The organism is Capnocytophaga gingivalis ATCC 33624, from assembly GCF_000174755.1.
In the GTDB taxonomy this organism is placed as follows: Bacteria; Bacteroidota; Bacteroidia; order Flavobacteriales; family Flavobacteriaceae; genus Capnocytophaga; species Capnocytophaga gingivalis.
This window is the reverse complement of record NZ_ACLQ01000024.1, coordinates 1-57,671: the sequence shown is the minus strand read 5'-3', so window position 1 is coordinate 57,671 and position 57,671 is coordinate 1. Positions and strand designations below refer to the sequence as shown.

Here is a 57,671-nt window from a genome sequence, read left to right as displayed (position 1 = left end):
ATCAAAATAATCAGGGAGTTCTACAAAATAATCCTCCGCCTTTTCCTCATCATCATATCCTCCATTGTAACGCAATACATGGGTAGTGGTTTTGTATATAAGATTCGATACCTGCTGTACCCGCTCCCCTTTGTAGATAAAGGGTTTTCCTTGGTAATAGGTGTTGTTCTTGTCGGAGACAAATTCCCCATTTGCCAAATCCTTCTGAAGAGTAGCCACATCAGCCCCCTCTACCTTTCGGTCATAATAGTATAGGTAGTTTTTGTCCTTGAAATAACAAGTGGAAACCGACTCAAAGGTCGCAGGATCGGAGATATTGATCGGTTTTGTTCCCCTAAAAGCCTGCTTATAAGTTCGCCAAATGAGTTCTTCCCTATAGTCAGACTGCTTATCCCTTATAACGTCCACTACTCTAAAGCCTGTGGTATCAATCTTTATAAAATCCCCTTGGTAATAGATCCCATTTTTGTCTTTGGCTAATCCCGATCCAAGGATTGCAAAGCTCGCCATATCAGGTTTTATGATCTTGCGGGTATTTTCTTCTTGGTAGATGACATAATCCTGATTGATGATATAGCCCTCCACATAGGGGTGCTTATATTCCCAAATCCATAGGGAATGGGAATCTGTACGATGGATATCGGATACAAGTATGGTATCTTGTTCCACAGCCTTCTCATTGGTAGTAGTAGTAGTAGGGAGTTGCTCTACAGGTTTTTGCTTGCAAGCAACGAGTAATAACGTAAGAAGTAAGAGACGGTTCATGATAGTTTTGAGTTTTGAGTTTTGAGTTTTGAATTTTGAATTTTGAGTTGCTATTGTTGGTTTAATAATTTATTGGCTTGCTCATTGGTCAATGGACACATTGCCCCCTCTCCGCTTAATTCGGCCAACCAATACCCCTGGGCATTCTTAAAGAGATAGAAATTAGGACTAGGGGCGGGATCCATACCCCAGCCTTTCTCATAGCCCTCATAGATAGCCAAAAGCTCCACGTCCTTGCTTGGGAACAGCCTTGTAGTACCATCATACCAATAATCTTTATCGGCTAAGAAACCATTGGGTACTACCCTTAGAGAAGCATTGTCATAACCCTTTACTACTACATATCTACGTTCGCTCTTCCAATCATGTTGGTCACTATCATACCACTCCTTATAAATCAAATGATAAATCTGTCCGTTATGCCTCCAAAAGAAATAGGAAAGCTCCTCAAAGCCTGTGGTGTCTATTTCTTTATTCTTTTGCTTATCGTCTTGAGAAGGGAATAATTCCCTTAGGGGTGTGTTTCCTTCTTTGAGCAACGCCAACTGCCGAGGGGTGAGGTGAGGTACATAGAGGCTATCGTTGTAAGTTTTATAATAAGCCTGATCCTCATAGACAAATAGGCTCTGATTATCCATATAGAAAAAGTTTTTCCCATACTCAGGGCGGTTTGTATAGTGGAAAGGCAGCTTTTCACGCCAATTATATATCCCATTCTTGTCATACTGATAGTAATAATGCCCTGGAACAACCCCAAAAGTAGCCGCATCATAGTCAGAGAGTGGCTCTTTTCTATTGTAAAGCTTGTTTCCATCGGTGACCAAAACCTCAAACAACTTTATTTTACTCAAATTCTCCTTGGGTATGGGCACTCTAAGATCTTTATTTTCTAATGGATAGCTATTTTCATCATAATAGAGGTGGTTTTTATCTATCAAATAGTAATCATTCAGCCTTCGTAAGGTAGGAATATCAAAATAATCAGGGAGTTCCACAAAATAATCCTTCGCCTTCTCCTTTTCCTTATCATCATCTCCTCCATTATAGCGCAATACATGGGTAGTGGTTTTGTATATATTATTCGATACCTGCTGTACCCGCTCTCCTTTGTAGATAAAGGGCTTCCCTCGGTAATAGGTATTGTCCTTGTCGGAGACAAATTCCTCATCTGCCCGTTCCTTCTGAAGGGTAGCCACATCAGCTCCCTCCACCTTTCGGTCATAATAGTATAGATAGTTTTTGTCCTTGAAATAACAAGTGGAAACCGACTCAAAGGTCGCAGGATCGGAGATAGCAATCGGTTTTGTTCCCCTAAAAGCCTGCTTATAAGTTCGCCAAATAGGTTCTTCCCAATAGTCAGACGGCTTGTCATGATGGCTTATAACGCCCACTACTCTAAAGCCTGTGGTATCTATCTTTATAAAATCCCCTTGGTAATAGATCCCATTTTTGTCTTTGGCAAAAATCAGGATTATGTCAGCTGCCGATCCCGATACATTGAGGATTGCAAAGCTCGCCATATCAGGTTTTATGATCTTGCGGGTATTTTTTTCTTGGTAGATGACATAATCCCTATTGATGATATAGCCCTCCACATAGGGACGCTTGTATTCCCAAAAGGAATGCCATAGGGAATCCGTGCGATGAATATCAGATACAGCTATAGTATCTTGTACCACTGCCTTCTCATTGGTAGTAGTAGGGAGTTGCTCTACAGGTTTTTGCTTGCAAGCAACGAGTAACAAAGTACAAAGTAAGAGACGATTCATAAGAGTTTTGAGTTTTGAGTTTTGAGTTTTGAATTTTGAGTTTTGAGTTATAGGGTTTTAGATAATGACAAGTAAGTAGTCATTAGTCACTTGTCGTTAGTTGTTGGTTCATCGGTCATCAATTGCCATTGGTCACTGATATCATAGATTTGTTGCTGGTAGATAACCTTCTCGCCTTCTAAGAAAGCATTTTTGCCCCATACAGGCGGAGTGGTATATTTGAAAGGGAGTTTTTCTCCATTTTTGTAAATACCATTTTTGTCATAAACAAGGTCTCCAGCGTACTCTGGCACTATCCCAAAAGTATGAGCATCGTAGGGCGTAGGGTCACTCCTGTGATAAATAGTCTTACCATCGGAGATATAAGAATAGGCTCCAAAAGTTTGAATCTTGTCAAAATCTCTTTTTTTGATAGGGAGTACTTTTTCCCTAAAGAACACATGGTTTTTATCCATAAGATAACCTGAAGAAGCGCCTGAAAGGCTATCAATAGAAAGTCCCTTAAGGGTGGCAACATCCATATAGGATACTTCCTTCCAATAAGGAGCATCATCTCCCCCAACGTCCAATATTAAAGCAAGTACATGCCGAGAGGTTTTGAAAAAATCCTCTGTCAAGAGTTCTACAGGCTCTCCCTTATAAGTGAGAATTTTATCCTTATAATAAGTATGGTTTTTATCTGCTACTGCATAGGTAATACCAGATAATCTTATATATTGGCTATCAGAACCTTCTATCTTTTTCTCACAGAAATACAGAAACTCCTTGTCCTTGAAATAATAGCATGGAGTATAATAATCATACGCCATTTCAAAGGATTTGGGATGGGCTACCTCCATAGGTTGCGTGCCAAAGAATACTTTCTTATTGGTTTTCCAAATAGGAGTATTTTCCTCACTTAGAGGAATATCCTTTACCCCAACTATTTTAAAGCCTGTGGTATCCATTGGGAAGAAATAGCCACGGTAATAGATGCCATTTTTGTCCATAGCAAACCCGTCTCCTTTCCCCTTGAAAGTAGCCATATCAGGGCTAAGGCGCAGGGTAGCTTTCTTCCCCTGATAGAGTACATAATCTTCATAAACTATATATTTTTCACTATAGCTATTACCATATTGGTCAGAGAAATAGACCTGATAATCATCCGGGTCAGTTATGGACACTATATGAGTTGTCAAACCCTCTGAGGAATCTTTTTGTTCCGCAGGTTTTTGCTTGCAAGCGACCACTAACAAAGTACAAAGTAAAAGACGGTTCATGATAGTTTTGAGTTTTAAGTTTTGAGTTTTGAGTTTTGAGTTGATCATTTGTTAATTTACCAATTTTCTCATTTTTAGTTTTTTACCCAAGAAGCAAATTATATTTTCGTTACCGAACTCGAAAAGCCAATATCCCTCAGCATTCTTAAAGAGACAATAGTCTGTAGTGGGGGTATTATCACGACTGCACCATTGACGGTAGCCTGTATAGACCGCCAAAAGCTCTACATTTTTATTTTTAAAAAGCCTTGTAGTGCCATAATAGTAATAATCCTTATCCATCATAAACCCATTAGGATCTCCCCTGAGGGTGGCTATATCATACCCCTCTACAATCAAGAAATGTGCTTCTTTCCCTCTCCATCTGTCATAGTAATATACGTGATTTTTATCCTTATAGAAATAACCCGTTATGTACTGAAAGGTAGCTGCATCTATGTCTTTTTGTAGCTCCTCTCCTATATAAATATGCCCGTCCACTTTATAAAGATTATAGTCATACTTTTCCTTTTTTTGAGGAGGTTCCTTATGAGGAGGTAACAAATCCTTAAGCGAGGTCTTTCCTTGTTTGAGTATTTCTATCTGTTGGGAGGAGAGATCCTTTATGTATATACTATCACCACTGTCACGATAGTAAGCCTGATCTTCATAAATAAAGAGATTTTTTTCATCTATATAGAAAAGATTTTTCCCATACTCAGGACGCTTTGTATAGCGAAAAGGTAGTTTTTTACGCCAATTATAGATTCCATTCTTATCATACTGATAGTAATAATGCCCTGGAATGACCCTAAAAGTAGCTGCATCATATCTTTCTTTAGGCTCTCTCTCATGATAAACGGTAGAACCCACCACAACAAATTCGGTAAACGCTCTTATTGAGGAGAACTCTTCCTTGGAAACAGGCATTCTGAATCCTCTATCTGGTACAGAATAAAAAGAAGGAATATAATACAGATGATTCTTGTCTATCAGATAAGAGTCTGAGAGTGTTCTAAGGGTTGGGATATCGAACGGTTCCGAATGCAATTCTACCAATATGGAATGGGTTTGCTTATCTTCCTTACCATCATAACCCAATACATATTTAGAAGTTTTGAAGATCTTAGAGGTCATTTGCTCTACCACCTCTCCCTTATAATAGAGGCGTTTTCCCTTATAATAGACATTTTTACCCTCATTGAGGAGTTCGTCTCTACTGAGTTTTTCATTGACGAGATTAGGGTCTACTCCTTTTATGATTTGATCATAATAATATACGTGATTCTTGTCCCTAAAATAACAATACGTAAGCGCTTCAAAGGTCTGAGGATCAGGAACAGAAAGCCGTTTTGTTCCAAAGAATACGCCCCCATTGGTACGCCAATAATAGGCAGCAATACCATTTACATACCCCTTTATCTCCTTAACCTCTCGACTTGCCAATACCCTAAGTCCTGTGGTATCTACTTTTACGAATTGCCCCTGATAATAGACCCCTTTTTTATCCACTGCGAAACCATAACCCCTATATTTTATTTGGAAGGTCTCCCTATCGGGACGGAAAGTAACTGCTGCATCGCAAGCCTGGTAAATCATATAATCCTTGTTATAGATAAACCCTTCGTTATATTTACAACGTGCCGATCGACTTTCTAACTTGAGGTGTTCCACCCGCTTGGCATCTGTAAGCTGTATCTTACGATATTGTGCCGTACTATGCTGCATTATAGTCAGTACTAATATCCCATATAAAACATATTTCATAAAAACATCTTCTACTTTGCGACAAATATACTCATTTTTTCTTAATTTTGTACCCTGATAGCCGATTATTTTATGACTTACCAGAATATTCATATCAACAGTGCTGCCCCTGGGGATTTTGCTCAAGGAGAACATACTACCCTATACTATATCTTTCTCTTACAGGGAGATAGCCACTTTAGTGTCGACTTCAACGAATACCATTCCCAAGGCTATTCCCTACTGTTTCTCTCCCCTTACCAGTATTTCCAATGGAAGGAGAGGGCAGCAAAAATGGACTTTATTGCCTTCCATGGAGATTTCTATTGTATAGAGTACCACAAAAAAGAGGTGGCTTGTAACGGTTTATTATTCAACAACATATACCAACAACCCCACTTTGAGGTCTCTCAGGCGGTTTTTGGAGAATTGGAGAGTCTCTTGAAAAAGATGCAAGCCATTGCTTCAGACTCCAATCCTTACCAAATTGCAGTACTTAAGAGCTATTTGCAACTAATCTTGGCCATTGGAAGCCGAGAGAAACAGCATTTTTTGAGCCACTTAAAAGAAGAGAACCCACTGCAAAACCCCGTGGCCAATTTCCAAGAGCTTCTGGAAGCCAATTTCCTCAAGGAAAAGGATATCAGCTTCTATGCAGCGGTGTATCACCTTTCGGTGAGTGCTTTCTCCAAGCGTATCAAGCAGTATTATGGGAAGACCCCATCGGCACTGCTAAGGGAGCGCTTGGTTCTGGAGGCCAAAAAACTGCTACACCTCACCCATAAGTCGGTCAAGGAAATCGCCTTTGAACTCTGCTTTGAGGATGCTTTCTACTTCAGCCGCTACTTCAAGAAGGAGGTCGGGGTTTCCCCTAAGCAATTTCGAGAAAATGTAGGAATTTCGATCGTGGCAAAATAATCTATGCTTGTGGTAAAAAAGTCCATTCTTATATGGAAAATACATTGTATTTTTGCACCCTGAAAATAATATAGTCATGCAAACATTATTAGAAAAATTGGCTGGATTACAGTCACAGTTTATCAACTTTATTCGCATTGCGATCTTTATCGTAATGGCGTGGATTGGAGGCTTAAAAGTATGTCAGTACGAAGCCGACGGGATTGTTCCCTTTGTTACCAATAGCCCTTTTATGAGCTTCTTCTATGCTAACTCAGGTAAAACCGCTATCGATGAGAACGGTGTTACAGGAGAGGCTAACAAAGGCAAAGAAGTAGCAGAATACAAATTGCACAAGAACCCAGAGGGGAAAATGGTGGCTGCCAATATAGAATGGCACAAGCAGAACAACACCTATATCTTCTCCTATGGCTTAGGTACCGTAATTTGCCTAATTGGTTTGCTTACTCTTTTAGGTATATGGTCACCTAAAATCGGGCTTATCGGCGGATTGCTTACTTTTGGTATGTCCATCGTTACCCTTTCCTTCCTTATCACAACCCCAGAGGTATATGTACCTAACTTAGGTGGTGATATGCCTACCCCTAACCATGGCTTCCCTTACCTATCAGGAGCAGGACGCTTGGTACTGAAAGACATTATCATGTCGGCCGGTGGACTTATTGCTGCTTCTGACGCAGCAAGACGCCTCTTGGGAAAGAGCAAATAAAAAACCATTAAGAAATAAATAGCCCCAAACCGCTCGGTTTGGGGCTATCCTTTTATACATTATGATAATTATTTTCTGGTAGGTAGTGGGTAGGTACCTTCTACAAGGATGCTCTTATCTACATCTTGGATATTGCGATGACCAGAGAAAGCCATAGTGGTATCCATTTCATCATAGAGGATTTGTAGGGCACGAGTTACCCCCTCTTCTCCATAAGCACCCAATCCGTATACTGGAGCACGGCCGAGCATGATTCCTTTAGCACCCAAAGCCCATGCCTTAAGCATATTCTGTCCTGTATAGAAACCAGAGTCTATCCATACCTCTGTCTGGCTACCTACAGCGCTTACAATATCTGGTAAGGCTTTGATAGAAGAAATAGTATCGTCCATCTGACGGCCACCATGGTTAGAAACGATGATAGCATCGGCACCGTATTTGACAGCTTCTTGTGCATCTTCTGGGGTCATAATCCCCTTGAGGATAATAGGCCCTCCCCAGAGTTCCTTAATCTCAGCTATATCCTTCCAGCTAAGGCTTGGGTCAAACTGTTCTTTAGTCCAAGAAGAGAGAGAAGAAAGGTCGGATACATTCTTGGCATGGCCGGCGATGTTGCGGAATGTCCAGCGACGGTTACCAAATACATAGCGCAATCCCCAAGGAATTTTAGTAGAAAGATTGAGTATATTAGGAATGGTAAATTTCGGAGGGGTAGAAAGACCATTCTTGATATCACGGTGACGGTTTCCAAGTACTTGCAAATCCACTGTAACCATAAGGGCAGAACACTTAGCTTCTTTGGCACGACGGATGAGATCCTTCATGAACTCACGGTCACGCATCACATAGAGCTGAAACCAGAAAGGTTCCACACCAGCCTCTACCAAGTCCTCAATAGAACAGATGGACATAGTAGAAAGGGTGAAAGGAATCCCAAACTTCTGAGCCGCTTTGGCCATATGGATTTCCCCATCAGCCCACATCATTCCCATAAAGCCCACAGGAGCGGTCATAGCAGGGAACTTCACCTTTTGTCCTAAGAGTGTAGTCTCAAGGGTACGGTTGTCCATATCTACCAAAATCCTCTGTTTGAACTTGATAGGATTGAAGTCTGATACATTCTCACGGTAGGTGGATTGTGTCCAAGACCCTGTATCCACATACTCATAAAACATTTTAGGTACATTGCGCTTACACACCACGCGTAAGTCCTCAATGTTAGTCATTTTTGTTAAATCTCTCATTCTATAATTTTTTTATACAATTGCTTCTATATCAAGAGGAAAAATTTCACCAAAGGAAACCACCCCCTCTGTTTCTCGCTGCAAATGTAAGAAATTATTTTGGTTTATGTCATATTTATTTCAAGTTTTTAACTCAAGTTTTGAAATTTATATAAGTTACTGATTTTCAAAATCTAACCCCTACTAATTTCCAAAACCTAACCCTACCCCCCTCGATGAGGGGATAGCCAGCGAATACCTACAGCTGGGTATGTGAAAGTAAGTCATAAATTCTCAATGAGTTATAAAAACTAAGTTTCTTAAGATTGACGAGGCTTTAATGTTCGATTTTCAGTTTGTTGTAGGATGATTCCCTTTGTTAATACCCTTTGCGATAGGTAGTCTTACGCCTTTGCTTGAGCGGATCTCTGACTTTGGAGCGGAACATAGTGAGGAAAATTCTAACAATCACAATCACGAGTGATAAAGCAAAAAATATACAAATCGCTTGTATCCATAGGGGCAGATCCTTGGTAAGTGCCCCATAGATAAGTCCCGCACATAGCCCCATAGTCATAGTGAGAAACACCCCATAGAGCAACCCTTTGGCCAAATAATTACCATAATTCTTCATAGGCTTGTCCGTAAGATAGCCGTAAATTCCCCAATAAGCGAAAACTGCAATGACGAGAAATATAATCACCCCAATGGTTTTCACAACAATAAAGACATCTGTTACGATGATCTCATCTGTGGAAGCCTTATAGCGAATGTTATAAGAGGATTCTCCATTTACCTCAGCAGCAAAAGGCAATGCTCGTTCTAATTCCCGCCCTGATTCTATGGTAAAAGTAACCACGGGGGTACCCATTTCTACATATCTTGTGCGTTTATTTGAATCTTTTGTCTCGCTCATATAGGTGTTCTCATACCTTACCACCTGAGCGGTATAGGGCTTAAAGTCACTATCGGAAGCCAGCTGATAGAGTTCCTTCACAGTGCCTGCCCCTAAAAGCAGTATAAACGGGGTAAGCCCCACCAATAGGGAGATAGGCACCCAGATAAAGAAGGCGGTAAAACAACCCGCTTTTGCTTTATTTTTATCCTGAGCCTTACGGTTGCTTTTTCTAATAATCAGATAAGTAATTCCTACTGAAACCGCCAAAAACAGTAAGACAATGATTCTATTGAAAACTATTTCATCCATAAGTGATAATTATTGATATATCCTTCTTTTAGAAGGTTTTTCACATTCAGATACAAAAATGGTTTTAGGCTCTACCTTGAGCTTTTTAAGGTCTGTCTGATAACATTTGGGTTGTACAAAGTCAAACCTATAATACCCAATATCATTCAGGGTATCCTTGTAGATATTTTTATCCTTATCATACACTAAGAACTCCCAATTAACAGGCTCAGGATCTACAGTACCCTCTTTTATATTCATAAAAAACGCCTTAGGTTCTTCCAAATTGGAGATACTGAGAAAGTCGTTAAGCTCCTTATCCTCCGTCTTCTCCTTAGCAAATATAATTTTTTTGAGATCCTCTATAGGGATTTTATCAATCTTTTCTTTGAGTTCTCGTATATACTGTGTACTTCCCTCCACATCTCCCCAATTTAGGAAAAGCAAACACTCATGTCCTTCCTTGGTTACCAAGGCACCTACTCCATCTATCTGATATACTGAAGGTTTCTGATAAGAGATAAGAAAGTCATTATTATTCTGTAGATCAATTTGATAAGTATTTTTCAGCTCTCCCAAAAAGGGAGCAAAACTAAAGTCTTGTATATCCGTAATCAAAGAAAAGGAATTACCCATCTCTTTTCTTGAAAAGGTATGTATATAGCGAGAAGAAAGGCAATTGGGGTTGTCATTGAAAACTGAATAGGTTTTTCCATTCTCAAAGCGGATAAAATTCTCCCCATCTTCAAAATTGGCAAAGCGAATACGGACTTTATCTTTCCCAATAGAGTCATTTCGCTGCCCATACACGACAAATAGCGGTTCCTTCTTTGGCTTGAAGCGGATGATACCGTCCTTCTGAACCTCATAACTCCCTGGTACAGCTGTCATATAGCCCCAAAGGACAAATAATCTGTTAGGCAAGAGCATAATACCTCCTCCACGCCCTCTGTAATTGCCTGAAATATCTTTTTCTTGGGCATATACAAGGCTTCCTAAAGAAAAGAAAACCAGTAATAAAAGTATTTTTGTTTTCATGATATTAGTTTTAAAATTTTATCTTTTAACTGCTTTAATTGCAATTCCCCTGAAGATTGGCTAATTAGCCATTATTTCTCTTCTTTGGGAAGGTCTTTCACACTCGGAGACAAAGATGGTTTTAGGCTCCACCTTAAGCTGCTTAGGGTCTGTGATACTTCCCTGTGTCTTGACCTGCAAGTATGATCGATATTTTTTATTTTTGATAGGCTTTGAAGTGTAGCTACCCCCCACTACTCTATTTTCTTTCTTTGAGACAATCAGTGTGGTAGGAGGCTCTATGTTATCTGCATAAAGGAAAGAGATAGACTCTTCATTAATTTTCTCAGGCTCTTCCTTAGGAGTAAAAAACCTTTTGAGATCCTCTTTAGGTACTTCCTTCAATCTCTCCTTAACCATTTTTAGTTCCTCCTCTGGCCATTTCCCTCTATGAAAAAAAGCCCCCTTTTCCCCTTCTAACTCCATAGGTACAAGCACCATATCTGCTTTCAGATGGTTAAGTTCCTCATAAGAAATCAAGAAATCATTATACGCTCCCAAGTCAAATTGCAATGTGTTCTTAATCCCCTCTCCCTCAAATAAATATGACACGTCTTCATCATAGTATCCCATATGATGTATAAGGGTAAGCGTACTACCTACTTCCTTTCTGTCAAAGGTATGTATATATTTGTAAGAAAAACAGTTAGGGTTATCATTGAATACACTATAGGTCTTTCCATTCTCATACTGAATATAGTTCTTCCCCTCTTCAAAATTGGCAAAACGGATACGCACCTTATCTTTCCCAATGGAATCATTATGATACCCATATACCAAGAACAAGGGTTCTCTCTGAGGCTTTAATAAGTAGACCCCATCGGGTCTCTTTTGGTAATAGCCACGAATAACCGTCATATAAGTCCAAGCGGCAAAAGTCTTATTCGGAAAAAGCATAATGCCCGATTCGGGTTGCTTATAGCTCTCTATTAGCTTTCTGTCCTGAGCTGAAGAGCTATTCGCTACGAAAAAGAAAGCCAGTAATAAAAGTATTTTTGTTTTCATAAGCATTTTAGTTATTATTCAGGAAACAATGGTGAGATTTTTATTTTTAGTTTTTTCATATCTATTTCTGATTTTTTTGTATCTATAAGATCATATTTGTGATATGTCCGATCTCGTTCCGCCTCTTTATATATATTTTTTTCCTTATCATAAGTAATTTCCCCCATATATTCATAGGGAGAGGTACCCTCTCTTTCATATTTTTCTCTAAATATAGTATTGGAATCCTCTATCCCTAATTGAGATTGTACCGTCTTCAACATTTCTTTTTCATTTTCATCTTTTTTTCTGATATAAATATAGTTTTTTATTTCTTTTAATGGTGTTTTTTCTATATTAGAGCGTATTTTTGCAAGTGCTTCTTTATTCTTTTCTAAGGTTTCTTCTTCGTTCATTAAAAGAAGTATCTCCATTCCATCTTTATTGGTAAAAGCAGCTATACTTTCCCCTTGATATAGAGAATAACTATGACAGAAAACGATATAATCATTATAAGCTGGATTCATACCTACTTCGTAAGCATTTTTTATACCTACAAACTTCTTATTGTACTCTTCAAAGAGGCTTTCCCCTATAAAAGTAATAGATTTCCCTACCTCTTTTCTATCAAAAGTATGTACCAAATCATTATCTTCGTTGAAAACAGAGTAATACCGACCCCTCTCCAAGTGAATATAGTTCTTTCCCAGCTGAAAATTTACCAGCTCCACCCGTATTTTATCCTTGGATAAGTCCTTATCATTGCGCGCATAGACCAGAAAAAGCGGTTCCTTCTGAGGTTGCAACCATATCATCCCATCTTTTTGTACTTGGTAGTCTCCCTTTACCCCAGCTAAGGGATTCCATAGTAAGAACTTCTTATCAGAGAGCAAGAAAAGCCCCCACTTACGCCCTTGGTAGAAACCTTCAAGCTGGTTATTTTGAGCCTGTATAATAAAGCCTCCTAAAGAAAAGAAAGCCAGTAATAATAGTATTTTTGTTTTCATAAAGGTAATGGATAACTAAGCAATCGAATATCGGTAATTATAGAAAAGATAAATCCCTTAAAAAGAGGAGCTTTCGCCCAAGGGATGGCATAGCCAACATCTGCCCGCAACAAATTAAAGAGAGACAGTCCTACACGTGGAGTAATCGCCTCAGTGGAAAGAGAGACCCCATAGCCCAGCAATAGGTGATAGAACTCAGCCCCCACCTCAGGGACTACTCTATGAGAATCTCTGCTCGCAAAATGAACTCCTGCATAGAAGCCCCCGCCGCAAGCGATACAATCATTGTGAAGCATCAGCCCCGCAAAGTGTGAACTCTTAGCATCGGCATAGGTATAAGCCAGCCTCGGGGTAAGGTCAATCATTCCCTCAAAACAATCACACGAAGGCGGATACCTCCTTGGCGGAGTAATAGCAAGGCTATCACTCTGAGCAAACCCCACATAAGAGCAAAGAGTAAAGAAAAGGACAAACAAATTTCTCATAATAATAAGCCTTAAAAAACACTGTGCTATAGTGCGACAAATATATGAAAAAATCCTGAAAAAGAAGAGAATTTTTCATGACTTTATTGCTATATTTATTTTTTTGACTACCTTTGCAAAAAATATAACTAATGAGTGCTATTGTAGCTATTGTAGGACGCCCCAATGTAGGCAAATCCACTTTTTTTAACCGTCTTGTACAGCGCCGCGAGGCTATCGTAGATAGCATCAGTGGGGTTACTCGCGACCGCCATTATGGGAAAACCGACTGGAACGGACGCGATTTCTCCGTGATAGATACCGGAGGATATGTAGCAGGAGGTGATGATATATTCCAAAAAGAAATAGATAAGCAGGTAAACCTCGCCATAGAAGAAGCCGATGCCATTATCTTCCTAACAGATGTGGAGAGTGGTATCATGGGTATCGATGAGGAGATTGCCCAGCTGCTACGCCGTAGCAAAAAACCTACTTTCCTGGCAGTGAACAAGGTTGATAATACCAAGCGCGCTATTGATGCCAATGAGTTCTATGCCTTAGGATTTGAGGAGATCTTCCCTATCTCCAGTGTCAATGGTAGTGGTACAGGCGAGCTCTTGGATGCCGTAGTCAAAGTACTCCCTGAGGAGGAAAAAGTGGAGGAAGAGCCCCTACCCCGCTTTGCTGTAGTGGGACGCCCCAATGCGGGAAAATCGTCCTTTATCAATGCTCTTATTGGAGAAGATCGCTATATCGTTACTGATATAGCTGGCACCACCCGCGATGCTATTGATACGCGCTACAATCGCTTTGGCTTTGAGTTCAACCTGGTGGATACCGCAGGGATACGCCGCAAAGCAAAAGTCAAAGAAGACTTGGAGTTCTACTCGGTGATGCGCTCAGTACGCGCCATAGAACACTCCGATGTATGCCTACTCTTGGTGGATGCTACTCGTGGCTTCGAGGGACAAGATGCCAATATCTTTTGGCTGGCACAGCGCAACAAAAAAGGAGTGGTTATCCTGGTCAATAAATGGGACTTGGTAGAGAAAGATACCCATACCACCAAGCATTTTGAGGAAGGGATTCGCAAGATCATCGCCCCCTTCACCGATGTGCCTATCATCTTTATCTCTGCCCTAACCAAGCAACGTATCTACAAAGCGATAGAAAAAGCAGTAGAGGTGTATAACAATCGTAGCCAGCGTATCAAAACCTCGGTACTGAATGAGTATATGCTCCCTATCATCGAGGCTACTCCTCCACCGGCTACCAAAGGAAAGTATATCAAGATCAAGTATTGTATGCAATTGCCTACTGACCTGCCTCAGTTTGTCTTTTTTGCGAACCTTCCCCAATATATCAAGGATCCTTACCGCCGCTTTGTGGAGAACAAGCTCAGAGAGAAGTTTAACTTCGAAGGGGTACCTTTGGATATTTTCTTTAGAGAAAAGTAGAGAGTTTTGAGTTTTGAATTTTGAGTTTATGAAAAAAGTGAACATGAAAAATAAAATGAGTAATTTAAGTTTCGTAAGTCATTTTTAGATTATAATTAGGTTTATAATTGGTTAATAATCAATATATTGTAAAGAGAACCTCCCCCTTACCCCCTCCGAGAGGGGGAATAAATTCGTTGAAAAAGATAAAAATTGTCTATAAATTTGGAAAATGCCCTTTCTATAACTCCTTGAGAATCATGAACTATCTCATTCCCCCTTTGGAGGGGGAGGGTAGGTTTTGAATATCAATAAGTTACAGAACTTGCGAAACTTAAATGAGTAAGAAAACTTATTTTGCGATAATAGATGAGGCTATACAACAGAAAGGAAGAAAAGTAACTATTGAAGAACTTAGGCAAAGATACTTAAAATGATAAAATTTGTAGTCCCTATACTTACTTTTGACAAAGAGCAAACGATTGATTTTTATAATAAATTGGGCTTTGTGGTTGTTTCCAAAGATTTGTTGCTTAGAGAGCCTCTTATCTACCTACAACTCTATGAGGGTACTCTCGAAAGTGTTGCTCATAGAAAAGAAGGCGATGCATTAGACTTGCTGTTTTCTATACAAGTAGAAGAGATTGCTCCTATAAAGCAACAACTTCAGACCAATAATATTCCTATAGAAAATGACTATGATATCCCTGTGGGAGAATATCTGTATATAAGAGATCCTAATGGGTATAGAATATGTCTCTATGAACTATTTGTCCCCTAATAAGTAAGATGAATACTTTAGAAGCCAAGAGAGAAGCATTAGCTAAAGAAAGGATAAAAACCAAATACAAATCTCACAAAGATTGCACCTTCATAGAGGTTGTTACTGCGGATAAGCTACAAGAGTTCTATGATTTTATCTCAAAACATATACGCTATACGGAAGAAGATTACCAAAGATACAATGATAGATATTGTATAGGAGAAAAATATGACAAGTATAGTATCAGAAACTGGATCATTGAGAAGATAACAAAGCAAACAAAGCCTTCTGACATTATTATATTGCCTTTTTTAGACTTTGGTATCTGCGTAGAACTCATTAGAGTAGAGGCTTTTTTTGAGGCAGAATTGGATGAAAAGATATCCCAACATATAGGTTTGGATATTGGATATATCAACCTATCACAGCAAATACTACATTATTTCTCTGATGAAGAGTATTTTGTTTTCGAATATTATGAAAGACTATAAAATATGCCCCTTACAAAAGAAGCATTTGGTAAACACATCAGCCTATGAAACTATCTGAAATAGAGACCGCTGACCTTCCGGTAAGAGAAATGACCATAACTGACAGTCAGATAACTATTCTCTATGACGAGGTATACCATATCCCATCCAAAATTATATCAAGAATATCCAAATAACTATTACAAATTGGTGGGAGCTCTTGGTAAAAATATTCCTTTCTCCTGCTCCTTATATCAAACCTACTGAAGTGATTTGTGAAGGAGCGCAACGAGAAGTTTTCGACCTTATACAAGAAATCACTTTTTTAGACAATACATTGATTCTAAAAGGAATCAGCAAAGAAAACCAATACTGGATGGAGTACTATATCACAGAGGGTCAATGGGTATTACTATAGATATACCACTTTTTTTGTCTCAAAAAAATCCTCCTCAAAGACCTCAGAAAGGTTATAGACGGTAGCTGAAGGAAAAGCTGCTAGTTCTTCAGTAAGATCGCCCCCTTTTAGGTAGAGAATCCCTCGCTTATCGCCCTTATGGGTTACAGGCTTGAGCAGATGCTTGGTGAGCTTGTAAAAGTCAGCCATTTGGGTCACAGCACGGCTTACAATATAGTCATATTGTCCTGCAAGAGTCTCTACACGTGCCTGCTGGTAGGTGACATTGGAAAGAGACAAAGCAGAGGCGACCTCCTCTACCACCTTGATCTTCTTACCTATGGAATCCACCAAGTGGAAAGACACCTCTGGATAGAGAATTGCCAAAGGAATCCCTGGGAAACCTCCCCCTGTACCTACGTCCAAGACCTTTTGCCCTGCCGAAAGAGGGTGAATCTTGGCAATCCCTAAGGAATGAAGTAGGTGATGAATAACAAAGTGTTCCATATCCTTACGAGAAATCACATTGATACGGGCGTTCCACTCCTTATACAGGCTTACAGCCTGAGTATATTGAGCCACTTGTGTAGGGGTAAGTTCAGGAAAATACTTGAGTAACAACTCCATAAAGACAAAGTATTAAGAGTGCCAAAAGTAGCATAATATTTCCAATCCTACAAATTTTCAAGAAAGATTTTAAAAATATTTGTACATTCCAAAAAATAATAGTACCTTTGCCCCGCTTTCTTTTATGGGAGCTTTTTTAGTAAACGTTTAATTTAAGATATTAATATTCAATCCGATGAAAAGAACATTTCAACCTTCCAAGAGAAAAAGAAGAAATAAACACGGCTTCAGAGAACGTATGGCTACGGCGAACGGACGTAAAGTATTGGCACGTCGTAGAGCTAAAGGAAGAAAAAAACTTACTGTTTCCTCTGAACCAAGACATAAGAAATAATGTTTATAACTTTCTGTAACAAGTAAGGTGCCATCTGACTATAGATAGCACCTTTTTACTTTTTTCTTATTATTTATTTTATGAAATCTATCGCAGAAATTCGCCGTGATTTCCCTATCTTAGAGAGAAAGATAGGAGGGAATCCCTTAGTATATTTTGACAATGGAGCGACCTGTCAAAAGCCCCAACAGGTAATCGATAGTATAGTACAGTACTATACCACCTACAATGCCAATATCCACCGAGGGGTGCATACCCTCAGCCAAGAGGCTACAGAAGCTTATGAGACAGCCCGCAAGAAGCTCCAAAAGCATATCAATGCCGCCAAACCCTATGAGGTACTTTTCACCAGTGGCACCACCGAGGGAATCAACTTGGTAGCTACCTGCCTGACCCCTTTTGTAAAGGCAGGAGAAGAGATCTTGGTACTGACCACTGAGCACCATAGCAACATTGTCCCTTGGCAGCTACTTGCTCAGCGTACAGGAGCTGTGGTACGCCCCATCCCTGTGGACAAGGAGGGTATGATCGTGATGGAGGATTTCAAAGCGATGCTCTCAGAACGCACCAAGGTAGTGAGCTGTCAGCATGTATCCAATGCCTTGGGCAATGTACACCCTGTCAAAGAAATCATCCACTTAGCCCACAGCGTGGGAGCTATTGTCCTTATCGATGGCGCCCAGAGCTGTCCACACTTTTCCATAGATGTACAAGACTTAGATGCAGACTTCTACGCCGCCTCTGGACACAAAATGTATGCTCCTACAGGCATTGGTTTTCTCTATGGAAAGGAAACCTGGCTTGAGAAGCTCCCTCCCTACAAAGGCGGAGGAGATATGATCAAGACCGTCTGCTTTGAAGAGACAACCTACGCCGACCTCCCCTATAAGTTAGAGGCAGGAACCCCGAATATATGTGGAGGAATCGCCTATGGAGTTGCCATAGACTATATGCATTCCTTAGGTATGGCCGATATTGCGGCTCATGAGCACAACCTGCTGAAGTATGCCCATGAGCAAATCCAAGGCTTGGGGGGCATCACCATCTATGGCACCCATGATCTGGATCGCAAAGCTGGTGTCATCTCCTTCAATGTAGAGGGTGCCCACCCTTACGATGTAGGAACACTCCTTGACCAGATGGGCATAGCCGTACGTACAGGTCATCACTGCGCCCAACCTGTGATGGATTTTTATCACATTCCAGGGACTATACGCGCCAGCTTCGCTGTTTATAATACCCTTGAAGAAGTTGACCGCTTAGTTACAGGTCTTCAGAAAGCTATGAAAATGCTTTTATAATACTCCTAACTACTTAGTAATAAACAACTTTTGAAATTTTTTAAAAAATAATTGATTTTTGCTTGCCAATTCAAAAAATAGTTGTACCTTTGCCCTGTCTTAAAAATCGCACGCGGGTGTGGTGAAATTGGTAGACACGCCAGACTTAGGATCTGGTGCCGTGAGGTGTGTAGGTTCGAGTCCTATCACCCGCACTAAGCTCTCAGAACTTCTCTGAGAGCTTTTTTATTATAGTCCTCTTCGAGCATGATAAACGCTTTTGAAACACATCTTCAGCAACACTTCCCCCTGCTATGGCAAAAAAGAATCATCTTGGCTATCAGTGGAGGGGTAGATAGTGTTGTATTGGCACACCTCCTACATGAGCTGGGAATATCCTTCCTTATGGCACATTGTAACTTCCAACTTCGGGGAGAAGAGAGTGAAGGTGACCAACACTTTGTAGAGACCCTTGCCAAGGAACTCTCAGTACCTATTGCCATCAAGCGCTTTGAGACCAAGACCTATGGCAAGGCACATGGCCTAAATACTCAGCTGGCCGCACGGGTACTACGCTATGAGTGGTTCGAAGCCCTACGTCAGGAACAAGGATATGACTATATTCTTACTGCACATCAGGCGAATGATTCCTGGGAAACCTTCCTTATCAATACCTCCCGTGGCAGCGGACTAAAAGGACTTTTGGGCATTCCCGCTGAGAACGCTCATGTGCTTCGCCCTTTGCTCCCCTTCTCCAGAGAAGAAATTCTTGCCTTTGCTCAAGAGAGAGGTATTTGCTGGAGAGAAGATAGCTCTAATGGCTCTGACGCCTATACTCGCAACAAGATACGGCATCACCTCTCCCCTATTCTCAAGGAAATACACCCTAATTTCTTTAAGAATTTCGAAAAAACACAAAACCTCCTACAACTTTCCTATGACTTCCTTCAAGAGAGTGTAGCACAATACCGAAAGGAATGGTTCATAATGGGACAACCTATTGTCTTTGAAGTAGAAAAACTCAGAGATCACCCTCACAGACGTTTTCTACTATATGAACTCCTCTCCCCTTACGGATTTGGAGATACCGAGATTTTGGAACGATTTTTGCGAGCCTCTACAGGGCGGCAACTAAGCTCAGACACCCATCGCCTACTCTCCAACAGAGGGCAATGGTTGATAAGTCCTAAAGAAATAGATACAGAAAGAAGCTATTCTATTGCAGAGGATATGGAAGAACTTAGCTACCCCATAGCCCTAAGAATCCGCTCTACCAAAGCCATAGAGAGAGGTCTTGCTGGTACCCTATTCTTGGACAGAGACAAGATACAGTTTCCCCTGCACTTACGCAAGCGAAAAGAAGGGGACTTATTCTATCCGCAAGGAATGGGTGGAAAGCGAAAGACCCTGCGCAAGTATTTCAAAGATGAGAAGTACTCCCTTTATGACAAGGAAAACCAGTGGCTGCTTACCGATGCTACCGATCAAATCCTTTGGGTCATAGGCAAGCGTGCCGACGAACGATTCTTAGCAATAGAAGAAACAAAAAATATCCTACAAATATCCATCACTCTTTAAAAAAAACTATTTATGAAGAAGATACTCCTTATCCTATCCTTTGCGTCCTTACTTCTCTCTTGTAAGGGGGAAGACCTAAGCCAAAACCCTAACGATCCCTACAAGGAGATAGAGACTCTTGAGCGAGAAAAAGAGAAAGAGCGCCCACATGTGCCCCAAACCTATCAGGAGATCAGAGTACCCAATAAGCTCAAATACTATTACCAAAGCATTAATTTTTCCCAAAGAGGTGAAGCCCTCAAAGAGGATTTAGCTATCCTTACCATAAGCAAACATACCCGTATTTTAGACTACCTACAGCGCCATCCTTATCTGAAGAAAGCCGATGCTGACCTGAACAATCCTGAAAATGTAATTGTCGTATATACAGGTGAATCCCGAGAGAAAGGCCATATCAACCGTTCGGTGAATACTGAGCATATATACCCACAGAGTTACCTAAAAAAATACAGTAACCCTGAGCGCCCTATAGGAGACCTACACCACCTGCGCTACTGTGATGGTAATATAAATAGCCAAAGGAGTAACCTCCCCTTTGGCAAAGGAGAGAAAGAAGCCAAAATAGTGAGCAACGGTAAGGCTTGGTACCCTTCCGACGCGTACCGAGGAGATGTAGCCCGTATGATTATGTATATGTACCTAAGGTATAACCTTCCTTGGAATCATGTAAGCAATCAGGGAGTAAGTCTCTTCCTTATGTGGAATGCACAAGATCCAGTATCCCCCTTAGAACTTCAGCGCAACAATGAGATAGAAACAGCACAGGGCAATCGCAACCCTTTTATAGACAATCCCTACTTAGCCACTCTTATTTTTGGAGAAGTGACGGGGTATACTCCTGAAAATACTTGGAAATAAAAACTCTTTTTCCTTGCCTAAATGGATAAAAAATTGTATCTTTGTCCTACTGAAAAGATAATCTAAAAAAGTAACTTATGAAAAAAGTATTTATCCAACTTTCTTTGGCCTTAGCTCTTATAGCTTGTAGTGGTGAGAGTATTGAGGATAGGCTCATAGAAAAACCTCAAACACCTCAGGAGACACCTAAAACGCCCGAAACACCTAAGAAACCTGAAACACCGGAAACGCCTAAGCAACCTGAAACTCCAGAGACTCCTAAGCAACCTGAAACCCCAGAAACCCCTAAGCAGCCTGACAACCCTTCAAAGGAGACAGGAGAAATCAAGGTACCTCTGAAGCTAAAAGCCTACTATCTGGGGGTGGATTTCACTAAAACAGGGAATGCCTTTAGAGATGAATTGGCCGCTCATACCATAAAGAAACACCATACTTTCTTAGGGTATGGTCAGCGTAATCAGTACCTCTCTAAAGCAGATGCCGATCCCGCTCATAGAGGAAATGCAATCCTCCTATACACAGGAGAGAGTCGTAACTATTATGCTAGCACTGTAAATACAGAGCATGTCTTTCCTCAAAGTAAACTCTCCAATGCAGGACAACAAAAAGGAGATCTACATCACTTACGTGCTTGTGACAAAAATGTCAACAGCACTCGTGGAAACCTTCCTTTTACCCAAGGAAGTGGGCGTGCTCGCAAGGTAGGAGGTGGCTGGTATCCTTCGGATGAGTTCAAAGGAGATGTAGCCCGTATGGTAATGTATATGAATCTACACTACAACTTACCTTGGGATAAGATAAGCACCGCTGGAGTAGAGCTAATGCTCCGATGGAATGCCGAAGATCCTGTATCCGCCCTGGAGCAACAGCGCAACAATGTCATAGAAGAAGCTCAGGGCAACCGCAATCCTTTTATAGACAATCCTTATTTGGCTACCAAAATATGGGGTGGCAATCCTGCTGAAAACACTTGGAAATAACTTAATAAGGGGGCTTTTTATAGCTCCCTTTTTCTTATGAGACTAATACCACTGATTCTACTTACCTTCCTAAATGTGCTCTCCTATGGGCAGCACACCCTTTCCTCCTATGAGCCTATTATAGTCCCCAAAAAGCTCAAATATTACTACCAAAATGTCGATTTTTCTAAAAGAGGAGAAGCCCTCAAGGAAGAATTGGCAGTGCTTACTATTGTAAAACACACCCGCATTCTTCCCTATAGCAAGCGACATCCCTTTCTGGAGAAAGCTAATGCAGACCCAAAGAAAACAGGCAACCTTTTGCTTATGTATACAGGAGAGAGTCGCTCAAAGGAATTTGTTCAGAAAAGAGGAAATCCCGAAGGCACTATCAATACCGAACACATCTACCCGCAGAGCTACATCAAGAGACTTAGTCATAGTACAGAAGAACCCTTGGGAGACTTACACCACCTACAATATGCCGATAGGAGCAAAAATTCCTCGCGAGGGAACCTACCTTTTGGTACAGGAAAAGGACAAGCAGGCAGGGTTTTTCAAAGAAAAGCATGGTATCCGTCCGATGACTATCGTGGTGATGTGGCACGTATGGTGCTATACATGAATCTGAGATATAATCTACCTTGTGAGCAAGTAAGTGTGGGAGGGATTTCTCTCTTACTCAAGTGGAATGCTGAAGATCCTATATCAGTTTTAGAAATACAGCGCAACAATGAGATAGAAGCAGCGCAGGGCAATCGGAATCCTTTTATCGACAATCCCTACTTAGCCACTCTTATTTTTGGAGAGGTTGAGGGGTATACTGTGGAGAATCTTTGGAGATAAGTCTTTGCTCGTTTTTCCTATAGAGCCAGTAGCCTATATGAGCGGTGGTGATTCCCACCAAAAGTCCCACTAATATATCTGTAGGGAAATGTACCCCTAAGTACAATCGGCTATAAGCATAGGGAATAGGCCATAGGAAGAGCCAAAAAGCCACTTTCATACGTTTTCTAAAGACAAGATACAAAAAAGTGGTCAAGGCAAAACTATTGCTAGTATGTCCTGAAAAGAAGCTATACCCCCTTTCAGTCAGGAGGATACGAAGCTGAGGGATCAACTCTGGGGTATGTAGTGGGCGCAAGCGAGCTACCAGTTCCTTAGTAGTATTGGTAATGAGTACTGTAAAGAGAAGAGTTCCTATAGCATAACCAAAGATACGCCATGCTTTTCTTTTCTCAAAGAAATAGAAATTAGCCCATAGGATAAGTGCAAAGAAAGGCACCCAATGCCAAGCATTAGTAATAGCTAACCAGAAAGCATCCCAAGTGATAGACCCTGTCTGATTAATGGCTACCAGTAGTTGATAATCCTGTTGTAAGAGATCCTTCAAGGGCAAGAGAATTATAAGGTGAGTATAACAAAAAAATCCCTGAGCTAAGGCTCAAGGACTTCTGTGCCTACGACTGGATTCGAACCAGCACGCCCTAACGAGCACCACCCCCTCAAGATGGCGAGTCTACCAATTTCTCCACGTAGGCAAAATAAAACCCAATATTACTTTTAGCTACAACAACTAAAATATAGTGACCCGGGTGGGCCTCGAACCCACGACCCCAACATTAAGAGTGTCGTGCTCTGCCAACTGAGCTACCGAGTCATAAAATCTTCTGTGTGACCTGGCTGGGGCTCGAACCCAGGACCCCAACATTAAAAGTGTTGTGCTCTACCAACTGAGCTACCAAGTCGCCGCGTAAAATTTAAAATCTCTCAAAATGAAAAAATGTGACCTGGCTGGGGCTCGAACCCAGGACCCCAACATTAAAAGTGTTGTGCTCTACCAACTGAGCTACCAAGTCCTAAACTATCTCCTAAATAAGGATTTTAATGCGGGTGCAAAATTACGGATTTTTTCGATATAAACAAGCAAAAAAATGATTATTTTTGCATTTTATTTTTGCACATATCGCAACACGCTATTACACTGATATTTATGAGTAAAAAAATTATTCTTTTAGGATACATGGGTTGTGGAAAATCGACCATAGGAGCCCATATAGCGACCTCTCTTTCGCTTCCTTTTCAGGATTTGGATGTTTTTATAGCCGAGCAAGAGGGAAAAAGTATCCCAGAAATCTTCCAAGAGAAAGGAGAAATCTACTTCAGGCGACAAGAGCAAGAACACCTCAAGAGACTACTCGCCCTCCCCTACCCTATGGTGGTCGCCTTAGGCGGAGGCACTCCCTGCTATGGCAAGGCGATGGAGCTGGTCCGAGAGGCGACTCCCTATAGCTTCTACCTACAACTGCCAGCCAAGGAGCTCGTGGCACGACTGTCCCTGCAACAAGAACAGCGCCCGCTTATCAGAGGAATTGCCAAGGAAAATTTGGAAGAATTTGTCAATATTCACCTCTTCGAACGGGCAGCTTTCTACACACAAGCAGCCTTTGTGATACCCTGCCTAGGACTTTCTGTAGAAGAGATTGGGGAGAAAATCCGTCAAAAAATAAAATAATTCACAAAACACTTGACAACCTCTGTTAAATATCGTACCTTTGCAGGCTTAATGTTATTGACCTATAACGATGAAATTATCTAGCTTTAACTTCAACCTACCTAAGGAACTCCTTGCCGAATACCCCAGTGAGAATCGTGATGAAGCACGCCTTATGGTCGTTCACCGTAAAACAGGAGAAATAGAACACCGTCTGTTCAAGGACGTAATCGAATATTTCGATGATGGAGATGTATTTGTACTGAACAATACCAAAGTATTCCCTGCCCGCCTATACGGACATAAGGAAAAAACCAATGCTAAGATTGAGGTTTTCCTCCTTCGCGAACTTAACAAAGAACAACGCTTATGGGATGTCTTAGTAGACCCTGCGCGAAAAATACGTATTGGGAACAAATTATTCTTCGATCCTGAGGAAGAATTGGTAGCTGAGGTGATTGACAATACTACTTCTCGTGGGCGCACCCTACGTTTTCTTTTTGATGGATCCTACGAGGGTTTTCGCAACAAACTCTTAGAACTGGGACATACTCCACTCCCTAAGTATATCTCTCGCCCTGTAGAGCCCGAAGATGAGGAGCGCTACCAGACTATCTATGCCAAATACGAAGGAGCTGTAGCAGCACCTACTGCTGGACTACACTTCTCCAAACAGCTGATGAAGCGTCTTGAGATCAAGGGAATCAACTTTGCTGAACTTACCTTACATATAGGTCTGGGCACCTTCAACCCTGTAGAGGTAGAAGACCTCTCCAAGCACAAGATGGACAGCGAGGAGATTATTATCCCTCAGGAGGCTTGCCAGGTAGTGAACAAAGCTAAGGAAGCGGGCAAGCGTGTATGTGCTGTAGGAACAACAGTGATGCGTGCCATGGAGAGTTCTGTATCCTCACACAATACTCTGAATCCTTTCATTGGGTGGACGAATAAGTTCATCTTCCCTCCTTATGATTTTGGTGTTGCCAATGCAATGATTACCAACTTCCACACTCCTAAATCCACCCTACTAATGATGGTTTCCGCCTTTGCTGGACACGAACTCATCATGGATGCATACGAGGAAGCTGTCAAAGAAAAATACAAATTCTTCTCCTACGGAGATGCAATGCTTATTATATAATTGATGAAACAATTATTTCTTATAGCCCTTTTGTGTATAGGGCAACCCTTTATCTGGGGACAGACCCAAGCAGAAGAAGTAACCAAAGAAAAGGCAGCGCTGCCCAAACCCTATAATACAGAGGAAGATGGGCTTGCCAAAATAGAAGAACTGCTTGTAGAGTGTCAGAAACAAAACAAAAAACTCCTAATCCAGATTGGGGGTAATTGGTGTGTATGGTGCTTACGCTTCAATCATTTGGTTACCACTGACAAAGAATTGAAGAAGATTTTAGATAAGAAATACATCTACTATCATCTGAATTATTCTCCTGAAAATAAGAATGAAAAAGCCTTTGCCAAGTATGGAAACCCCGGAGAAAAATACGGATATCCTGCTTTTTTAATTCTTGACAAACATGGAAATCTTCTTGCTACCCGAAAGACAGAAGACATGGAAGAAAGTAAAGGCTATGACCGTATCAAGGTAAAAAAATTCTTACAAGGACGCCTCAACTAATCACTCTGATTTTTAACGTTTATTTTAAGATAAAAAAGTATTTTATTTTACAATAAATATGTACCTTTGTACCTTAATAAAAAATTATTTTTATGGCAAAAATAACATTTCATAACGAACCTGCTACTACTGCAGGAGAACTGCCTAAAGTAGGCAGTATAGCAGCCAATTTTGTTGCTGTAGGGAAAGATCTAAAAGAAAAATCTCTTTCCGATTACCAAGGACAACGTATAGTGCTTAATATATTCCCCAGTGTAGACACTGGAGTATGTGCTGCTTCTGTAAGACGTTTCAATGAGGAAGCAGGCAAGCTTAGCAACACAAAAGTGCTTTGCATCTCCAAAGACCTACCTTTTGCTATGGCTCGCTTCTGTGGTGCAGAAGGGCTTACCAATGTAGAAGTACTTTCTGATTTCCGTGGGGATTTTTCTAAAAAATATCCTGTAGAACTTTTGGATACTCCACTAAAGGGTTTACTCTCTCGTGCTGTCATTGTATTGGATGAAGAGTATAGGGTTATCTATACCGAACAGGTAGAGGAAATCACCGACGAACCTGATTACAAAGCTGCTTTGGAAGCCTTGAAATAATATAGTCAATCATATTTAGGTTGCGAATAAATAGAACAAGAGATTAATTCTTTATTTGCTCTTTTTCAAAGGCGAATTGCCATTCGCCCCTACACCTGCTCACGCTAATTTTTCGCAAACCATTTCTGTTTGACTATAATTAAAAATAGAGGGAGCTCATTAAGCTCCCTCTATTTTAATCTTTATGTTGGTAGCAACTACAGGTAGTATCTCCACAGCAGAAAGTGCTGGCATCTATCTCTAGGGTAGTATGCTGTATTCCTTCATGAAAAAGGGTATGCTTGAGCTGTTTCTTTATCTCCATAAAATCCTCCAAGGATACCCCCTCTTCTACCACCAAGTGAGCTGTTAGGGCATTCTCAGAGCTACTAAGTGCCCATATATGTACATGATGTACGGAGGATATCTTAGGGTGCTTGAGCAGCACCTCCTGTATATGCTCATTGGAAAGCTGGTGAGGAACTCCATCCAAAATCAGCTTGATACTTTCCTTCAGAAGAGACCATGTAGAGAAAAGAATCACAAAAGCAATAACAAAACTAATGATAGGGTCTATTATATTCCAGCCTGTAAATGAGATTATAGCTCCAGAGACAATAACTCCAAAGGAAACTAAAGCATCTACCAATAAATGTAAGAAAGCCCCCTTAATATTAATATCGTCCTTCTGTCCTTTATAAAAGAGGAAAGCAGAAAGCCCATTGATCAGAATCCCTATCAGAGCAGTGATAATAATCATAACGCCCTGCATCTGAGGAGGATGAGAAAAACGCTCAATACTCTCCACCCCTATTTTGATAACTATCAAGCAGAGAATCACTGCATTGACAAACGAAGCCAAGATAGATGCCTTCTTATATCCATAGGTATAGAGCTTGGTAGCACCACTCTGAGCTAACTTCATTCCCAATAGAGAAATGATAAGAGTTGCCACATCACTCAGGTTATGGCTGGCATCGGAGAGTAAGGCTAAGGAGTTGATTCTAATTCCTATGACAAACTCTATCAGGGTATAGAGGGCATTGGCTCCTATACCTACATAAAAGGCCTGATTGATACGTTTCAGATCAGGTACATGATGATGGTGGTGACCATGATGGTCATGTTCATGATGTTCCATATGTATAGTAATCAGTGAGCAGTGAACAGTAATCAGTGAGCAGAGGTCAGTAGCTATTCGAGTTCATTTGCTTGGCTACATTCTTCGCTTTTCACTCTTGATTCTTCATTAATTAACGATGGTTCCGACGGCTTCTCCTGCCACTACTTTTGCTAAATTGCCTTTTTTGTTCATATCAAAAACGATGATAGGTAAGTGGTTTTCTTGACTAAGTGTAAAGGCAGTCATATCCATTACCTTAAGATTCTTGTCTATAGCTTCTGTGAAAGTAATATGATCATACTTAGTAGCGTCTGGATCTTTCTCTGGGTCAGCCGTATAGATACCATCCACACGGGTACCCTTGAGAATCACATCGGCATTGATTTCTATGGCACGGAGTACCGCAGCTGAATCGGTGGTAAAGTATGGGTTCCCTGTACCAGCCCCAAAGATGACCACGCGCCCTTTTTCCAAGTGGCGTACCGCTCTACGGCGGATAAATGGCTCAGCGATAGCCTCCATGGTAATGGCTGTCTGTAAGCGAGTAAGCACCCCCTCGTCCTCCAAGGCACTTTGTAGCGCTAAGGAGTTAATCACCGTTGCGAGCATCCCCATATAGTCGCCTTGTACTCTATCCATACCATTACTAGCACCGGCTACTCCTCGGAAGATATTCCCTCCACCTATGACCACTGCTATTTCAGCTCCTTGTGCTACCACTTGTTTGATTTCTATGGCATATTCCTTCAATCGTGCAGGATCTATCCCATGCTGACGGCTGCCCATAAGGGCTTCCCCACTTAACTTGAGAAGAATTCTTTTATATTTCATTTGGTTACTTTTTTCATTAAGGGTTATAGAACTATAGGGTTATCGCTAACTACCCTTCTTCATTCCTTGAATTTGATTGGACAAAGGTACAACATCTTTGTAAGATAACCAAAAAAATATAAGCCAATTTGCTAATTAGCCAATTGACAAATGTGTTAATTGGCTAATCAGCCCATTGACTTATCAACTAAAAATCATTAGAAACTATGGAAGAAAGTAGCATCGCCTTGGGTGGTACTGAGTACCTTGATTTTTTGAAGAAGAAAAATACATTAGAGAGTTCAAAAAAATAAATCACAAAAAACACTTCCATGTTCCAATAAATTCTTACCTTTGCCTAAAAAAGATGACACTTACTGAAAAAGACCAACAATATCTTTGGCACGCCTATACCCAACACAAAACCAGCGACACCCCTATTGCCATTACCAAGGGAAAAGATGCCCTACTGTGGGATGAGAATGGCAATACTTATATAGATGCTATCGCCTCATGGTGGGTCAACCCCTACGGGCATAGCAACGAACGCTTGGCCAAGAAGGCCTATGAGCAGCTCACCTCCTTAGAACATGTACTCTTTGGCGGCTTCACCCATCAGCCTGCTTGCGACTTGGCAGAGGCTCTTTTGAAGATCTTACCTAAGAACCAGAGCAAGGTCTTCTTCTCCGACAATGGTTCTACCGCTGTAGAAGTAGCTGTAAAGATTGCCCTACAGTATTACTATAACCAAGGAGAGAAACGTACCACCTTTATCGCCTTTGAAGAAGCTTTCCATGGGGATACTTTTGCAGCGATGGCTGTATCGGGTATTTCCCTGTATACCACCGCTTTTCAGGGGCAGCTCTTGGACGTAGTGCGTATCCCTATCCCTGAGAAAGGCAAAGAAGAGGCTTGCAAGAAGCGCCTCTTGGAAGTACTCTCTCAGGAGAAGTGTGCAGGTTTTATCTTTGAACCCTTAGTGATGGGAGCCGCAGGTATGCGTATGTATGCCCCAGAGGTCTTGGATGAGCTTATCCAAATCTGTCGTGAGCATCAGGTACTGACCATAGCCGATGAAGTGATGACAGGCTTTGGGAAAACAGGGAAAAACTTTGCTTGTGATTACCTGAAGGAAATGCCCGATATGATTTGTCTCTCAAAAGCACTCACAGGGGGGACCATTCCGCTTTCAGTAACCACCACCACTGAGGCTATTTATGAGGCTTTCTATAGCGATGATATCAGCAAAGCGCTCTTCCACGGACATACCTTTATGGCCAATCCTACGGGCTGTGCGATAGCCTTGGAGAGCCTTAAGATTCTTGCAGAAGAAGAAATGCAGGACAACCTCAAGCGTATCCATGCCAAGCATGTAGCCTTTGCTGCCAAAATGGACAAACATCCTAAGGTAGCACGTACTCGCACGCTGGGGGTTATCTTTGCTATGGATCTGAAAGTACCCGATACAGGAGAGTATTATGGAACTATTCGTAACGAACTCTATCGGTTTTACATCGACCATGGTGTAATCCTACGCCCTGTATACCATACCATTTATATATTACCCCCTTACATCATGACTGACAAACAGCTCGATAGAGTGTATGAAGTAGTAGAAGAAAGTATCACCCATCTTAGTAAAAAAGGATTGTTATAACAGCCTATGAAGCAAGTACCTACTAAAATATCCCCACCCCTTAGCATAGGACAACGTATCATCGCTTTCAACAAAGGCTTACAGTACACAGGCAGCCTCCCTGAGGGTTTTGCAGTGCTGAATCCCTATTTAGACAATCCAGAAACCCTAGAGGTGATGACTGCTTTTTACAATAGGTTCTATCATGATGAGGCACCGCGCAAGTTTATCATTGGAATCAATCCCAGCCGGCACGGGGCGGGGGTTACAGGGGTACCCTTCACTGACACCAAGCACTTGGAGAGTGATTGTGGCATTCGCATGCAGTCGGCACGTACTCACGAGGTCTCCTCAGTATTCGTCTATGATATGATAGCACAATATGGTGGAGTGGAGGCTTTTTACAAAGATTATTACATCAACTCTCCCTTTCCGTTGGCCATTGTTCGCCGAAATGCACAAGGGAATTGGCTCAATGCCAACTATTACGATGACTCTGAGCTCTTTACCCTCACACGAGAGTATATGATAGAGACCCTCAAGAAACATATAGCCTTGGGGCTTGATACCCAAAAAGTATATGTCTTAGGCAAGAAAAATGCTACTTTCTTAGAAAAACTCAACAAAGAAGCCTCTTTGTTCGAGAAAATGGTAGTTTTGGAACACCCTCGCTATATAGAACAATATAAATCCAAGGAAAAACAACTCTATATAGACAAGTTTATCACCTTATTAAAAACCTGATTATATGAAAATCCTAAATGAATTAGACGAATTAGTCTCCGCCGAGGTCATCTCCGCTGAAGTCGCTGAGCGTATTCGCAACTATGCTCAGGAGCGAGCAAGGAGTTCGTCCTCACATAGACTATTGCTTATCTTTGGCTCCTTAGGCGCCTTACTGATAGGGTTGGGAGTGATTGTCCTTTTAGCTCATAACTGGGACGAACTCCCACGCTGGACAAAAACTTTCATTTCCTTCCTTCCCTTACTGGCAGGACAGGCAGCATGTGGCTACCTCCTCTTTAAGAAAGGTATCCACTTGTGGCATGCCGAAGCTGTAGCTATCTTTACCAGTCTCTCTGTAGGAGCCGCTATTGCCATGATACATCAGGTATACAACCTGCCGGAGAGTTCCTTTGCCAACTTTCTATCCCTATGGCTACTCTTAGCCCTTCCGACCCTCTACCTGATGCGTTCGCGGGCTACCGCCGTTCTCTATTTCATTGGCTGTTGTGTACTGGCTACATTAGGCTCTGACAAAGAGTGGACTACCTTCTTTATCGCCCTCTTAGCCTTTGCCTTAGCACTTCCCTTTTACCTCTGGCATATAAGAGAGAAAGCCTCCAGCTACATTACAGGAATCTTCCACTGGGCAGGAGCGGCCTTTGTAGCATGTATTGTTTGTTCTTTCTTGGACAACATTGACTTCAATAACGACTATGCTTTCTGTTTGGTCATGCTCGCTGGTGCCTATCTTATCATAGGAAAATACCTACAATCCTATATTTATTACAATGCCTACAAGGTATCAGCCATTTGTGGGTTGGCTATTTGTTTCTTTGTCAAGGAAATATTCTATGTAAACCACCCTCCTAAGACAATAGTCTCCACTATACTTTTGTTTGCCTTTGTGTATTTACCATTACTTATCAAGTACTATTCGTTAGATAAAAAAGAGCAAACCTTTGATCTTATCCTATTCTACCCTATCCTATATATATTGCTTGCTTTCACACAAATAGCTTACTTATACGACTTAGCTATTCTTGCCCTTGGGAGCTACTATCTGTGGAAAGGCTTCAAGAGCGAGCGTACCCTACTGGTCAATTTCGGACTTGTAGTGATTTCCGCCCAAGTAGTCTACCGCTTTTTCGACTCTTCCCTATCCTTTGTACTCAAAGGAATTGTCTTTATCCTCTTAGGGATTAGCTTTTTTGTGGTTAATTATCTCATCCTAAAACAAAAGAAAAATGCGTAAGAAACACCTTATCATAGCCTTTGCCTTCATGGTATTAGCACAGTTGGCTTTTCCTCTGAAAATGATTTTAGAGAGAGAATTTATCCTTCTCAAGGGAGAGACCTTCCTCTTCCAGATTGAGCCCCTTGACCCTTATGATGCTTTTCGTGGTCGGTATGTAAATATCAGATATCACAATAACAAAGTAGATCTGCCTATAGAATTGCAAAATCTCAAAGACATAAAAGAACTTTACGTCACTGTAGAAAAAGACAGTTCTGGTATGGCTTTTTATGGAAAGATAACCAAGGAAAAACCTACAAGCACCAATAGTTATCTTTCTCAAAAGGCAAACCTTTTCTACGAATATAGCTATACAAATATGCCACGCAACCTATGGATAGACCTTCCCAATCGCTACTATATGAATGAGAACAAAGCCCCTCTCGCAGAGAGACTCATGAGCGAAGCCTATGCTGAGGTAGTAATCTACCAAGGACAGGCCATTCTCAAAGGAATACAAGTGAAGGGAATGCCTATAGAAAAATATATTAACACATTAGGAAAAGATAAATCCCATTAAGAAAACACCTATCTTTCTATGAAAAAATTCTCTTTAGACACACTCAAGCAAGAAATATTCAGCAAAAAATCCTTTCTCTGTGTAGGATTGGATGTGGATTTGAATAAAATTCCTCCTTTTCTCCTCAAGGAAGAAGACCCTATTTTCGCCTTCAACAAAGCGATTATTGACGCTACCCACCCCTATACCATAGCCTACAAGCCCAATATAGCCTTCTATGAAGCCTATGGGGAAAAGGGCTGGCAGTCGCTGAGAAAAACCATTGAGTACCTCAACGAACAACACCCTAAGCTCTTTACCATTGCTGATGCCAAGCGAGGTGATATAGGCAATACCGCTACGATGTATGCCAAGGCCTTTTTCGAAGACTTACAGTTCGATAGTGTGACGGTAGCCCCCTATATGGGGCAGGACTCTGTAGAGCCTTTTCTTGCTTTCGAGGACAAAGCAACTATCCTTTTGGCTTTGACCTCCAATAAGGGAGCTTTTGATTTCCAAACACTTACTACCGAAGGTACTCCACTATACCAGCAGGTACTCACCCGTTCGCAACAGTGGCATAATGCCCAGAACCTCATGTATGTGGTGGGAGCTACCAAGGCAGAGTACTTAGCCGACATTCGCCACATCGTTCCTCGAGCCTTCCTACTTGTCCCTGGAGTAGGTACCCAAGGAGGCAACCTACAAGAGGTATGTAAGTATGGGCTCAATGATGAGGTAGGGTTGATTATTAATGCTTCTCGTGCAGTAATCTATGCCTCACAAGGAGAAGATTTTGGCCAGAAGGCAGCTGAGGCAGCCCATAACCTACAGGAGGAAATGGCCACTATCCTACAACAAAAATATCCAAATCTATGACTTTTTCTGAAGAAAATTATCTAAAAATCATCTATCACCTCAGCCAAGAGCTCCAAGAGGAAGTAACCACCAATGCCATAGCCGAAGCTATGCAGACCAAAGCCTCCTCGGTGACGGATATGCTCAAGAAGCTACATGAGAAAGGCTGGGTGGATCACAAGAAATACCAAGGAGTTTCCCTAACCGAAGAAGGAGAAAAAACGCTCTTTTTATCATTCGCAAGCATCGCCTTTGGGAAGTGTTTTTGGTAGAAAAGCTCCATTTTTCCTGGGATGAAGTACATGAGGTTGCCGAACAATTAGAACATATACAGTCGGATAAGCTCATAGAAGAGTTGGACAAGCTCCTGCTCTACCCTGAGAAAGATCCGCATGGAGATCCTATTCCTGATAAAAGAGGCAATATGCCCATATTCAAAAGTGAACTTCTCAGCCTACTGAAGAAAGGAGAATCGGGGCAATGTATTGGTGTGAAGAATACCTCCAAGGAATTCCTACAATACCTGAACAAAATGGAGATTTCTATCGGGAAAAACATACAAGTAACAGAGATACACCCTTTCGATAATTCCATTGAAATTCAGTTAGATAACAAAACAATTAACATTTCGGCTATGGTAGCAGAGAATATCTATGTTAAAAAAAACAAATAAGTCCTATTTTTCTTTTTTATTTCCCAAAAAAAACTACTTTTGCCGTCCTATTCAAGATAAAATGTTACGAAAAAAATTATATCTGATCCTCCTTTTAGTGGCTGCTATTGCCGTTGGAGTTTACTTCTTGTGTTTCCCATCAGGAAAGTACCGATTTGTCAATCAAGAGATTATACTCAATGATTGCGATGGAGAGGATTGTGCTGAAGTCTCCATCAACTACCTGCTATGCAAAAGCCCCAGAGACTTTGCCAAGATATTCAATGACTCCCTACAGCGACAACTCATCAGAAAGCTTATAGCTAAGGACACCCTAATGGATGTAGAAGAAGCAGGAAACCTCTTCCTCTCCCAATACAAGTCCGATAAGCAACAGTTTGAAGGAATCACCCCCTATCAGATCCAGATCGTAGATACCATTACTTTCCAGAACCACTCCTTGGTATCGCTTCAGCGCTCTGGTTCAGAATACTTAGGAGGTGCTCACCCTATTGATTGGATTACTTACTGGAACTTCAAACCTACGGGAGAAGTATATACCCAAGAAGACCTCTTCACAGACAAAAGGAAAATATTAGATCTGGCCGAAAAATATTTTAGAGAAACATTCAATCTTTCAGAAAACCAAGAATTGAAAGATGGAGGGTTCGTATTCCAAAACGATATCTTCGCCCTCCCCAAGAATATTGGATTTGACAAGGATAACCTTATCCTACTATACAATCCGTACGAGATAGCCCCCTATAGTACAGGGATTATGGAAGTGAAAATACCTCTGAATGAAGTGATTCCTTGGCTATCTTTTAACCTAAAAGACGACAAGAAATAATGACACCTAGCAAGAAAATATATTACTTAAGCTCCTGTGATACCTGCCAACGCATTCTTCATGAATTGCGTACCTTAGAAGACTTTATCTTCCAAGATGTAAAAGAAGAACCTATCTGTGAAAATGATTTAGACTTTCTAAAAAACTTTACAGGTAAGTACGAGCTCCTCTTCAACAAAAGAGCCAAACTCTACAAAGAAAGGAACCTAAACCAAAAAGAACTCACTGAAAAGGATTACAAAGACCTTATCTTAGAGCACTATACTTTTTTAAAACGACCTATCGTGGTTATTGACGATCATATTGTCTTGGGCAATGCTACCAAAATTATAAAGGAAACACGCAAACATTTATAATTTTTTCCATCTCTTTACCGAACTTTATAGACAAGGAACTCAAGGGTTCCTTGATGTTCGTTTGTATACCTAATAAATTAATCCCTTAGAAAAATTATGAATACTGTCTCACAGTTAAATATTCCCACTGTAAACCTACCCCGTATTGTTGTCATTGGGGCAGGATTTGGAGGTATCAATATAGTAAAACAATTGAACTTCTCCCAAATGCAGGTGGTACTGATCAATAAAACCAATTACCATACCTTCCAACCACTACTCTACCAAGTAGCTACTGCAGGTTTGGAACCCGATTCTATAGCGCATTCTGTACGCTCTATCTTCAAGAAAGAGAATCAATTCCATTTTCGCATAGCAGAGGTAAAGAAAATCAACCCTGATAAGAAAAATATAGAAACCGACTTAGGTGAGCTCTCCTATGATTATTTGGTGATTGCTACTGGTTCTCAGACCAACTTCTATGGAAATGCCAATATTGAGAAATATGCTATGCCCATGAAGACCGTTCCTGAAGCAATTGATATGCGTAGCCTTATCATTCAGAACTTGGAAGCTGCTATTCTAACCAATGACTTAGAAGAGCGCAATAGTCTGATGAATTTTGTCATCGTAGGGGGAGGTCCTACTGGAGTAGAACTTGCTGGGGCCTTTGCTGAACTCAAGAGCCATATCCTCCCGACGGACTATCCTGATTTGGACATTCGCAAAATGAATGTACACCTGATTCAGGCGGATCCTCGTTTGTTGGTAGGAATGGGAGAAAAATCCAGCCAAAAAGCCAAAGAATACTTAGAGAAAATGGGAGTTACTATCTGGTTCAACACCTTTGTAAAAGACTATGATGGCTCCAATGTAGTGACCAACACCCACCATTTCGAGACCCGTACCCTTATCTGGACAGCGGGGGTAAAAGGAAGTACCATAGAGGGACTCCCCCAGGAGAGTATCCAGTTCGGTCGCTATATAGTCAATGAATTCAATGAAGTAAAAGGCTGTGAGAACATCTTTGCCATAGGCGATATAGCTTGTATGATCAGCGACAAATACCCTAAGGGGCACCCCATGGTCGCACAACCAGCGATCCAGCAAGGAAAACTCTTAGGAAAGAACCTCAAGCGAAAGATCAACAACAAATCCATGACTCCTTTTAGCTATTTTGACAAAGGCTCTATGGCTACTGTAGGGCGCAATAAGGCCGTGGTAGAAGTCGCCGGTATGCGCTTCTCAGGCTGGTTTGCCTGGATCCTGTGGATGGTAGTGCACCTGGCCTTCTTGGTAGGGTTCCGCAACAAGATGGTTGCCTTGGCCAACTGGATTGTGCAATACTTCCAGTACAACAAAGGGGTGCGCCTGATTATCCGCCCCTATAAGTCCGCCTACGAAAAAGAGCAAGAAAAGAAATCACAACCCAACCCATAATCCTAAGAAAGAGGCTTTCCAAAAAGGAAAGTCTCTCTTTATTTTGAGTAAAAATTAGAGGATAGTTCTTGCATATTCAAAAAATATAAGTACCTTTGCGCCCGTATTTAGTACATAATATCATTAAAATTATCTAAATTATCAAACGATGAAGAAAATTATGTTTTCGGCAATAGCCCTCTTGAGCCTTGCCACTTATGCACAGGAAGAAACAACCAGCACAGAAGCTCCTGTTTCTACCTCGACTGACACCCCTGCAGAAAAAACATGGACACGTGCAGGTATTATCTCCCTATTGTTCAACCAAGCAGCTTTCAACCATGATTGGACAGGAGGAGGAACCAATAACTATGGAGGAAACCTAAACCTCTCCTATGATGCCAACTACAAAAAAGGTCTTTGGACATGGGATAACAAGCTCCTTATTGACTATGGTCTTACCCGTGTAGATGGTGATGCTTTCTCTAAGAAAACGAATGACCGCTTTGCCATCACCTCCCTATTAGGAGCACAGACCAAAGAAGATTCACAATGGTACTACTCTTTCTTCGCTAACTTCCAAACACAATTGGACAAAGGGTACAAATATGGTACAGATGCCCAAGGAAACCAAACCCGTACAGAGTACACCCGCTTTATGGCACCAGGGTACTTCTCTTTCGGTCCTGGTATGTTGTGGAAAAAGAGCGACAACCTAAAAGTGAACATTGCCCCTGCTACTTCTCGCCTTATCTTCACTGCTAAGAAGTTTACTGAAACAGCAGACCACTTTGGGGTAGAAAAAGGAAAGACCTTGCGTTATGAATTTGGTGCAGCTGTCAATGCTTATGCTAAGTTCGACCTCATGGATAATATGACCCTTGAGAACACACTTAACCTATACAGCAACTACCTTGACAAACCAGGAAATGTGGATATAGATTACACTTTCAACCTAATGATGAAAGTAAACGACTACATCTCTGCCAGCTTAGTATTCCAAGCTATCTATGACGATGATGCCGTGAAAGCTTTCCAGATCAGAGAAGCCTTCGGAGCTGGACTTACTTACAAGTTCTAAGAGAAGCATCCTATATAAATAAAAAAATCCTTCCTTGCTCGGCAAGGAAGGATTTTTTATACAATGAAAAAAGTTCTTTAAAACTGATAAGTAACTCCTGCTTTGAAACCTCCAGAAGTAATAGAATTACCGGCATTATTCTCTACGAAGAGTTCGGCATTCACTCCGAAGTTATCTGTAAAGAAATAACGTCCTCCTGTCTGTACACGTAAGCCTAAGCCTGAATCGTAGTCAGATACCCAGTAACGATTGTATCCACTATAATCATTATTCCAAGAATAAAAACCAAGGCTCACCCCAGCATACACATCTACCTGAGAAGGTAAGCGGAATAACTTATCGAAGTGATAATTTCCGTTGGCAAGTACCCCAAAGTTGTTATAGCGTACACCCGCTATTTTGTCGGTACGGTAGAAGAGTTCTCCCCCTACGGTTATCTGAGGAGCTACCCCAAAATCCAACCCTAAGTAGACAGGGATACCCCATCCTGTGAAACCGAAACCACCATTGAGTTGTACACCTCCTCTGTCCAAGGAAGCTTGTTGTGCAGATGCACTACCAATAGCTAGTATAAGACTAGCCAAGATTAATAATTTTCTCATTTCTTTTCTTTTTTAAGCGTCGGGCAAAGGTAGCATATTTTTTTATATTACCGTCCTTATCTTCGATAATTAACAAGAATACAACTATTATTAAGAAATAATTTCTATAAAGAAATATGGCTATCTATCCTAAAATAGACAGCCATATTCACTAAGACATCACAAATAGAGTCCTTACGCAACACTAAGCAAGTAAAACTCTAATTCGTGTAATTACTCGTTTTGAGTAGTGACCTATATTAATAAGTTTCTTTTTCTTCATGAGGACGCTTTCCGAAGATATTTTCCAAGTCCTCCTTAAAGATAACTTCCCTTTCCAAGAGCAATTCAGCCAAAATAGTAAGTTTCTCCCTATTTTCCTGTAGGATAGAGATAGCACGCTGGTATTGTTCTTCTATGATACGGTTTATTTCCTCATCAATTACCTGAGCTGTTTTCTCACTATAAGGCTTGGTAAATCCATATTCTTCGCCTGTAGGGTCATAATAAGTCAAGTTACCAATCTTTTCATTAAGGCCATATACTGTAACCATAGCGCGAGCCTGCTTAGTCACCTTCTCTAAGTCACTGAGAGCGCCAGTGGATATTTTCCCGAAGATAATCTGCTCGGCCGCGCGTCCGCCCAAGGCAGCACACATCTCATCCTGAATCTGATCTGTACGGACGATCTGTCGCTCTTCAGGTAAGTACCAAGCGGCTCCTAAGGAGCGACCACGAGGGACAATAGTTACCTTAACCAAAGGTGCTGCGTGCTCCAAAAGCCAGCTTACTGTCGCATGACCTGCTTCGTGATAAGCGATTGCCTTCTTCTCCTCTGGAGTAATAATCTTATTCTTCTTCTCCAAACCTCCAATGATTCTATCGACAGCATCCAAGAAATCCTGTTTGTCCACCGAGGTCTTGCCACGGCGAGCAGCGATCAGTGCCGCCTCATTACATACATTGGCGATATCTGCCCCAGAGAAGCCAGGAGTCTGTCGGGCTAAGAAGTCCAAATCCAAGTTCTCGGTAATCTTGATTGGGCGTAAGTGCACCTTGAAAATCTCCTTACGCTCGTTCAGGTCAGGCAAGTCCACATATATCTGTCGGTCGAAACGCCCAGCTCTGAGCAGTGCCTTATCCAAGATATCTGCACGGTTGGTAGCGGCAAGAACAATCACATTGGTTGTAGTCCCAAAGCCATCCATTTCGGTAAGTAGCTGATTGAGTGTATTTTCTCTTTCATCATTAGCGTTGGTAAGATTGTTTTTCCCACGAGCTCTACCTATGGCATCAATCTCATCAATAAAAATGATAGAAGGCGATTTTTCCTTAGCCTGGCGGAAAAGATCCCTCACACGAGAAGCCCCTACTCCGACGAACATTTCGACAAAGTCAGATCCAGAGAGCGAGAAGAAAGGCACCTTAGCCTCACCTGCTACCGCCTTGGCAAGAAGTGTTTTCCCTGTTCCTGGAGGACCTACCAAGAGAGCCCCTTTAGGGATTTTTCCTCCTAAGGAGGTATATTTTTCTGGATTTTTCAAGAAATCCACGATCTCTTGTACTTCCTCTTTAGCACCTTCTAAACCAGCTACATCCTGGAAAGTAATCTTCTTATCCTTTTCTCCATCAAAGAGGCGAGCACGAGAGCGTCCTATATTGAAAAACTGACCGCCCCCCATACCGCCACCTGCGCGACGCATGAGGAAAATCCACAATCCGACAAAGAGCACCAAAGGCAATACTACTGTGATAAGAATATCCCCTAAGAAATTCTGTTCTGTCTTATAGATAAGCTGTGTATTGGAGAGGTTGTTCTCAGCAACAATCTTATTGAACCTATTTTCAAAATTCTCCAATACCCCTACTTCCATTTTGTACTGAGGCACCTCGGACTCTGCTCCCCCCTTGAAGAGAGAACTCTCGGGGCGTACCGACTTATGATCCGGCTTTTCTAATGCTTCAGGGAATAGGTAGATACGAGCTTGGTGCTTATTGACCACCACCACTTTGGAGATATCTCCATCCTGTAAGAATTTTTCGAATTCTGTCTGAGGGATTTCCTCTGGTTGTTTCCATAACCCAGAAGAAGAGAGTGGGTTAAGGATAAAGAATAAAATAATAGCAAGTCCCGCATAGAACCAAAAGGCCGAAAAGCGAGAGGGTTTGTTTTCGTTCATAACTATTCATTCGTTTTTATATGAGTAATTTTAGCATCACCCCATAGGCCTTCTATATCATAGTATTCGCGTATAGGTTTTTGGAAGACATGCACCACTATATCCACATAGTCCAGGAGAATCCACTCAGCATTCTGCTCGCCTTCTACATGCCATGGTTTCTGAGGAGTCTGTCTCTGTACTGCTCCAGAGATAGCCGACACTTGGGTATTGGAGCCCCCTGTGCAGATGACAAAGTAGCTACATACTGCATTCTCAATAGATCTAAGATCTAAAATAGTGATATCCTGACCCTTTACTTTTAGTATTCCTTCCAGTATGGAAGACAACATTTGTTCTGTGTTATTTTTTTCTGACATTCAATTTTTTTAATTACTTTTGCAAAGCGACAAAGGTATAACATTTTATGGAAATTATCAAACTTAATGCCACAAATTCTACCAATACATATCTAAAAAATCTCTTAAAAGAAAAACAAGTAAAAGACCTGAGCTGTATATGGGCTCTCTCACAGACACAAGGGAGAGGACAACAAGGAGCTAAATGGATTTCTGAGCCAGGTAAGAACCTAACATTCAGTGTTTTGAAAAAGTTTGAGAACCTCTCTTCCGAATACCATTTCCTACTGAATATGGAAGTATCTTTAGCTATTTTTCGTGCCTTAAAAAAACTATATATTCCAGACTTGGCTGTCAAGTGGGCAAATGACATTTTGTCATCAAAGAAGAAAATCTGTGGAATCCTTATAGAAAATACCCTACACAAAGAGCAAATTAGCTCCTCTATTATAGGCATAGGACTGAATGTAAACCAAGTATTTTTTAACGATTTACCCAATGTATCCTCTTTACAAAAAATCATGGGACACCCTTTTGACTTAGAAGAAGTATTACTTCTTATATGCCAAGAGTTGGAGGTATCACTCAAGAGCCTCTCCCCTACTCGCTTTGAGACCATGTTGGACGAATACCACACCCACCTGTTCCGCAAGGACAAGCCCTCCACCTTCGAATATCCCAATGGAGAACGCTTTATGGGCTACATCAGGGGCGTAAGTCATAATGGGCAACTCCAAGTAGAACAGGAAGATGCCCTAATGAGCTCCTTCTCCCTTAAAGAAATCAAATTACTCTACTAACCTCTTATCTTATGAAATGGATCTTCTGTATAGTAATGATTGTCTTTGTTACCCTCAGTGGTTACCAGCTCAAGTAAAGAGTGAAAAAAAATGAAGCGTGGTTAGAAATTAACAAAAGGCCATTAACCATTAACAATTAAAATTTGTATTTTTGCACCATCAAATCAACTTTCATGAAAGAAACAGATATTATCATCATAGGGGCGGGACCTACAGGACTCTTTGCCGTATTTGAAGCAGGTCTTTTGCGCCTTAAGTGCCACCTAATAGACACCCTACCACAGCCAGGGGGTCAGCTTACAGAGCTTTATCCCAAAAAACCTATCTTTGATATTCCAGGATACCCCAGTGTAGGAGCTGGAGAACTGATAGACAACCTCATGGAGCAGATCAAACAGTTCCAACCTGAATTTACCCTATCGGAGACAGCTGTAACCTTGGAAAAACAAGCCGATGATACCTTTATCGTCACCACCGACAAGGGTACCCAAGTGAAAGGTAAAGCGGTGGCTATCGCAGGAGGCTTAGGAACCTTCGAACCACGCAAGCCCGAGATCAGCAATCTGGCTGATTATGAGGATAAGGGAGTAGAATATTTTGTAAAGAACCCTGAACGCTTTGCGGGCAAGCGAGTAGTGATTGCCGGAGGAGGAGATTCTGCCCTTGACTGGAGTATCTACCTATCCAGCATCGCACAGTCGGTGACCTTAGTACATCGTCGCAATGAGTTCCGTGCAGCCTTGGATTCGGTAGAAAAAGTCAAAGAACTCAAAGCAGCAGGCAAGATCAACCTTATCACCCCTTGTGAGGTGGTAGGCCTAAAGGGAGAGGGAAAACTCTCAGCGGTAGTCCTTGAAAAGGAAGGTGCGCAAGAGGAACTCCCTACCGACTACTTTATTCCCCTCTTTGGACTTACTCCTAAGTTAGGGCCTATCGCAGATTGGGGATTGGAGATAGAAAGAAATGCCATCAAGGTAAATAATGCTCTTGATTACCAAACAAATATAGAAGGGGTCTATGCGATAGGCGATGTAAATACCTACCCAGGAAAGCTCAAGCTAATCCTATGTGGCTTCCATGAAGCTACCCTGATGTGCCAAGGAGTCTATAACCGCCTCTACCCTACCAAGAAGTATGTACTGAAATACACCACTGTAGCAGGTGTTGATGGCTTTGATGGCTCCCGTAAAGAAGCTGAAAAAGCAGTCATTCAATCTATAGAATAAAGAATGGAAATTTGATACTTATCAAAATATAAAAATAGAGGCTATCCCATATAGGGACAGCCTCTTTTACATTTATATTGGCATATTATATATGATTGACTATCTCTTGCAAAGGATAGGTATTTTGTTCGCCTGTAAGCATATTCTTCAGTACAGCCGTTGCATTGCTTAGTTCCTCTTCGCCTATAAGTATCACATACCTTACTTGCCTACTATCGGCATAGGACAATTGTTTCTTAAGCTTAGTAGATTCCGGATAGAGTTCTGCTCTATAACCTTTTGCTCGTAATTGTTGTATTACCTTGAAAGACGCCAACGCCTCTTTTTCTCCAAAGTTGATACAGAGCACATCGAGCGTATTATCCAAAGTCTTGGGGAACAAATCCAATTGTTCTAAGACAAGGTATATCCTATCCAAACCAAAAGAAATACCTATCCCACTCATGCCCTTAAGGCCGAATATCTCAGTGAGTTCGTCATAGCGCCCCCCACCGCCTATAGATCCTAAAGCAACCTCTTTGGGTGCGGCTACCTCGAAAATAGCCCCAGTATAATAGTTCAGACCGCGAGCAAGTGTTACCTCCAACTCCAGAGCAGCCGTTTGTAAACCCAATAGCTGAGTCTGAGTATAGATAAACTCTAAGTCAGCAATTCCCTCCAGCCCTGTAGGAGAAGTAGAAAGGATGTCCTTGAGCTGTGCTATTTTCTGAGAGAAATCCCCCTCAAGAGAGAATACAGGCTGTATCTTGGCAATAGCCTCAGGGGTAATTCCTCTTTGGATCATTTCCTCTTCGACTTTCTCCTTGCCTATCTTATCGAGCTTGTCCAAGGCTACTGTAAAGTCAATCAACTTATCTGGAGCCCCAATAATTTCAGCAAAGCCAGAGAGAATCTTTCGGTGGTTCATCTTGATAGTAACCCCTTTTACTTGTAGGTCGGTAAAGACCCTATCATAGAGCTGTACGAACTCCACTTCCTGCCAAAGCCCCCTTGCGCCTACCACATCGGCATCGCACTGATAGAACTCACGATAGCGCCCTTTCTGAGGGCGATCTGCACGCCATACGGGCTGAATCTGATAACGCTTGAAAGGGAAACTTATCTCATTCTGATGCTGTACTACATAGCGAGCAAAAGGCACCGTAAGATCATAACGGAGCGCCTTTCCACTTATATAAGGCGCCAGCTTAGCACTATTGGCTGACTGATATACCTCGGCAGGGACTTCTGAGAGGAAATCTCCTGCATCTAAAATTCTAAAAATCAATCGATCTCCTTCCTCTCCATATTTGCCCATAAGCGTTTCTGTTTTTTCAAAACAAGGAGTCTCTATAGGTTGGAATCCAAATTGTTCGAAATTCTTTCGGATTGTTTGTACAATATAATTGCGCTTGGCCACCTCCGAAGGAGAGAAGTCACGCGTTCCTTTGGGTATGCTTGGTTTTTGCATTGTAATAGTTATTGTAACAAAAAACAGCTAATTTGCATTAACTGTTTTTTGTCTGATACTGAAATTTAACTTTTATAACATTAATCTACATTGTCATGTAAGAAGCTATTGTTCTCACGAATCTGAGTTACATTGTTAGAGTCTAAGCTAATTGTACTACGTGAGACGGCAGAAGCCTGAGAAGAGGACGAAATATCAACATTTTTCCTCATATATGCAGGGGTATTCTCCAAATCCTCCAATCTGTAATTATTCTGATTAGAGAACTGATGGCTCATATTCTTGAAAGTTGTTCTTCTGTTAGCCGCATTTTCTTTCAGAGCTGCGAGGTAAGCATTTTGGTTTTCTTCCTTAGGCTGCTCCTTAGGTGAAGTAGTTTCTTTCACACGTATTTCGGCTCTGAACTCCTCATCGATTTTTTCCTCTGGCTGTGGAGAATGAGCGTGAATAAGCATTTCTTCCACCTCCAGATAATCATTGAGATTGTGTACTATCTTGGCATCCTCTTCTGCCATAGCTGACATTACTGCTTTTTGTTTTGTAACAGATGCCTGAGGGCGTTGAGGTTCCATTACGATTACCTCTCTTTCTACCTGCAAAGGTTGTACTGGCTGAGGCTTAGGAGTTGTTTTTTTTTCTTGATATATTACAAACTCTTCCTGAGGAGCTGCAACAAAGCGCTCTACTACCTCATACTGCACAGGCACTCTATATAGAGAGTCATCAATAGTTATAGAATTAGTTTTTTTTTCAGGAGCATGGAGAGTGATCCCTACTTCACTTCTAATAGGCTGAGAGACTGTAGCCTGAGGTGTAGTAAAGGAAGGCACACTTTCACTCTGATCTTGTTGCTTTCTCTTTAGAGAATTTTCAAAAGAAATATCGGTAAAAGAAGAAGTAGTATCCAATTCCTGAACAAAAGGTGTATTTTCATCCAAGGAATGGACTATTTTCTTAGGTTCTACATCAATAATCTCATGTTGTTGTTCGGTAGAGAAACCAGTGGCTACGACTGTAACCATAACCTTGTCCTCGAGGGCTTCTTCTTCGCCCATACCCATGATAATATTAGTCTTGTAACCGGCAGCCAATTCCTGACTGTTACCTGCCTCCTTCTGGATATACTCATTGATTTCAGCCACTTCGTCCATGGTGATCTCCTCTTTTCCATAGAGGATAAGCAGAAGGACATTCTTAGCACCGGTGATTCTATTATCATTGAGCAAAGGAGATTCTAAGGCACTTTTTACAGCATCCATAGCACGATTGTCACCTGTTCCGTAACCTGTACCCATGATAGCAGTACCACTATTGGAGAGCACTGTGTGTGCGTCCCTTAGGTCAATATTCACTTCGAAATCCTTGGTGATCACCTCGGCAATTCCTTTGGCTGCAATGGTAAGCACCTCATCGGCCTTAGCAAAACCAGTCTTTATTCCCAAGTTGCCATAAGTATCTCTGAGTTTGTTATTATTAATAACAATGAGAGAATCCAGCTGTTTGCGGAGATTTTCGATTCCTTTTTGCGCTTGAGCTAAGCGGATTTCCCCTTCGAACTTAAAAGGACTGGTTACGATACCTACAGTGAGTATCCCCATATCTCGGCAAATCTTAGCGATAATAGGCGCTGCTCCTGTTCCAGTACCGCCGCCCATACCTGCAGTGATGAAAGCCATTTTGGTATTGGTACCCAACATAGCTTTTATCTCCTCGATACTTTCCATGGCAGACTGTTCTCCTACTTCAGGATTGGATCCTGCACCGAGTCCCTCAGTCAGTTCAATCCCTAAGTGGATTTTGTTCACTATGGGGCTCTTATCAAGTGCTTGTCGATCCGTATTGCATATGATATAGTCGACCCCTTTGATATTTTGCTTATACATGTAGTTTACGGCATTGCCACCGCCGCCACCTACACCAATTACTTTGATTAGGTTTTCCGCATTCTTTGGAAGATCAAATGTCAGATTATCGAATTCTATCCCCATAATTTTTTTGCTGTTTTTTTATAATTGCGCCTATACCGCCTTGCAAAGTGATGTATATTATAGCTCATACACTGAGTGTACTGACCTATATATACCTGATTTGCAAATGAGTATAACAAATATTATTCTGTATATATACTTTTGCTCATTGACAAAATGACTCGGTGCAAAATTATTGTTTTTTTCTCACTTATCCACAAAAAAATGAAAATTGTTCATAACTTTTATTGCGTTAAAATTAAGTGTTAATATTTGTTTAATTACACGAGTTTATTTGACAATATTTTAAAATCATACCCTTAGTTTCCTTGTTTTATTAAGAAACACCCCCTATAAAGAAATGAGATGAGGTATCCTTTTGTAGGATACCTCATCTGATCTATTTAGTACTTTTAGTCTCTTTTGAGATACAACCAACCACTCTTAGTCTGAGTCTGGTTATTGCTATTTTCGTACTCTAAGATATAGTAGTAAGTACCTTGTGGTAGCTTCTTACCACTCTCTATCGTAGAGCGTCCGTTAGAATATCCTGTGAACGGATCTGCATTGGTATAGCCTTCCTTCTGGTATACCAAAACTCCCCATCGGTTGAATATCTTCAAGGTATTCTTTCGATAATTCTCAATACCTTCTATTCTGAAGCCATCATTCTTACCATCCTCATTAGTAGAAATTCCATTGTATATGATTAGAGGTTTGTCCTTAGTTATCACTATAGTTACCACTGCATCATCACAGACAGATAGCTGCTGTGCCATACATAGGTTATACCTTACCCTATAAGTGCCCACATTAGCTCCTTGAGGTATAGTAATCTCTCCATTAGATGCAAAGCTTACACCACTAAGACCATCATTATCTATCAAGGTAATAGTTACCTTAGTTGGATCCGTTATAGGAGTTCCTCCAAGAGTATCATTATCCAATACATTACCTACTACTATTGACTGATGTATTACATTCACTGGATGTGCTGAATAATCATCATCATTAGCTACCAATGAAGAATGTAGGTTGATAATCGCTTGAGTTGTCTTACAATCTGTTGGATTGCTTACCCTACATATCGTATAGTCATAAGTATAAACCCCATCCGGTGTATTAGGCGCAATGGTTATCGTTCCATCAGGATTCATATGCAAGTTAGGGTGACTTGGAGTCCCTGGAGTCAAGGTAACATCCGTACCTATCACTGGTGGCTTCTTACCATCCATCTCATCATTGGTGATCACACTTGGAGTCTTCTGCTCCCTATCCTTGGTATTGGTCAGACTATACTCGTCCTGTTGCGCTACAAAGCTTACCACTTTGATAATCGCTTTCGCACTCGAAGTCTGGTTATTATTTGCCCTGTCGATAATCGTATAGTAATAGATATAAGTACCTATTGCTATTCCTGATTTTACTGTAATACGACCATCATCATTCATTACCAAGTGGCTATCTGGTGCTGGCTGACCTTGTGTCCTCTCGATAAGCACATCTGAAGCATTCAAGTCTGTTTTGCTACCTATACGATCGTTGTTCAGAACACTTGGGGTAAGGAACTCGCCCTGAGTACCTACTTCCCATACTCCATCATCCACCGCTTCTATATTATGAATTGTTCCTGGGGCTATGATAATCTTCACCTTAGCGGTATCACAAACCGTTGGATTTGCCTTGTCACAAATCTTATAGGTTACCGTATAAGTACCTGGTGTTGAGTTGTTCGGTACAACCAACTTGCCCGTAGTTGGATCAATCATAACTGTGGTAAGTCCTCCATTATCTTCAATTGTAATATGGACATTATCCTTGGTTACTGGACCTCCATTGAGCTTATCATTACTTAAGATATCTATACTTCCTCCTGTACGAGGTATATTCGTATCTGGATCATCTTTAGCCTCAATGGTTGGAGTAGCAGGTACGACCTTCACCGTCACTGTCGCTACATTAGAGCAAGCTGTTGGAGTATTCTTATCACAAATACGATAAGTTACTGTATAAGTACCCACTGGAGTGTTCGATTGTACCTTCACCTGACCAGTTGTAGTATCTATCTTCACATTCGCATTAGGCGTAACCTCGCTTATCGTTACATTGCTTGTAGTAGCTCCATTACCATACAGCTTATCATTATTCAATACATTGTATGGAGTACCACTGCCATCTTTCACTACTTGTTCTGTAGCGCTTGGCGTCACTGGAGTTGCTGTATAGTCATCATCCTTGGCGACGATAAAGCGGATTTTCGCCTTCTTCTGTGTTTGATTGCCAAAGCTATCCTTAGCCGTAAAGGTCACTTCTATCTCCCCTGCTCCACACAAGTCTGTAGGCTTGCTATAGTTGTTCGTTACCACTGGGGTTGTACATGTATCTGTAGCTGTCGCAGCTGTTGTTGTAAGCCAAGTAGTTACCAAAGTATCAAAGTTGGCCGCTGTACAATCCAGTACTATATCATCCGCAGTAAGCGATGGATCCACAATATCATCTACTGTATAGGTTACCGCTACACGAGCACTCTCACAGCCATCCTTCTCTTGGCTTACATACTTAGTCGTAACTGTTTTCACAGTTACTTGGCGCTCTACCTTCGGAGAAGCTGCCAAAGCTGTTCCTCCACTGGCAGCATCGTACCACTTGAGCGTATGACCAGCAGAAACTGTTACCAAAGTAGCCATATCAAACTGAGTACTTGCCAGAGTTGGGCACTCAGTAAGATTAGTTACTGTAGGAGACGATGGAGTAGCCACTTGAGCTGTGATGGTGAAGCTCACCTCTGATGAAGAACAACCATCCTTAGTCGCTTTTATCTTATAGGTACCTGCAGAGGTAAGACCATTGATAGTTCCATCAGCTGCCACAGAAGCACCAGGTACAGTAGTTCCTATGCTGTCAGTAATGGTATAAACAGTTCCAGCAACATGATTGCTTACCTGAGCTACACTTACAGCAGCACAGTTGGCAGCAGACTTTTCTGTGACTGTTGGATCCTGAGTTTGTATCACCTTTACTTGAGCAAGGGCACTCCTTTCAGCTCGTTGACAGCCTTGTCCTTTTACCTCTACGAAATAGTAAGTAGTTCCCACAGTATCGGTAGCTGGAGTATAAGTTTGCTGTGTAGCCCCTATTATAAGGGTTGCTCCTGAAGGGCTATTAGAAGTATTCTTATACCATTGGTAAGTAATACCTGTATCTGTCCCATTGGTACTTACAGAAAGAGCCGTTGGTGTTGCCCCTTTACAATAGGAAGTGCTTGCCTGAGGGTGTGCACTAATCCAGAGTGTTCTGATTGATAAGGTCGCTATATCGGACAAAACACTCACTGTATTACCACAAGAAGGCACTTGGTAAGTATATTTTACCCTATACTTATTTGTATTTCCAGATGATATACTGTGAACTATTGTTGCTGTACCTCCACTGGTAAGTGTTCCTTGAGCACCAAGAAGTGACCAACTTCCCCCATTATTAGTGGAAAACTCCCATTGATAGGTAATATTTCCCGTATAAGGCGCCTTCAATTCCACTTTGGAAGTAAGGGTATAATTTGTGCCTTGACAAGTCACTCCATCCTGAGGTTGTTCTGTTATCGAGAACACATCCGAAGCGGTAGGCAATGGTAGCTGAGCGATAACAGTGAAAGCATCCGAAGCCACAGAGGCACAACCGGCTGCATTCTTGGCTGTAACTGTATGATTTCCTGCTATAAGTGGAGTGGTAATCACTCCATCGGCAGCTACCGTAAGCTGTGTGCCCCCTTCCCAATAGGTAAGACCTGCTTGGTAGTTGGTAATCTTCGCTTTGCTTGGGGCAGTACAAGTAGCAGCCTCTGTAGTCACTATAGGTTTTGCCAGTTGAGTAAGCGATACTGTTACTCCCACCTTATCTGTCTCACAACTAGTACTGAAGCGACTTACTGTATACGTATCTGTAGAAGTAAGTAGCTCATTATCATCTGTTACCAATGTATTATTCTTATATACTTTGACAAGGTTGGTATTGGTATCTACCTGAGTTTTCAGATCTGAGATCTTAGCACCCTGACAGAAAGTATACGTTTGGCCCACTGTTGGTTTTTCTAAAATATCAATTGGCAATTCACGCCACATCGATTGAGTAGGACAAGAAGCGTCAGTGAGTTTTAACCAACGTGTATTTTGTCCAGCTGAGAAAGTACCTAAGTTGGTAAAGGTTACAGTCGTTCCTTTAGCAGCGGTTTTAGTCTCAATAGGCGTACCTGTTTTGGTAGCATAAAGCTCATAAGTATAGTTATTAGTATCGTTGATACCATTCACTGCTTTCACTTCTATTTTACCAGTACTTCCTTCACATTTGTAGCCTACATAAGTAGAACGGTCTATATTCAGTAATACGTCATCTACACTAATTGTAAAGGTGCGTACACAAGCCGTAGGAGAGTTAGCTATATAGTTATAGATTTCTCTTTCATCTTCGGCGTAGGCAAAGGTATACACCCCTGTAGAATTTTCATTGCGAGGCAAAGTGAAATAAGTGTCTAAAGTAGCGGCGTTATCGCTGCTATAGATAGCTCTTTGGTAGGTATTACCTGCATAAGTACCTGGTTGTTGAGGGGTAGTAGAAATATCGGCAGCATTTACACCTGTAGGTATTTTCACTAACCATACATACAAGTTCTGATTTTGGTTGTTTTTCTTCAACCAATCTTGTGCTGTATTCCCTTTGAAAGGATATACCTTCACTCCCGTACAAGCAACTTCTTTTTCAGGAGTAAGTGGTTTTTCACTGTACTGAGGGTGTTCGATTGTTAGTATATTTGCTTTTTTTCGTCTGCCATTTTCTACATAGTATGTTTGTCCGCAAGGGTCTTCGATCTTGATTTTGTAATCGCCCTCAGGGAGAGACGAGAAGCCCGCCGCATTTTGTACATTAAGAGTAGAAAGCAGATTGTAGGAGCTCGCATCTCTTGTGATGGTATAGCTTTCGCCCACTTTCAGTTTGTTAGGCTCATTGACATAGCCTGCTGGAGCACTCTCCAAGGTTACTTTATAGCCTTTGAGCGACAACAACACTCCATTTTCATCACGCAAGAAGCCTTGTATATACATCTCTGTTCTTTCGGGGTGACCGAAACATCTCTTTATCTCTGCATATTGCCCATCGGGTCTATAGGCAACTTTCGCCTGATTGAAACTGCGTGCTATTGTGGTTACCGATTGTGTATCGGGGGCTGAAGCTTTCACCGTTACACTGTATTTCTCATTAGGATTGATAGGATTACCATTGAGCGTTGTAATATCAATAATAGCATTTGCAACATTGGTACTACCTGAAGCTACCACTTGTCCTGCCTCATTTTTCACCTGGTAAGTAATAGGTTTACAAACTATCACGGTTCTGTCTAACGAAATCTTAATCGTAGGCGCAGTACAACTACCGCCGTAAGCCATCTTCATTGTAAGCATACGCGTATCGCCAAATTCGATAGGCGCTGATACCCCACAAGAAGGTTGTCCTTTGATGCGGAAGTAGAATTTAGGTTTTTTATTAGCAATAGCCAAATCGGCATAGTTTCTACCAAAGGCAGCTAAATCGTAATAAATCACTTTAGGCTGACTGCTGGTGATACCCGCTGGCAATGAATACACTTCACGCCAATAGCTATCAGGAATTTGAGATGCGTTAGTCCAGCCTTTGTCGGTCATATCTTGTGGAGACACGGCTGTATATTCAAAGAACTGCTTAGCAATCGCTTCGTTTTGGAAATACGCATTGATGTCGATACCTCCCGCACGAGCCTGAGAGTTTCTCAAATTGGCATAATTACAATCATTGATATCAAGATAAGGTCCTGCATCGAAGTTATCGCGTATAGGGAAATTACTTGTTAATTCAGTAATTGTTTGCTCTATTTCTTGTGAGACACCACATTTTATGAGTCTTGCTTTATAAGTTCCCTTAGGTATATTATTTTGGGTAAGCCATACAAAAGGAACATTGCCTTCCTTATTGTCTTTGGTAATGGTAAAGGTGCGCGATCCTGTATAGCCCGCAGGTACCTCTGTAAGTTCTACTACATAGCTTTGTCCAGCAACAGCATTTTGCACTTGAAAACGCAACTGACCAGATGGCACACATTTGAGTGTTTTAGAGAAAGGTGTAGAGAAAACAAGTGTTTCATTCCCCGAAGCGCCTTGTATTACTGCCACGGCTACTCTATCGCTCTCACAAGTTCCATTTTTCTGCGCTACATAATAAGTGGTACCCGCTACTAATGGGGTAGTGCTTGCCAAAGGTGTTGTAGCGGTAGCTGTAGCATACCATACAATGTTAGTGCCTTGCGGTTGCAAAGAGGCTATGGTTTGGTTAGTGCCGGAACATAGAACCTGTGTTTTTTGAGCTACCGTAAAATTAGCAAGAGATGTATCAGCATATACTCTTATAGGGTATTGATTAGAAACACATTTACCCATAGCTTCTACTGTAAACGTATATTTCTCAGATCCTAAATACATTAAAGTATTACCATTCAAAGTTCCTTGAATTCCTTCGCTATATACTTTTACTACTGTAGTTGCACCATACTTTCCTTTGAGATAATCTTCTACCTTTTTGTAAGGTACACCAAGTCCTCTCCAATCCCTCTCATAGTCACAAGTCACAAAAGTTTCAATAGCAGCAACTGAACGTTCTGACAAAGTAAGTGTTATGTTAGCAGGGGCAGTTTCACAAGTTCCTACTAAATAAGTATAAGTATAGGGCGTGCCTACTTGGAGTACATAGTCATCTGTAAGTTTTTGACTTCCATTGTATATGACTATTTTTTCCTTATTATTTTTATCAATATTTTGCTTAAGTTCTCCTACAGTAGCGCCTTTACACAAAGTAACAGTTTTATTAGGCTTTGCCCCTGTTGCTATACGTGTTAGCTTATACGAAGAAGGAACAGGAGTGAAACAACTCTTCTCATTGTTGATTCTTATTCTTAGGTAATATTGTTTGGTTTCTCCTTCGCTAAGTGTTACAGAAGTTGCTGTGAGCTTATTCATTCTATTTCTTGCATCACTCTCTGTAGCATACCATTCAAAAAGGTATTGCTCAGGTTTGGCCAATATAAACCAATCTGGATATGCCTTTTGGCCTAACTTCTGTAATTCATCAAAAGTAAGGGTAGGAGCACATACTTCAATCTTGAAATCACCAAAAGTTGAATAGGCACAGACATCCAGAGTTGCCTCTGCTTCTTTGAGTACACCACAGTCTGTTTTTATTCTATAAATAAAAGTATGTTTCCCTATATGAGTTGCATCAAGATTTATTTTTCCCTCTTTACTTACTGAAATCAACCCTGCTTTGTCCACTATCTCAGTATAAACACCAGTCTGAGGAGTAGTGGGAACATTGCTAAATAGTTGATTCACATCATATTCTGTTACATTAGAGTTCGGCACTATACAAACCTCCATATCATGAGGAGTAGGTGCTTGATAGCTTTGTGAGATTGTAGGTACAGCATTAAAGCGAATACTATCCATCCCACTAAGATTGGACTCTATACAGTTCTTAACTAGTGGATCTGTTACATTGGTAAGAGTAAGTTTTACAGCAAACTCTTTATCTAAATCATCTTGGGTAAGATGTTCTATCACCAACTGGTTAGAAGTGCTCAATATATTAGCAGGATTATCCTTTCTATACCACGCATAAGTAAGCCCTTCTATTTTAGGAAGAGAAAGTATCCCCTTAGCATTCAAGCAGTAAAACTGCTGATTTTTCTCTATCTTAAAAGGCTGAATATTAGAAAGGGTCTCATCAATACTCTTCTCAACATTACAAGCATCCTTCACAATAAATTTGTACCGTGCTGATGCATTTGTCTCATCTATATTGATAAAGAAATTATTATTTCCATTAACTTTATCAATCACCGTGGTTACTTTGCTGGTAACCCCTCCGACTATTTGATCCTCTTCTTTTGATTTCAAAACGTAGGAATAAGGAGGAGTACCCCCTTGTGGAGTAATGACAATGTGATATTTCTGAGCGCCCCCGACTGCTGAACAATCCAAACGAGTTATGGTAGGAACTCTCATTTCTCCTCTGGTTATTTCTCGTTCTTCTACCACTCTCGGACAATCAATTGTAGCCCCACCATCACGAGAGATTGCACGTATCACCCTAAGTTTACCCCCCTGAAAGAAAGTAAATCTATGGTTATTAGAATTGTCCAGAGTAAGAACAGTCTTACTTTCCCCTGGTGTTTTTAGTGGTTCCCATACCTGTTCCTTAGGATTATATATTTCTATGATGTATACAATCCCTGAAGGAGCATAAGCTGCTGTATTTCTTATAATAGAAACTGTGGTTTGGCACTGTTGTTCTTCCCATTTTAGTTCTGTATTGTCAGTACCTCTGACTTCTATTTTCTGCTCTTCTGTAAGATTACAAGCATCTGTATAGCGTACTTTATAATCTCCAGGAGGGAGCTTAATCTCCCATCTCTCTTGTCCTGTTTTATAAGCATCTGTAAGAGTAAAAGGTAATGTTACAGGCACCAAGGATTTGTAATCTGGATAAGCACTATTCCTTGTATAAGAAAGAATCTCTACCTTAGAAAGAGAGCTTGTGTAAGTTCTTTTTTGGAATATTACATTCTTCCATAGAGCCGTAGGATCAGGATTTCCGTTATTATCCGTACAACTAGCATATACTTTGTAATCAACCTCCAGATTAGCAGTTGATTTGTATCCAGGACGCGTTAACTCTCTGGTTTTTCCACTACACTCGTCTACAATCTTAAACTTATAAGTAAAACCTTCTGTAATAAATTCAGGGTTAAGCAATGTTTGTGAACTTGTATCAGGAAAAAACTTCACCCATTTATTTTGTAATAGGGGATTAGTAGAATTTATCTTATAAAAACCTGCAGCCTCATAATCAAACCCTGCAGGAGCTTCCTCCAATATCACATAGTAATTGCGTAGAAGAGCTTGATCATTAGCTGATAGCATCATCCTTTTAGTTCTACAACCTGTGGCATTGGGTAGGTTAGAATCCATTATATATACTTGGTCAAGAGGCAAATATACTGTATCCGACTCTTTTTCATTCAAGTTGTGTACTCTCCCACAAAGGGTATATGTTCCCTTTACTTTCCACTTACCTGCTTCAGCAGGAATTTTATTCTGTATTACTTTTTGTGAGATAAGTTTCAACTGATCTCCGTCTCCCCAAAAGTACTCTGTAAACTCTTCTTTGTTATTAGCGCTTATATGAATAGGATATATTCTACCTGTAGGAGATTCTATTTGCAAATCAAACTCTATAGGATAAGTAAGCGTATTCGCCTTTATAATATTTTCTATATTTTTAGCAGCAAAACCTATATTTATCTCTTTCATATAGGGACACCCTGCTTTTGCTGTAAAATATAGGATTTTTTCTATATTAAGCGCAGAAAGGGTTGCCGAGAGATTTATCGGACGAGTAAGTGCATTCCCCCCTGTACCTGTACCACAATTGTCATTCACCCTTACACTATACTCATCTGGAGAGAGATTACTGAAGATAGGCGATAGCTGTGCAGAACGTACAATTGCATTATTCTTATCATACAAAGTAAAGAATAAAGGAGCCGTATTGGTCACATTTCTCCCATTTTCATCCTTGGTAGTATCTACATAAATAACCTGCCTACCTGAACAAGCATCAGGTATAGCTTTAAGAGAAAACTTTACAGGTTTTACTTCATTTTTAAGATAAATTGGATATGCTGTTAGCTCTCTATTAGTAGTCTTGTGTACGGCTTTTATTGTATAGTTCCCTGCTGAAAGACTGGTATAATCAGGCTGACTTAACTCTACAAAAGCCCCGTTACCTTTCTTTGCATAAAACTTATAATCACTTGTACTACCATTGACTATATTAATATGTATCGCACCAGCATTGGTACACCATTCTTCCTCTACACTGAAAGATAGTTTAGGGGTAGTTCCTTTATCAGGAAGGATAGATTTTTCAAAATTAAAATGATTAGGCTTAGATAATGTACAAGCTCCATTTTCAGCTTTTAGATAAAATCTACGGATTTCATCTACCTTTCCTACTGGAATTTCGATAGTGAGTTCCTCAGGCACTCCTGTATAGAGCTTGCTATAAGCCACACCTGTTGCCTTATCTATAAATGAATAGGTAGTACCTTTCAGAGGATTTTTAATGAAGAAAGAAGCATTACTACCTTTGGTTACCTCTTTATAGTAATAAATATGGGTGTTTTCCAACCCTTTTAGTACATTTTCATCACACGTTTGTGCATATGATCCTATAAAAAATAAAAAGAAAGCAACTGTAAATAAGGATTTTACACTCGAAATAATCTCTTTTTTTATTTCCATTTTATTATAGATTTTTTTCATTTTTTTAAGATGACAAAGGTAGTATAATTTATTGACCTATACAATAGTTTTTTAACTTTTTATTCTAAAAAGTTATCCACTATTAATATGTATTTTTCTTAAAAATTCAAGCTCTATAAGTTAATGATTTTCGACATATTAGCGATTATTACTCTGCTTTAGGCAAAAAGAAGAGGTATCCCACGGGAGGGATACCTCTTCTTTTTTAAATTATTTTATGTTATTATTCCTTCTTAAGGTATAGCCAGCCATTGTGGTTATGAGTTTGACCTACGCTATCTTGGTACTCTAAGATATAATAGTAAGTACCTTGTGGGAGTCGCTTACCTTGCTCTACTGTAGAGCGTCCGTTAGAATAACCTGTGAATGGATCCGAATTGGTATAGCCTTCCTTCTGGTATACCAAGACTCCCCATCGATTGAATATCTTTAAGGTATTCTTAGGATAAGCCTCAATACCTTCTATTGTGAAGCCGTCATTCTTACCATCACTATTGGAAGAAACTCCATTGTATATGGTTAGCGGTTTGTTCTTGGTTATTACTATGGTTACCACAGCATCATCACATACAAATAGCTGTTGAGCCATACATAGGTTATACCTTACTCTATAGGTACCTTCGTTAGCTCCCTGAGGTACTGTAATCTCGCCGTTAGGAGCAAAACTTACCCCACTAAGACCGTCATTGTCTACCAAAGTAATAGCTACCTTAGTAGGATCGGTTATCTTAGCTCCTGCAAGAGTATCATTGTCTAACACATTGCCCACTACTATAGGCTGTTGTGCTGGATTGACAGGATGTGCTGAGTAGTCATCATCATTAGCCTCAAGTGCTGGATGGAGCTCAATAATTGCTTTAGCTGTCTTACAATCACCAGGGGCACTTACTCTACAGATAGTATACTCATAGGTATAAGTACCATCAGGAGTATTAGGAGCTATAGTTATTGTA

Annotated in this window: 49 protein-coding genes, 5 tRNA genes and 1 pseudogene (1 of these 55 running past the window's edge); 30 read left to right on the top strand and 25 right to left on the bottom strand. The window is 40.9% G+C overall.

Going from position 1 to position 57,671, the window contains the following annotated elements; translation table 11 throughout:
* The 4 genes from CAPGI0001_RS09950 to CAPGI0001_RS09935 form a co-directional block, all read right to left on the bottom strand.
* Positions 1 to 765 carry the 5' end (the start) of a DKNYY domain-containing protein gene (locus tag CAPGI0001_RS09950; RefSeq protein ID WP_002669418.1) on the bottom strand. 939 nt of this gene lie to the left of the window's left edge, so only the first 765 of its 1,704 coding nucleotides appear in the window; its start codon is at positions 763 to 765; its stop codon lies off the left edge, out of view.
* A 50-nt stretch (positions 766 to 815) separates the two neighbouring features.
* The gene (locus tag CAPGI0001_RS09945) at positions 816 to 2,534 is read right to left on the bottom strand and encodes a DKNYY domain-containing protein (protein ID WP_002669452.1); all 1,719 of its coding nucleotides are present in this window, start codon (positions 2,532 to 2,534) and stop codon (positions 816 to 818) included.
* A gap of 86 nt (positions 2,535 to 2,620) precedes the next feature.
* Positions 2,621 to 3,793, bottom strand: a complete 1,173-nt coding sequence (locus CAPGI0001_RS09940; protein WP_040360240.1) for a DKNYY domain-containing protein — start codon at positions 3,791 to 3,793, stop codon at positions 2,621 to 2,623.
* Between the two features lie 51 nt (positions 3,794 to 3,844).
* A complete protein-coding gene (locus CAPGI0001_RS09935) occupies positions 3,845 to 5,539 on the bottom strand; it encodes a DKNYY domain-containing protein (RefSeq protein WP_040360213.1) in 1,695 nt (564 codons plus the stop codon).
* Positions 5,540 to 5,611: 72 nt separating this feature from the next.
* On the opposite strand from CAPGI0001_RS09935, the gene CAPGI0001_RS09930 reads away from it, so the two are divergent.
* Together CAPGI0001_RS09930 and CAPGI0001_RS09925 are read left to right on the top strand one after the other, a co-directional pair.
* Positions 5,612 to 6,436, top strand: coding sequence for a helix-turn-helix domain-containing protein (locus tag CAPGI0001_RS09930; protein WP_002669455.1), 825 nt, complete (start codon positions 5,612 to 5,614; stop codon positions 6,434 to 6,436).
* Positions 6,437 to 6,512: 76 nt separating this feature from the next.
* On the top strand, positions 6,513 to 7,145 hold the full coding sequence (locus tag CAPGI0001_RS09925; protein ID WP_002669485.1) for a DUF417 family protein: 633 nt from the start codon (positions 6,513 to 6,515) through the stop codon (positions 7,143 to 7,145).
* A gap of 68 nt (positions 7,146 to 7,213) precedes the next feature.
* On the opposite strand, the gene CAPGI0001_RS09920 is transcribed toward CAPGI0001_RS09925, so the two are convergent.
* From CAPGI0001_RS09920 to CAPGI0001_RS09895, 6 genes are all read right to left on the bottom strand, one after another.
* A complete protein-coding gene (locus tag CAPGI0001_RS09920; protein WP_002669402.1) occupies positions 7,214 to 8,389 on the bottom strand; it encodes an alpha-hydroxy acid oxidase in 1,176 nt (391 codons plus the stop codon).
* Positions 8,390 to 8,747: 358 nt separating this feature from the next.
* Positions 8,748 to 9,575 carry a hypothetical protein gene (locus CAPGI0001_RS09915; protein WP_002669580.1) on the bottom strand — a complete coding sequence of 276 codons (828 nt, stop codon included), beginning with the start codon at positions 9,573 to 9,575 and terminating at the stop codon, positions 8,748 to 8,750.
* Between the two features lie 9 nt (positions 9,576 to 9,584).
* Positions 9,585 to 10,592 (bottom strand): hypothetical protein, encoded by a 1,008-nt coding sequence (locus CAPGI0001_RS09910; RefSeq protein WP_002669586.1) that lies wholly within the window; start codon positions 10,590 to 10,592, stop codon positions 9,585 to 9,587.
* 60 nt (positions 10,593 to 10,652) lie between these two features.
* Positions 10,653 to 11,636, bottom strand: coding sequence for a hypothetical protein (locus CAPGI0001_RS09905; RefSeq protein ID WP_040360238.1), 984 nt, complete (start codon positions 11,634 to 11,636; stop codon positions 10,653 to 10,655).
* A gap of 14 nt (positions 11,637 to 11,650) precedes the next feature.
* On the bottom strand, positions 11,651 to 12,622 hold the full coding sequence (locus CAPGI0001_RS09900) for a hypothetical protein (RefSeq protein ID WP_002669504.1): 972 nt from the start codon (positions 12,620 to 12,622) through the stop codon (positions 11,651 to 11,653).
* Complete coding sequence (locus tag CAPGI0001_RS09895) at positions 12,619 to 13,107, bottom strand: hypothetical protein (RefSeq protein ID WP_002669520.1); 489 nt, start codon at positions 13,105 to 13,107, stop codon at positions 12,619 to 12,621. The genes CAPGI0001_RS09900 and CAPGI0001_RS09895 overlap by 4 nt, the downstream gene beginning before the upstream one ends.
* A 131-nt stretch (positions 13,108 to 13,238) precedes the next feature.
* On the opposite strand from CAPGI0001_RS09895, the gene der reads away from it, so the two are divergent.
* The 5 genes from der (at position 13,239) to CAPGI0001_RS09875 (ending at position 16,173) form a co-directional block, all read left to right on the top strand.
* Positions 13,239 to 14,543: a ribosome biogenesis GTPase Der gene (der, locus tag CAPGI0001_RS09890; protein WP_002669503.1), complete on the top strand. Its 1,305-nt coding sequence runs from the start codon at positions 13,239 to 13,241 to the stop codon at positions 14,541 to 14,543.
* A 412-nt stretch (positions 14,544 to 14,955) separates the two neighbouring features.
* Positions 14,956 to 15,303, top strand: coding sequence for a VOC family protein (locus CAPGI0001_RS09885; protein ID WP_002669511.1), 348 nt, complete (start codon positions 14,956 to 14,958; stop codon positions 15,301 to 15,303).
* Between the two features lie 8 nt (positions 15,304 to 15,311).
* On the top strand, positions 15,312 to 15,776 hold the full coding sequence (locus CAPGI0001_RS09880; RefSeq protein ID WP_002669553.1) for a hypothetical protein: 465 nt from the start codon (positions 15,312 to 15,314) through the stop codon (positions 15,774 to 15,776).
* Positions 15,777 to 15,820: 44 nt separating this feature from the next.
* Positions 15,821 to 15,952, top strand: a complete 132-nt coding sequence (locus tag CAPGI0001_RS13470) for a hypothetical protein (RefSeq protein WP_002669506.1) — start codon at positions 15,821 to 15,823, stop codon at positions 15,950 to 15,952.
* Positions 15,953 to 15,975: 23 nt separating this feature from the next.
* Positions 15,976 to 16,173, top strand: a complete 198-nt coding sequence (locus CAPGI0001_RS09875) for a hypothetical protein (protein WP_002669578.1) — start codon at positions 15,976 to 15,978, stop codon at positions 16,171 to 16,173.
* Here CAPGI0001_RS09875 and rsmG read toward each other — a convergent pair.
* Positions 16,168 to 16,779 (bottom strand): 16S rRNA (guanine(527)-N(7))-methyltransferase RsmG, encoded by a 612-nt coding sequence (gene rsmG / locus CAPGI0001_RS09870; RefSeq protein ID WP_002669444.1) that lies wholly within the window; start codon positions 16,777 to 16,779, stop codon positions 16,168 to 16,170. The two genes, CAPGI0001_RS09875 and rsmG, sit on opposite strands and share 6 nt — an antisense overlap.
* Positions 16,780 to 16,954: 175 nt before the next feature.
* On the opposite strand from rsmG, the gene rpmH reads away from it, so the two are divergent.
* From rpmH to CAPGI0001_RS09840, 7 genes are all read left to right on the top strand, one after another.
* Entirely contained in the window at positions 16,955 to 17,113 is a 159-nt protein-coding gene (gene rpmH / locus CAPGI0001_RS12795) for a 50S ribosomal protein L34 (protein WP_002669412.1), read from the top strand.
* A gap of 80 nt (positions 17,114 to 17,193) precedes the next feature.
* Positions 17,194 to 18,414, top strand: a complete 1,221-nt coding sequence (locus tag CAPGI0001_RS09865; RefSeq protein ID WP_002669435.1) for an aminotransferase class V-fold PLP-dependent enzyme — start codon at positions 17,194 to 17,196, stop codon at positions 18,412 to 18,414.
* Positions 18,415 to 18,526: 112 nt separating this feature from the next.
* A tRNA-Leu gene (locus tag CAPGI0001_RS09860) sits at positions 18,527 to 18,608 on the top strand.
* A gap of 52 nt (positions 18,609 to 18,660) precedes the next feature.
* A complete protein-coding gene (gene tilS / locus CAPGI0001_RS09855; RefSeq protein ID WP_040360212.1) occupies positions 18,661 to 19,971 on the top strand; it encodes a tRNA lysidine(34) synthetase TilS in 1,311 nt (436 codons plus the stop codon).
* Between the two features lie 12 nt (positions 19,972 to 19,983).
* The gene (locus CAPGI0001_RS09850) at positions 19,984 to 20,829 is read left to right on the top strand and encodes an endonuclease I family protein (protein ID WP_002669551.1); all 846 of its coding nucleotides are present in this window, start codon (positions 19,984 to 19,986) and stop codon (positions 20,827 to 20,829) included.
* A 77-nt stretch (positions 20,830 to 20,906) separates the two neighbouring features.
* Positions 20,907 to 21,809, top strand: a complete 903-nt coding sequence (locus CAPGI0001_RS09845) for an endonuclease I family protein (protein WP_002669582.1) — start codon at positions 20,907 to 20,909, stop codon at positions 21,807 to 21,809.
* 36 nt (positions 21,810 to 21,845) lie between these two features.
* Positions 21,846 to 22,634 (top strand): endonuclease I family protein, encoded by a 789-nt coding sequence (locus tag CAPGI0001_RS09840; RefSeq protein ID WP_081451931.1) that lies wholly within the window; start codon positions 21,846 to 21,848, stop codon positions 22,632 to 22,634.
* Here the strand turns inward: CAPGI0001_RS09840 and CAPGI0001_RS09835 are convergent.
* The 5 genes from CAPGI0001_RS09835 to CAPGI0001_RS09815 form a co-directional block, all read right to left on the bottom strand.
* Positions 22,585 to 23,181: a phosphatase PAP2 family protein gene (locus tag CAPGI0001_RS09835; RefSeq protein WP_002669459.1), complete on the bottom strand. Its 597-nt coding sequence runs from the start codon at positions 23,179 to 23,181 to the stop codon at positions 22,585 to 22,587. The two genes, CAPGI0001_RS09840 and CAPGI0001_RS09835, sit on opposite strands and share 50 nt — an antisense overlap.
* A gap of 64 nt (positions 23,182 to 23,245) precedes the next feature.
* A tRNA-Leu gene (locus CAPGI0001_RS09830) sits at positions 23,246 to 23,329 on the bottom strand.
* Positions 23,330 to 23,375: 46 nt separating this feature from the next.
* Positions 23,376 to 23,448: transfer RNA gene (locus CAPGI0001_RS09825), tRNA-Lys, on the bottom strand.
* Between the two features lie 15 nt (positions 23,449 to 23,463).
* Positions 23,464 to 23,536 (bottom strand) — tRNA-Lys (locus tag CAPGI0001_RS09820).
* A 38-nt stretch (positions 23,537 to 23,574) separates the two neighbouring features.
* A tRNA-Lys gene (locus CAPGI0001_RS09815) sits at positions 23,575 to 23,647 on the bottom strand.
* A gap of 134 nt (positions 23,648 to 23,781) precedes the next feature.
* Here CAPGI0001_RS09815 and CAPGI0001_RS09810 point away from each other — a divergent pair.
* The 4 genes from CAPGI0001_RS09810 (at position 23,782) to tpx (ending at position 26,511) form a co-directional block, all read left to right on the top strand.
* Positions 23,782 to 24,303: a shikimate kinase gene (locus CAPGI0001_RS09810; protein ID WP_002669523.1), complete on the top strand. Its 522-nt coding sequence runs from the start codon at positions 23,782 to 23,784 to the stop codon at positions 24,301 to 24,303.
* Between the two features lie 70 nt (positions 24,304 to 24,373).
* Positions 24,374 to 25,423, top strand: coding sequence for a tRNA preQ1(34) S-adenosylmethionine ribosyltransferase-isomerase QueA (gene queA, locus CAPGI0001_RS09805; RefSeq protein ID WP_002669509.1), 1,050 nt, complete (start codon positions 24,374 to 24,376; stop codon positions 25,421 to 25,423).
* Between the two features lie 3 nt (positions 25,424 to 25,426).
* On the top strand, positions 25,427 to 25,921 hold the full coding sequence (locus CAPGI0001_RS09800) for a thioredoxin family protein (protein ID WP_002669476.1): 495 nt from the start codon (positions 25,427 to 25,429) through the stop codon (positions 25,919 to 25,921).
* Positions 25,922 to 26,013: 92 nt separating this feature from the next.
* Positions 26,014 to 26,511, top strand: a complete 498-nt coding sequence (gene tpx, locus CAPGI0001_RS09795) for a thiol peroxidase (protein ID WP_002669458.1) — start codon at positions 26,014 to 26,016, stop codon at positions 26,509 to 26,511.
* 175 nt (positions 26,512 to 26,686) lie between these two features.
* On the opposite strand, the gene CAPGI0001_RS09790 is transcribed toward tpx, so the two are convergent.
* Together CAPGI0001_RS09790 and pyrH are read right to left on the bottom strand one after the other, a co-directional pair.
* Positions 26,687 to 27,631, bottom strand: a complete 945-nt coding sequence (locus CAPGI0001_RS09790; RefSeq protein WP_002669391.1) for a cation diffusion facilitator family transporter — start codon at positions 27,629 to 27,631, stop codon at positions 26,687 to 26,689.
* A gap of 108 nt (positions 27,632 to 27,739) precedes the next feature.
* On the bottom strand, positions 27,740 to 28,444 hold the full coding sequence (pyrH, locus tag CAPGI0001_RS09785) for a UMP kinase (RefSeq protein WP_002669479.1): 705 nt from the start codon (positions 28,442 to 28,444) through the stop codon (positions 27,740 to 27,742).
* 346 nt (positions 28,445 to 28,790) lie between these two features.
* On the opposite strand from pyrH, the gene bioA reads away from it, so the two are divergent.
* From bioA to CAPGI0001_RS09735, 10 genes and pseudogenes are all read left to right on the top strand, one after another.
* On the top strand, positions 28,791 to 30,080 hold the full coding sequence (bioA, locus tag CAPGI0001_RS09780; protein WP_002669488.1) for an adenosylmethionine--8-amino-7-oxononanoate transaminase: 1,290 nt from the start codon (positions 28,791 to 28,793) through the stop codon (positions 30,078 to 30,080).
* Between the two features lie 6 nt (positions 30,081 to 30,086).
* On the top strand, positions 30,087 to 30,803 hold the full coding sequence (locus CAPGI0001_RS09775) for an SMUG2 DNA glycosylase family protein (protein WP_002669473.1): 717 nt from the start codon (positions 30,087 to 30,089) through the stop codon (positions 30,801 to 30,803).
* Between the two features lie 4 nt (positions 30,804 to 30,807).
* Entirely contained in the window at positions 30,808 to 32,037 is a 1,230-nt protein-coding gene (locus CAPGI0001_RS09770) for a DUF2157 domain-containing protein (protein WP_002669547.1), read from the top strand.
* The gene (locus tag CAPGI0001_RS09765; RefSeq protein WP_002669465.1) at positions 32,030 to 32,599 is read left to right on the top strand and encodes a GDYXXLXY domain-containing protein; all 570 of its coding nucleotides are present in this window, start codon (positions 32,030 to 32,032) and stop codon (positions 32,597 to 32,599) included. The genes CAPGI0001_RS09770 and CAPGI0001_RS09765 overlap by 8 nt, the downstream gene beginning before the upstream one ends.
* An 18-nt stretch (positions 32,600 to 32,617) precedes the next feature.
* Positions 32,618 to 33,457: an orotidine-5'-phosphate decarboxylase gene (gene pyrF / locus CAPGI0001_RS09760; RefSeq protein WP_002669499.1), complete on the top strand. Its 840-nt coding sequence runs from the start codon at positions 32,618 to 32,620 to the stop codon at positions 33,455 to 33,457.
* A pseudogene (locus CAPGI0001_RS09755) lies at positions 33,454 to 34,109 on the top strand (metal-dependent transcriptional regulator). Before pyrF ends, CAPGI0001_RS09755 begins: the two are co-directional and overlap by 4 nt.
* Positions 34,110 to 34,170: 61 nt before the next feature.
* Positions 34,171 to 34,938: a DUF3298 and DUF4163 domain-containing protein gene (locus CAPGI0001_RS09750; RefSeq protein WP_040360235.1), complete on the top strand. Its 768-nt coding sequence runs from the start codon at positions 34,171 to 34,173 to the stop codon at positions 34,936 to 34,938.
* Positions 34,938 to 35,294, top strand: a complete 357-nt coding sequence (locus tag CAPGI0001_RS09745; RefSeq protein WP_002669561.1) for an arsenate reductase family protein — start codon at positions 34,938 to 34,940, stop codon at positions 35,292 to 35,294. Before CAPGI0001_RS09750 ends, CAPGI0001_RS09745 begins: the two co-directional genes overlap by 1 nt.
* A 96-nt stretch (positions 35,295 to 35,390) precedes the next feature.
* Positions 35,391 to 36,713, top strand: a complete 1,323-nt coding sequence (locus tag CAPGI0001_RS09740; protein ID WP_002669560.1) for an NAD(P)/FAD-dependent oxidoreductase — start codon at positions 35,391 to 35,393, stop codon at positions 36,711 to 36,713.
* Positions 36,714 to 36,861: 148 nt separating this feature from the next.
* Positions 36,862 to 37,773, top strand: coding sequence for a DUF3078 domain-containing protein (locus tag CAPGI0001_RS09735; protein WP_002669414.1), 912 nt, complete (start codon positions 36,862 to 36,864; stop codon positions 37,771 to 37,773).
* A 77-nt stretch (positions 37,774 to 37,850) separates the two neighbouring features.
* Here the strand turns inward: CAPGI0001_RS09735 and CAPGI0001_RS09730 are convergent, their stop codons facing one another.
* The 3 genes from CAPGI0001_RS09730 to rsfS form a co-directional block, all read right to left on the bottom strand.
* On the bottom strand, positions 37,851 to 38,375 hold the full coding sequence (locus CAPGI0001_RS09730; protein ID WP_002669437.1) for a porin family protein: 525 nt from the start codon (positions 38,373 to 38,375) through the stop codon (positions 37,851 to 37,853).
* A gap of 239 nt (positions 38,376 to 38,614) precedes the next feature.
* Positions 38,615 to 40,534 carry an ATP-dependent zinc metalloprotease FtsH gene (gene ftsH / locus CAPGI0001_RS09725; RefSeq protein ID WP_002669450.1) on the bottom strand — a complete coding sequence of 640 codons (1,920 nt, stop codon included), beginning with the start codon at positions 40,532 to 40,534 and terminating at the stop codon, positions 38,615 to 38,617.
* Between the two features lie 2 nt (positions 40,535 to 40,536).
* Positions 40,537 to 40,893, bottom strand: a complete 357-nt coding sequence (gene rsfS, locus CAPGI0001_RS09720; protein ID WP_002669518.1) for a ribosome silencing factor — start codon at positions 40,891 to 40,893, stop codon at positions 40,537 to 40,539.
* A gap of 47 nt (positions 40,894 to 40,940) precedes the next feature.
* Here rsfS and CAPGI0001_RS09715 point away from each other — a divergent pair, with 47 nt between their 5' ends.
* Both CAPGI0001_RS09715 and CAPGI0001_RS09710 read left to right on the top strand, forming a co-directional pair.
* Positions 40,941 to 41,672: a biotin--[acetyl-CoA-carboxylase] ligase gene (locus CAPGI0001_RS09715; RefSeq protein WP_002669566.1), complete on the top strand. Its 732-nt coding sequence runs from the start codon at positions 40,941 to 40,943 to the stop codon at positions 41,670 to 41,672.
* Positions 41,673 to 41,845: 173 nt separating this feature from the next.
* A complete protein-coding gene (locus tag CAPGI0001_RS09710) occupies positions 41,846 to 42,898 on the top strand; it encodes an NAD(P)/FAD-dependent oxidoreductase (protein ID WP_002669570.1) in 1,053 nt (350 codons plus the stop codon).
* An 85-nt stretch (positions 42,899 to 42,983) separates the two neighbouring features.
* On the opposite strand, the gene hisS is transcribed toward CAPGI0001_RS09710, so the two are convergent.
* From hisS to CAPGI0001_RS09690, 4 genes are all read right to left on the bottom strand, one after another.
* Positions 42,984 to 44,354 carry a histidine--tRNA ligase gene (gene hisS, locus CAPGI0001_RS09705; RefSeq protein WP_040360209.1) on the bottom strand — a complete coding sequence of 457 codons (1,371 nt, stop codon included), beginning with the start codon at positions 44,352 to 44,354 and terminating at the stop codon, positions 42,984 to 42,986.
* Positions 44,355 to 44,428: 74 nt separating this feature from the next.
* Positions 44,429 to 46,336, bottom strand: coding sequence for a cell division protein FtsZ (gene ftsZ, locus CAPGI0001_RS09700; protein WP_002669429.1), 1,908 nt, complete (start codon positions 46,334 to 46,336; stop codon positions 44,429 to 44,431).
* A 392-nt stretch (positions 46,337 to 46,728) separates the two neighbouring features.
* On the bottom strand, positions 46,729 to 56,718 hold the full coding sequence (locus CAPGI0001_RS09695; RefSeq protein WP_002669425.1) for a T9SS C-terminal target domain-containing protein: 9,990 nt from the start codon (positions 56,716 to 56,718) through the stop codon (positions 46,729 to 46,731).
* Positions 56,719 to 56,941: 223 nt separating this feature from the next.
* Positions 56,942 to 57,671 (bottom strand): T9SS type B sorting domain-containing protein (locus CAPGI0001_RS09690; protein WP_002669515.1); only part of this gene is annotated, 730 nt, incomplete at its 5' end.

Coding starts and splice junctions, on each gene's coding strand:
- CAPGI0001_RS09945 (WP_002669452.1), bottom strand. CDS start 2,534: ATGAATCGTCTCTTACTTTGTACTTTGTTACTCGTTGCTTGCAAGCAA.
- CAPGI0001_RS09940 (WP_040360240.1), bottom strand. CDS start 3,793: ATGAACCGTCTTTTACTTTGTACTTTGTTAGTGGTCGCTTGCAAGCAA.
- CAPGI0001_RS09935 (WP_040360213.1), bottom strand. CDS start 5,539: ATGAAATATGTTTTATATGGGATATTAGTACTGACTATAATGCAGCAT.
- CAPGI0001_RS09930 (WP_002669455.1), top strand. CDS start 5,612: ATGACTTACCAGAATATTCATATCAACAGTGCTGCCCCTGGGGATTTT.
- CAPGI0001_RS09925 (WP_002669485.1), top strand. CDS start 6,513: ATGCAAACATTATTAGAAAAATTGGCTGGATTACAGTCACAGTTTATC.
- CAPGI0001_RS09920 (WP_002669402.1), bottom strand. CDS start 8,389: ATGAGAGATTTAACAAAAATGACTAACATTGAGGACTTACGCGTGGTG.
- CAPGI0001_RS09915 (WP_002669580.1), bottom strand. CDS start 9,575: ATGGATGAAATAGTTTTCAATAGAATCATTGTCTTACTGTTTTTGGCG.
- CAPGI0001_RS09910 (WP_002669586.1), bottom strand. CDS start 10,592: ATGAAAACAAAAATACTTTTATTACTGGTTTTCTTTTCTTTAGGAAGC.
- CAPGI0001_RS09905 (WP_040360238.1), bottom strand. CDS start 11,636: ATGAAAACAAAAATACTTTTATTACTGGCTTTCTTTTTCGTAGCGAAT.
- CAPGI0001_RS09900 (WP_002669504.1), bottom strand. CDS start 12,622: ATGAAAACAAAAATACTATTATTACTGGCTTTCTTTTCTTTAGGAGGC.
- CAPGI0001_RS09895 (WP_002669520.1), bottom strand. CDS start 13,107: ATGAGAAATTTGTTTGTCCTTTTCTTTACTCTTTGCTCTTATGTGGGG.
- der (WP_002669503.1), top strand. CDS start 13,239: ATGAGTGCTATTGTAGCTATTGTAGGACGCCCCAATGTAGGCAAATCC.
- CAPGI0001_RS09885 (WP_002669511.1), top strand. CDS start 14,956: ATGATAAAATTTGTAGTCCCTATACTTACTTTTGACAAAGAGCAAACG.
- CAPGI0001_RS09880 (WP_002669553.1), top strand. CDS start 15,312: ATGAATACTTTAGAAGCCAAGAGAGAAGCATTAGCTAAAGAAAGGATA.
- CAPGI0001_RS13470 (WP_002669506.1), top strand. CDS start 15,821: ATGAAACTATCTGAAATAGAGACCGCTGACCTTCCGGTAAGAGAAATG.
- rsmG (WP_002669444.1), bottom strand. CDS start 16,779: ATGGAGTTGTTACTCAAGTATTTTCCTGAACTTACCCCTACACAAGTG.
- rpmH (WP_002669412.1), top strand. CDS start 16,955: ATGAAAAGAACATTTCAACCTTCCAAGAGAAAAAGAAGAAATAAACAC.
- CAPGI0001_RS09865 (WP_002669435.1), top strand. CDS start 17,194: ATGAAATCTATCGCAGAAATTCGCCGTGATTTCCCTATCTTAGAGAGA.
- tilS (WP_040360212.1), top strand. CDS start 18,661: ATGATAAACGCTTTTGAAACACATCTTCAGCAACACTTCCCCCTGCTA.
- CAPGI0001_RS09850 (WP_002669551.1), top strand. CDS start 19,984: ATGAAGAAGATACTCCTTATCCTATCCTTTGCGTCCTTACTTCTCTCT.
- CAPGI0001_RS09845 (WP_002669582.1), top strand. CDS start 20,907: ATGAAAAAAGTATTTATCCAACTTTCTTTGGCCTTAGCTCTTATAGCT.
- CAPGI0001_RS09840 (WP_081451931.1), top strand. CDS start 21,846: ATGAGACTAATACCACTGATTCTACTTACCTTCCTAAATGTGCTCTCC.
- CAPGI0001_RS09810 (WP_002669523.1), top strand. CDS start 23,782: ATGAGTAAAAAAATTATTCTTTTAGGATACATGGGTTGTGGAAAATCG.
- queA (WP_002669509.1), top strand. CDS start 24,374: ATGAAATTATCTAGCTTTAACTTCAACCTACCTAAGGAACTCCTTGCC.
- CAPGI0001_RS09800 (WP_002669476.1), top strand. CDS start 25,427: ATGAAACAATTATTTCTTATAGCCCTTTTGTGTATAGGGCAACCCTTT.
- tpx (WP_002669458.1), top strand. CDS start 26,014: ATGGCAAAAATAACATTTCATAACGAACCTGCTACTACTGCAGGAGAA.
- CAPGI0001_RS09790 (WP_002669391.1), bottom strand. CDS start 27,631: ATGGAACATCATGAACATGACCATCATGGTCACCACCATCATCATGTA.
- pyrH (WP_002669479.1), bottom strand. CDS start 28,444: ATGAAATATAAAAGAATTCTTCTCAAGTTAAGTGGGGAAGCCCTTATG.
- bioA (WP_002669488.1), top strand. CDS start 28,791: ATGACACTTACTGAAAAAGACCAACAATATCTTTGGCACGCCTATACC.
- CAPGI0001_RS09775 (WP_002669473.1), top strand. CDS start 30,087: ATGAAGCAAGTACCTACTAAAATATCCCCACCCCTTAGCATAGGACAA.
- CAPGI0001_RS09770 (WP_002669547.1), top strand. CDS start 30,808: ATGAAAATCCTAAATGAATTAGACGAATTAGTCTCCGCCGAGGTCATC.
- CAPGI0001_RS09765 (WP_002669465.1), top strand. CDS start 32,030: ATGCGTAAGAAACACCTTATCATAGCCTTTGCCTTCATGGTATTAGCA.
- pyrF (WP_002669499.1), top strand. CDS start 32,618: ATGAAAAAATTCTCTTTAGACACACTCAAGCAAGAAATATTCAGCAAA.
- CAPGI0001_RS09750 (WP_040360235.1), top strand. CDS start 34,171: ATGTTACGAAAAAAATTATATCTGATCCTCCTTTTAGTGGCTGCTATT.
- CAPGI0001_RS09745 (WP_002669561.1), top strand. CDS start 34,938: ATGACACCTAGCAAGAAAATATATTACTTAAGCTCCTGTGATACCTGC.
- CAPGI0001_RS09740 (WP_002669560.1), top strand. CDS start 35,391: ATGAATACTGTCTCACAGTTAAATATTCCCACTGTAAACCTACCCCGT.
- CAPGI0001_RS09735 (WP_002669414.1), top strand. CDS start 36,862: ATGAAGAAAATTATGTTTTCGGCAATAGCCCTCTTGAGCCTTGCCACT.
- CAPGI0001_RS09730 (WP_002669437.1), bottom strand. CDS start 38,375: ATGAGAAAATTATTAATCTTGGCTAGTCTTATACTAGCTATTGGTAGT.
- ftsH (WP_002669450.1), bottom strand. CDS start 40,534: ATGAACGAAAACAAACCCTCTCGCTTTTCGGCCTTTTGGTTCTATGCG.
- rsfS (WP_002669518.1), bottom strand. CDS start 40,893: ATGTCAGAAAAAAATAACACAGAACAAATGTTGTCTTCCATACTGGAA.
- CAPGI0001_RS09715 (WP_002669566.1), top strand. CDS start 40,941: ATGGAAATTATCAAACTTAATGCCACAAATTCTACCAATACATATCTA.
- CAPGI0001_RS09710 (WP_002669570.1), top strand. CDS start 41,846: ATGAAAGAAACAGATATTATCATCATAGGGGCGGGACCTACAGGACTC.
- ftsZ (WP_002669429.1), bottom strand. CDS start 46,336: ATGGGGATAGAATTCGATAATCTGACATTTGATCTTCCAAAGAATGCG.
- CAPGI0001_RS09695 (WP_002669425.1), bottom strand. CDS start 56,718: ATGAAAAAAATCTATAATAAAATGGAAATAAAAAAAGAGATTATTTCG.